At 62.8% G+C, this 52,690-nt stretch carries 53 protein-coding genes and 9 pseudogenes (1 of these 62 only partly in view); 32 read left to right on the top strand and 30 right to left on the bottom strand.

Annotation, left to right across the window (positions count from 1 at the left end; all coding sequences use genetic code 11):
• The 3 genes and pseudogenes from BGRAMDRAFT_RS20795 to BGRAMDRAFT_RS20785 form a co-directional block, all read right to left on the bottom strand.
• A pseudogene (locus tag BGRAMDRAFT_RS20795) lies at positions 1-531 on the bottom strand (IS110 family transposase); the annotation flags it as partial.
• A gap of 213 nt (positions 532-744) precedes the next feature.
• The gene (locus BGRAMDRAFT_RS20790) at positions 745-1,905 is read right to left on the bottom strand and encodes an IS30 family transposase (RefSeq protein ID WP_006050787.1); all 1,161 of its coding nucleotides are present in this window, start codon (positions 1,903-1,905) and stop codon (positions 745-747) included.
• Positions 1,906-1,933: 28 nt separating this feature from the next.
• On the bottom strand, positions 1,934-2,359 hold the full coding sequence (locus BGRAMDRAFT_RS20785; protein WP_269745252.1) for a recombinase family protein: 426 nt from the start codon (positions 2,357-2,359) through the stop codon (positions 1,934-1,936).
• Positions 2,360-2,874: 515 nt separating this feature from the next.
• Between BGRAMDRAFT_RS20785 and BGRAMDRAFT_RS20780 the strand changes: the two genes are divergently transcribed.
• Positions 2,875-3,096 (top strand): hypothetical protein, encoded by a 222-nt coding sequence (locus BGRAMDRAFT_RS20780; RefSeq protein ID WP_006050785.1) that lies wholly within the window; start codon positions 2,875-2,877, stop codon positions 3,094-3,096.
• Positions 3,097-3,529: 433 nt separating this feature from the next.
• Here the strand turns inward: BGRAMDRAFT_RS20780 and BGRAMDRAFT_RS20775 are convergent.
• A pseudogene (locus BGRAMDRAFT_RS20775) lies at positions 3,530-4,111 on the bottom strand (NnrS family protein); the annotation flags it as partial.
• Positions 4,112-4,690: 579 nt separating this feature from the next.
• Between BGRAMDRAFT_RS20775 and BGRAMDRAFT_RS20770 the strand changes: the two are divergent.
• On the top strand, positions 4,691-5,287 hold the full coding sequence (locus BGRAMDRAFT_RS20770) for a chemotaxis protein CheB (protein ID WP_006050783.1): 597 nt from the start codon (positions 4,691-4,693) through the stop codon (positions 5,285-5,287).
• Positions 5,288-5,558: 271 nt separating this feature from the next.
• Here the strand turns inward: BGRAMDRAFT_RS20770 and BGRAMDRAFT_RS35475 are convergent.
• Positions 5,559-5,817: pseudogene (locus BGRAMDRAFT_RS35475) on the bottom strand (FAD/NAD(P)-binding oxidoreductase); the annotation flags it as partial.
• A gap of 192 nt (positions 5,818-6,009) precedes the next feature.
• Between BGRAMDRAFT_RS35475 and BGRAMDRAFT_RS35470 the strand changes: the two are divergent.
• Positions 6,010-6,084 (top strand): annotated as a pseudogene (locus BGRAMDRAFT_RS35470) (hypothetical protein); the annotation flags it as partial.
• 157 nt (positions 6,085-6,241) lie between these two features.
• Here BGRAMDRAFT_RS35470 and BGRAMDRAFT_RS20760 read toward each other — a convergent pair.
• Together BGRAMDRAFT_RS20760 and BGRAMDRAFT_RS20755 are read right to left on the bottom strand one after the other, a co-directional pair.
• The gene (locus tag BGRAMDRAFT_RS20760) at positions 6,242-6,616 is read right to left on the bottom strand and encodes a DUF3564 domain-containing protein (RefSeq protein WP_006050782.1); all 375 of its coding nucleotides are present in this window, start codon (positions 6,614-6,616) and stop codon (positions 6,242-6,244) included.
• Between the two features lie 67 nt (positions 6,617-6,683).
• A complete protein-coding gene (locus tag BGRAMDRAFT_RS20755) occupies positions 6,684-7,019 on the bottom strand; it encodes a c-type cytochrome (protein ID WP_006050781.1) in 336 nt (111 codons plus the stop codon).
• A 174-nt stretch (positions 7,020-7,193) separates the two neighbouring features.
• Between BGRAMDRAFT_RS20755 and BGRAMDRAFT_RS20750 the strand changes: the two genes are divergently transcribed.
• Positions 7,194-7,469 (top strand): DUF1488 family protein, encoded by a 276-nt coding sequence (locus tag BGRAMDRAFT_RS20750; protein ID WP_006050780.1) that lies wholly within the window; start codon positions 7,194-7,196, stop codon positions 7,467-7,469.
• A gap of 53 nt (positions 7,470-7,522) precedes the next feature.
• Positions 7,523-7,771, top strand: a pseudogene (locus BGRAMDRAFT_RS33820) (alcohol dehydrogenase catalytic domain-containing protein); the annotation flags it as partial.
• 80 nt (positions 7,772-7,851) lie between these two features.
• On the opposite strand, the gene fnr reads toward BGRAMDRAFT_RS33820, so the two are convergent.
• The 6 genes from fnr to BGRAMDRAFT_RS20715 form a co-directional block, all read right to left on the bottom strand.
• Entirely contained in the window at positions 7,852-8,640 is a 789-nt protein-coding gene (fnr, locus tag BGRAMDRAFT_RS20740) for a fumarate/nitrate reduction transcriptional regulator Fnr (protein ID WP_006050778.1), read from the bottom strand.
• Positions 8,633-9,064, bottom strand: a complete 432-nt coding sequence (locus BGRAMDRAFT_RS20735) for a response regulator (protein ID WP_006050777.1) — start codon at positions 9,062-9,064, stop codon at positions 8,633-8,635. Before BGRAMDRAFT_RS20735 ends, fnr begins: the two co-directional genes overlap by 8 nt.
• Before the next feature lie 129 nt (positions 9,065-9,193).
• Positions 9,194-9,844 (bottom strand): response regulator, encoded by a 651-nt coding sequence (locus BGRAMDRAFT_RS20730; RefSeq protein WP_006050776.1) that lies wholly within the window; start codon positions 9,842-9,844, stop codon positions 9,194-9,196.
• Positions 9,841-11,187, bottom strand: coding sequence for a PAS domain-containing sensor histidine kinase (locus tag BGRAMDRAFT_RS20725; RefSeq protein WP_006050775.1), 1,347 nt, complete (start codon positions 11,185-11,187; stop codon positions 9,841-9,843). The genes BGRAMDRAFT_RS20730 and BGRAMDRAFT_RS20725 overlap by 4 nt, the downstream gene beginning before the upstream one ends.
• Positions 11,188-11,343: 156 nt before the next feature.
• Complete coding sequence (locus BGRAMDRAFT_RS33815; protein ID WP_006050774.1) at positions 11,344-11,775, bottom strand: universal stress protein; 432 nt, start codon at positions 11,773-11,775, stop codon at positions 11,344-11,346.
• 479 nt (positions 11,776-12,254) lie between these two features.
• Positions 12,255-12,623: a hypothetical protein gene (locus BGRAMDRAFT_RS20715; RefSeq protein ID WP_006050773.1), complete on the bottom strand. Its 369-nt coding sequence runs from the start codon at positions 12,621-12,623 to the stop codon at positions 12,255-12,257.
• A 680-nt stretch (positions 12,624-13,303) separates the two neighbouring features.
• Here BGRAMDRAFT_RS20715 and BGRAMDRAFT_RS36135 point away from each other — a divergent pair.
• The 4 genes and pseudogenes from BGRAMDRAFT_RS36135 to BGRAMDRAFT_RS20700 all read left to right on the top strand — a co-directional run.
• A pseudogene (locus BGRAMDRAFT_RS36135) lies at positions 13,304-13,802 on the top strand (VIT1/CCC1 transporter family protein); the annotation flags it as partial.
• A gap of 184 nt (positions 13,803-13,986) precedes the next feature.
• Entirely contained in the window at positions 13,987-15,408 is a 1,422-nt protein-coding gene (hpnJ, locus tag BGRAMDRAFT_RS20710) for a hopanoid biosynthesis associated radical SAM protein HpnJ (RefSeq protein ID WP_006050771.1), read from the top strand.
• On the top strand, positions 15,405-16,577 hold the full coding sequence (gene hpnI / locus BGRAMDRAFT_RS20705; RefSeq protein WP_006050770.1) for a bacteriohopanetetrol glucosamine biosynthesis glycosyltransferase HpnI: 1,173 nt from the start codon (positions 15,405-15,407) through the stop codon (positions 16,575-16,577). Before hpnJ ends, hpnI (BGRAMDRAFT_RS20705) begins: the two co-directional genes overlap by 4 nt.
• Positions 16,578-16,674: 97 nt before the next feature.
• On the top strand, positions 16,675-17,730 hold the full coding sequence (locus BGRAMDRAFT_RS20700) for a lysylphosphatidylglycerol synthase domain-containing protein (RefSeq protein ID WP_232292313.1): 1,056 nt from the start codon (positions 16,675-16,677) through the stop codon (positions 17,728-17,730).
• Here the strand turns inward: BGRAMDRAFT_RS20700 and BGRAMDRAFT_RS20695 are convergent.
• Together BGRAMDRAFT_RS20695 and BGRAMDRAFT_RS20690 are read right to left on the bottom strand one after the other, a co-directional pair.
• Positions 17,727-19,163 (bottom strand): ATP-binding protein, encoded by a 1,437-nt coding sequence (locus tag BGRAMDRAFT_RS20695; protein ID WP_006050768.1) that lies wholly within the window; start codon positions 19,161-19,163, stop codon positions 17,727-17,729. The genes BGRAMDRAFT_RS20700 and BGRAMDRAFT_RS20695 overlap by 4 nt on opposite strands.
• Positions 19,164-19,823, bottom strand: coding sequence for a response regulator (locus BGRAMDRAFT_RS20690; RefSeq protein ID WP_006050767.1), 660 nt, complete (start codon positions 19,821-19,823; stop codon positions 19,164-19,166).
• 356 nt (positions 19,824-20,179) lie between these two features.
• Between BGRAMDRAFT_RS20690 and BGRAMDRAFT_RS20685 the strand changes: the two genes are divergently transcribed.
• The 3 genes from BGRAMDRAFT_RS20685 to hpnK are packed head-to-tail and all read left to right on the top strand — an operon-like array spanning position 20,180 to position 22,790.
• The gene (locus BGRAMDRAFT_RS20685; protein ID WP_006050766.1) at positions 20,180-20,530 is read left to right on the top strand and encodes a hypothetical protein; all 351 of its coding nucleotides are present in this window, start codon (positions 20,180-20,182) and stop codon (positions 20,528-20,530) included.
• A gap of 12 nt (positions 20,531-20,542) precedes the next feature.
• Positions 20,543-21,964, top strand: a complete 1,422-nt coding sequence (hpnI, locus tag BGRAMDRAFT_RS20680; protein WP_006050765.1) for a bacteriohopanetetrol glucosamine biosynthesis glycosyltransferase HpnI — start codon at positions 20,543-20,545, stop codon at positions 21,962-21,964.
• Complete coding sequence (gene hpnK / locus BGRAMDRAFT_RS20675; RefSeq protein ID WP_006050764.1) at positions 21,954-22,790, top strand: hopanoid biosynthesis-associated protein HpnK; 837 nt, start codon at positions 21,954-21,956, stop codon at positions 22,788-22,790. Before hpnI (BGRAMDRAFT_RS20680) ends, hpnK begins: the two co-directional genes overlap by 11 nt.
• A 542-nt stretch (positions 22,791-23,332) precedes the next feature.
• Here hpnK and BGRAMDRAFT_RS20670 read toward each other — a convergent pair.
• From BGRAMDRAFT_RS20670 to BGRAMDRAFT_RS20660, 3 genes are read right to left on the bottom strand one after another with little or no spacing between them, the layout of a single operon-like run.
• Positions 23,333-24,160, bottom strand: coding sequence for a universal stress protein (locus BGRAMDRAFT_RS20670; protein ID WP_006050763.1), 828 nt, complete (start codon positions 24,158-24,160; stop codon positions 23,333-23,335).
• Entirely contained in the window at positions 24,157-24,663 is a 507-nt protein-coding gene (locus tag BGRAMDRAFT_RS20665; RefSeq protein WP_006050762.1) for a universal stress protein, read from the bottom strand. Before BGRAMDRAFT_RS20665 ends, BGRAMDRAFT_RS20670 begins: the two co-directional genes overlap by 4 nt.
• A 33-nt stretch (positions 24,664-24,696) precedes the next feature.
• Positions 24,697-25,533: a universal stress protein gene (locus BGRAMDRAFT_RS20660; protein WP_006050761.1), complete on the bottom strand. Its 837-nt coding sequence runs from the start codon at positions 25,531-25,533 to the stop codon at positions 24,697-24,699.
• 221 nt (positions 25,534-25,754) lie between these two features.
• On the opposite strand from BGRAMDRAFT_RS20660, the gene BGRAMDRAFT_RS20655 reads away from it, so the two are divergent.
• Positions 25,755-26,270 (top strand): flavodoxin family protein, encoded by a 516-nt coding sequence (locus BGRAMDRAFT_RS20655; RefSeq protein ID WP_006050760.1) that lies wholly within the window; start codon positions 25,755-25,757, stop codon positions 26,268-26,270.
• 23 nt (positions 26,271-26,293) lie between these two features.
• Here BGRAMDRAFT_RS20655 and BGRAMDRAFT_RS20650 read toward each other — a convergent pair whose 3' ends face one another.
• Both BGRAMDRAFT_RS20650 and BGRAMDRAFT_RS20645 read right to left on the bottom strand, forming a co-directional pair.
• A complete protein-coding gene (locus BGRAMDRAFT_RS20650; RefSeq protein ID WP_006050759.1) occupies positions 26,294-27,592 on the bottom strand; it encodes an NRAMP family divalent metal transporter in 1,299 nt (432 codons plus the stop codon).
• Positions 27,593-27,666: 74 nt separating this feature from the next.
• Positions 27,667-29,298 carry an oleate hydratase gene (locus tag BGRAMDRAFT_RS20645; RefSeq protein WP_044021542.1) on the bottom strand — a complete coding sequence of 544 codons (1,632 nt, stop codon included), beginning with the start codon at positions 29,296-29,298 and terminating at the stop codon, positions 27,667-27,669.
• 231 nt (positions 29,299-29,529) lie between these two features.
• Here BGRAMDRAFT_RS20645 and BGRAMDRAFT_RS34605 point away from each other — a divergent pair, with 231 nt between their 5' ends.
• The 4 genes and pseudogenes from BGRAMDRAFT_RS34605 to BGRAMDRAFT_RS20630 all read left to right on the top strand — a co-directional run bounded on the left by BGRAMDRAFT_RS34605 (position 29,530) and on the right by BGRAMDRAFT_RS20630 (position 32,538).
• Positions 29,530-29,883, top strand: a complete 354-nt coding sequence (locus BGRAMDRAFT_RS34605; RefSeq protein WP_083803837.1) for a hypothetical protein — start codon at positions 29,530-29,532, stop codon at positions 29,881-29,883.
• Between the two features lie 50 nt (positions 29,884-29,933).
• A complete protein-coding gene (locus tag BGRAMDRAFT_RS20640; RefSeq protein ID WP_006050757.1) occupies positions 29,934-30,407 on the top strand; it encodes a universal stress protein in 474 nt (157 codons plus the stop codon).
• A 42-nt stretch (positions 30,408-30,449) separates the two neighbouring features.
• Positions 30,450-31,491: pseudogene (locus BGRAMDRAFT_RS20635) on the top strand (zinc-dependent alcohol dehydrogenase family protein).
• 51 nt (positions 31,492-31,542) lie between these two features.
• On the top strand, positions 31,543-32,538 hold the full coding sequence (locus tag BGRAMDRAFT_RS20630) for a bifunctional enoyl-CoA hydratase/phosphate acetyltransferase (protein ID WP_006050755.1): 996 nt from the start codon (positions 31,543-31,545) through the stop codon (positions 32,536-32,538).
• A gap of 53 nt (positions 32,539-32,591) precedes the next feature.
• Here the strand turns inward: BGRAMDRAFT_RS20630 and BGRAMDRAFT_RS20625 are convergent, their stop codons facing one another.
• The 4 genes and pseudogenes from BGRAMDRAFT_RS20625 to BGRAMDRAFT_RS20610 all read right to left on the bottom strand — a co-directional run bounded on the left by BGRAMDRAFT_RS20625 (position 32,592) and on the right by BGRAMDRAFT_RS20610 (position 36,109).
• On the bottom strand, positions 32,592-33,269 hold the full coding sequence (locus tag BGRAMDRAFT_RS20625) for a nitroreductase family protein (RefSeq protein WP_006050754.1): 678 nt from the start codon (positions 33,267-33,269) through the stop codon (positions 32,592-32,594).
• 30 nt (positions 33,270-33,299) lie between these two features.
• Entirely contained in the window at positions 33,300-34,334 is a 1,035-nt protein-coding gene (locus tag BGRAMDRAFT_RS20620; RefSeq protein ID WP_006050753.1) for an Acg family FMN-binding oxidoreductase, read from the bottom strand.
• A gap of 37 nt (positions 34,335-34,371) precedes the next feature.
• Positions 34,372-35,819 (bottom strand): annotated as a pseudogene (locus tag BGRAMDRAFT_RS20615) (MBL fold metallo-hydrolase RNA specificity domain-containing protein).
• Between the two features lie 50 nt (positions 35,820-35,869).
• Positions 35,870-36,109 carry a hypothetical protein gene (locus tag BGRAMDRAFT_RS20610; RefSeq protein WP_006050751.1) on the bottom strand — a complete coding sequence of 80 codons (240 nt, stop codon included), beginning with the start codon at positions 36,107-36,109 and terminating at the stop codon, positions 35,870-35,872.
• Between the two features lie 301 nt (positions 36,110-36,410).
• Here BGRAMDRAFT_RS20610 and BGRAMDRAFT_RS20605 point away from each other — a divergent pair, with 301 nt between their 5' ends.
• Positions 36,411-36,863, top strand: coding sequence for a hypothetical protein (locus BGRAMDRAFT_RS20605; protein WP_006050750.1), 453 nt, complete (start codon positions 36,411-36,413; stop codon positions 36,861-36,863).
• Positions 36,864-36,884: 21 nt separating this feature from the next.
• On the opposite strand, the gene BGRAMDRAFT_RS20600 is transcribed toward BGRAMDRAFT_RS20605, so the two are convergent.
• Positions 36,885-37,982, bottom strand: a complete 1,098-nt coding sequence (locus tag BGRAMDRAFT_RS20600; protein ID WP_006050749.1) for a PAS domain-containing sensor histidine kinase — start codon at positions 37,980-37,982, stop codon at positions 36,885-36,887.
• 299 nt (positions 37,983-38,281) lie between these two features.
• Between BGRAMDRAFT_RS20600 and phbB the strand changes: the two genes are divergently transcribed.
• From phbB to BGRAMDRAFT_RS20580, 4 genes and pseudogenes are all read left to right on the top strand, one after another.
• Positions 38,282-39,028: an acetoacetyl-CoA reductase gene (gene phbB, locus BGRAMDRAFT_RS20595; RefSeq protein WP_006050748.1), complete on the top strand. Its 747-nt coding sequence runs from the start codon at positions 38,282-38,284 to the stop codon at positions 39,026-39,028.
• Positions 39,029-39,311: 283 nt separating this feature from the next.
• A pseudogene (locus tag BGRAMDRAFT_RS20590) lies at positions 39,312-39,690 on the top strand (Hsp20/alpha crystallin family protein); the annotation flags it as partial.
• Between the two features lie 96 nt (positions 39,691-39,786).
• Complete coding sequence (locus BGRAMDRAFT_RS20585; protein ID WP_006050746.1) at positions 39,787-40,437, top strand: BON domain-containing protein; 651 nt, start codon at positions 39,787-39,789, stop codon at positions 40,435-40,437.
• A gap of 90 nt (positions 40,438-40,527) precedes the next feature.
• Complete coding sequence (locus BGRAMDRAFT_RS20580) at positions 40,528-40,776, top strand: hypothetical protein (RefSeq protein WP_006050745.1); 249 nt, start codon at positions 40,528-40,530, stop codon at positions 40,774-40,776.
• Between the two features lie 71 nt (positions 40,777-40,847).
• Here BGRAMDRAFT_RS20580 and adhP read toward each other — a convergent pair whose 3' ends face one another.
• Complete coding sequence (adhP, locus tag BGRAMDRAFT_RS20575; protein ID WP_006050744.1) at positions 40,848-41,873, bottom strand: alcohol dehydrogenase AdhP; 1,026 nt, start codon at positions 41,871-41,873, stop codon at positions 40,848-40,850.
• Positions 41,874-42,197: 324 nt separating this feature from the next.
• Between adhP and BGRAMDRAFT_RS36130 the strand changes: the two genes are divergently transcribed.
• Both BGRAMDRAFT_RS36130 and BGRAMDRAFT_RS20570 read left to right on the top strand, forming a co-directional pair.
• Positions 42,198-42,359, top strand: coding sequence for a CBS domain-containing protein (locus tag BGRAMDRAFT_RS36130; protein ID WP_409372905.1), 162 nt, complete (start codon positions 42,198-42,200; stop codon positions 42,357-42,359).
• Positions 42,293-42,778 carry a CBS domain-containing protein gene (locus tag BGRAMDRAFT_RS20570; RefSeq protein ID WP_006050743.1) on the top strand — a complete coding sequence of 162 codons (486 nt, stop codon included), beginning with the start codon at positions 42,293-42,295 and terminating at the stop codon, positions 42,776-42,778. Before BGRAMDRAFT_RS36130 ends, BGRAMDRAFT_RS20570 begins: the two co-directional genes overlap by 67 nt.
• Before the next feature lie 156 nt (positions 42,779-42,934).
• On the opposite strand, the gene arcC is transcribed toward BGRAMDRAFT_RS20570, so the two are convergent.
• The 4 genes from arcC to arcD are packed head-to-tail and all read right to left on the bottom strand — an operon-like array spanning position 42,935 to position 47,624.
• The gene (gene arcC, locus BGRAMDRAFT_RS20565) at positions 42,935-43,843 is read right to left on the bottom strand and encodes a carbamate kinase (RefSeq protein ID WP_006050742.1); all 909 of its coding nucleotides are present in this window, start codon (positions 43,841-43,843) and stop codon (positions 42,935-42,937) included.
• Between the two features lie 9 nt (positions 43,844-43,852).
• Positions 43,853-44,851 (bottom strand): ornithine carbamoyltransferase, encoded by a 999-nt coding sequence (argF, locus tag BGRAMDRAFT_RS20560; protein WP_006050741.1) that lies wholly within the window; start codon positions 44,849-44,851, stop codon positions 43,853-43,855.
• 48 nt (positions 44,852-44,899) lie between these two features.
• Positions 44,900-46,117, bottom strand: coding sequence for an arginine deiminase (locus BGRAMDRAFT_RS20555; RefSeq protein ID WP_006050740.1), 1,218 nt, complete (start codon positions 46,115-46,117; stop codon positions 44,900-44,902).
• 25 nt (positions 46,118-46,142) lie between these two features.
• Entirely contained in the window at positions 46,143-47,624 is a 1,482-nt protein-coding gene (gene arcD, locus BGRAMDRAFT_RS20550) for an arginine-ornithine antiporter (RefSeq protein ID WP_006050739.1), read from the bottom strand.
• Positions 47,625-47,869: 245 nt separating this feature from the next.
• Here arcD and atpD point away from each other — a divergent pair, with 245 nt between their 5' ends.
• The 8 genes in view from atpD to BGRAMDRAFT_RS20510 are tightly spaced (at most 9 nt apart) and all read left to right on the top strand, a layout consistent with a single transcriptional unit that may run on beyond the window.
• Complete coding sequence (atpD, locus tag BGRAMDRAFT_RS20545; RefSeq protein WP_006050738.1) at positions 47,870-49,342, top strand: F0F1 ATP synthase subunit beta; 1,473 nt, start codon at positions 47,870-47,872, stop codon at positions 49,340-49,342.
• Entirely contained in the window at positions 49,339-49,797 is a 459-nt protein-coding gene (locus BGRAMDRAFT_RS20540) for a F0F1 ATP synthase subunit epsilon (protein WP_006050737.1), read from the top strand. Before atpD ends, BGRAMDRAFT_RS20540 begins: the two co-directional genes overlap by 4 nt.
• A complete protein-coding gene (locus BGRAMDRAFT_RS20535) occupies positions 49,794-50,111 on the top strand; it encodes an AtpZ/AtpI family protein (protein WP_006050736.1) in 318 nt (105 codons plus the stop codon). Before BGRAMDRAFT_RS20540 ends, BGRAMDRAFT_RS20535 begins: the two co-directional genes overlap by 4 nt.
• Positions 50,104-50,415 (top strand): N-ATPase subunit AtpR, encoded by a 312-nt coding sequence (locus BGRAMDRAFT_RS20530; protein WP_006050735.1) that lies wholly within the window; start codon positions 50,104-50,106, stop codon positions 50,413-50,415. The genes BGRAMDRAFT_RS20535 and BGRAMDRAFT_RS20530 overlap by 8 nt, the downstream gene beginning before the upstream one ends.
• Entirely contained in the window at positions 50,412-51,110 is a 699-nt protein-coding gene (locus BGRAMDRAFT_RS20525; protein ID WP_006050734.1) for a F0F1 ATP synthase subunit A, read from the top strand. The genes BGRAMDRAFT_RS20530 and BGRAMDRAFT_RS20525 overlap by 4 nt, the downstream gene beginning before the upstream one ends.
• On the top strand, positions 51,103-51,351 hold the full coding sequence (locus BGRAMDRAFT_RS20520) for a F0F1 ATP synthase subunit C (RefSeq protein WP_006050733.1): 249 nt from the start codon (positions 51,103-51,105) through the stop codon (positions 51,349-51,351). The genes BGRAMDRAFT_RS20525 and BGRAMDRAFT_RS20520 overlap by 8 nt, the downstream gene beginning before the upstream one ends.
• 9 nt (positions 51,352-51,360) lie before the next feature.
• Entirely contained in the window at positions 51,361-52,110 is a 750-nt protein-coding gene (locus BGRAMDRAFT_RS20515; protein WP_006050732.1) for a F0F1 ATP synthase subunit delta, read from the top strand.
• Positions 52,088-52,690 carry the beginning of a F0F1 ATP synthase subunit alpha gene (locus BGRAMDRAFT_RS20510; RefSeq protein ID WP_006050731.1) on the top strand. Its footprint extends 954 nt past the window's final position, so 603 of the gene's 1,557 nt are visible here — the first part of the coding sequence; the start codon lies at positions 52,088-52,090; its stop codon lies beyond the right edge, outside the window. Before BGRAMDRAFT_RS20515 ends, BGRAMDRAFT_RS20510 begins: the two co-directional genes overlap by 23 nt.

Genomic DNA, 52,690 nt, shown 5'->3' with positions numbered 1-52,690 from the left:
ATTGCGTGATTTGCGCGGCGAGGTCGTCATCGAAACCGCACAGCATGGTGAGTTCGGCGAGTTGCTCATCAGCCAATCGAAGCGAGCGCAGCGTATGCGGCATCGAGCGGGCGCCTTCTGCAATGTTGGCGGCATCGCGGGCGTCGGTCTTGGCCTCACCGGCGTGCAGATCGGCGATGCGGCGCATAGCCAGACCCGGCAGATAGGCGACCAGGACACCTTCAGCACGGGCGACTGCCACGGACAGCGCGCCAACGGTGGCGGGCTGATCGACGACGAACAGAAGTTGGCCGTGCGCCTTGAGTTCGGAGATGAGCGCGCGCAGTTTGGCCTCATCGTTGGGCAGCGCTTTGTTGTACAGGCGCTTGCCATTCCGATCGAGAGCGACGGCATGATGGTGGCCTTTGCCGACATCGACGCCGACGAATACATCGACGGAGCTATGTTGTTGGTTTTCTTGCATCGAAGGTTTTGCTGTTGATTTGCAGATTGAACGGTTTGGCCTGCAACAACGGTGGCAAGTCTCGGCATCCACGTTACGGACGGCCTCAAGATATTCTGGCCGAGCCCCTATTAGCGATCACCAGCCACCCACCAGGCCCGGTGACAACACCCCCCGGATCATGACTGCGACTGGGGGCGAGAATCATGCCGGGCCTGGCTGGCCAAAGCCCCGATTATCGGGGCATGAAGATAGTAACGGGGCGTGGGTGATGTGGCGAGAGACGCTTGTCGACGGCGGATTCAACCGGTCGATGCAACGGTTTGATGAAATCGCTCAGCCGGTGTGTCGAAGTTTAGTGTTTTTCGGGGACGTTCGTTGAGCCGCCTGGCAACGACATCAAGTCTAGCCTGTGAATAGACGGAGAGATCGGTGCCCTTAGGGAAGTACTGCCTCAGAAGCCCATTCGTGTTTTCGTTCGAGCCGCGTTGCCAGGGATGCTGTGGATCGCAGAAATAGACCTTGATGTCGGTAGCCACGGTAAAGCGATTGTGATCGGCCATTTCCGAGCCCCTGTCCCAAGTCAGTGATTTATATAGTTCCCGAGGTAACTTGCTGGCGTGTCGTATCAGCGCGTTGACCACAGCCTCAGAGTCCTTGCTGGCTACCTTTACCAGCATCACGAATCGACTTTGACGTTCGACGAGAGTTGCAATCTGGCTCGTAGCGTTGCCAAACAGCAAGTCGCCTTCCCAGTGTCCGGGTATTGCGCGATCCTCCGCTGTAGCGGGGCGTTCGCTGATCGATACAGCGTCGCGAATGTTCGTGCGGTCTTCAGTTTTCAATGTGTGATGCCGGGACCGGCGCATGACTCGAGAGCGTCGCAAGTGTTCAAGCAATTCCCTTTTCAGGGCGCCGCGAGCTTGAATATAAAGGCTCCGATAGATCGTCTCGTGTGACACCAGATGGTCCTTGTTGACGGCATATACATGCTTGAGCCAACCAGAAATCTGCTCAGGAGACCACTGCAGCTTCAGCTTTGCAGCGACGACTCGCGCCAGCGTCTGGTTTCCCACCAATTTGCAAACCTTCGGGCGACGTGCCCGATCCCAGGCGAGCGCCTCCGCCTGACTCGCTCGGTAATCTTGCATGCCTCCGTTGCGCTGCAGCTCGCGGCTGATCGTGGAAGGAGCACGTCCCAGCCTGGCTGCAATAGACCGAATCGACAAGCGGGCTACCAGGCAGCGAGAAATTTCCTCGCGTTCGGCAAGCGTCAATGCCTTCAGTGCGCGATGCCTTTGCGGTGGCTCGATGCCGCCGGCCTCCGCGAGTATCCGCTGTATTGAAGAGTGGCCCCGATCGAACAGTTTGGCAATCTGATGAATTGTTTCGCCTTTGCGCCAGCGGTCCCACATCAGTGCCTTCTGACTCTCAGAATAGTAGATCCTCGGCCTCTGTTTCATTGCAACACCTCCACTGCCTACGCAGACTCTAGTGTGTTGCATCGACCGGTTGAATCCGCCCCGGACTTCCGTCATTTGCGAAAGACTCGGCCACATAAATGACTTCGACACCCGCGCGCCTGCACGCGTATTCATAGAACGCCGCCTCGTCGACATCCTGGAAGCGTCCCCATCGGCTTACGTCGAAGACCAGCACCTTGCTGAACTTGCGTTTGGGGTTTTCAACGTCGAGCAGAAGCTGCACGAGCGCGGGTCGTTGACGGAATGTCAGCCCGCTGATACCGGCGTCCTCATAATCGGTAACGACGTGGATGTTGTGTGCGCGTGCGTACTCGGCGATAGCCTGCCGCTGGAGTACCGGCGAATATTCCTGATGGTCGGTCGACATGCGGATGTACTGCGCGGCACATAGGCGCACGACGGGTCCTGCTCGATGGCGAGGTCCGGAAGGCATGCCGCATGTCCAGTGGTGCCACACGTCAGTGATAGCGTTTTTGCCGGGTAAGTCAAGTCAAGACGCGCCAGCTCCCATGACGCGCCATATGCAGATCGCGGCCCGGCTGCTGGATTTGTCGTGAAGAGCGGACGTTGGCAGCAGGTCCGATGCACGGTGACCGCGGTTTTCCACCCGCTAATGCAATTCGCGTCCCCGAGGTGCGGTGCAGGCTATGTGGAGGCATGTTTGCTGGGATTTCATCGCGTGACCAATATGCTGAGCGCTCTCTCCGGATCGAGTGCCAGCCGCGACCGTCTCTCGCCACTTGGAAAGCACGCGTTATATCAGAGACGAGCGCATGGTGCCGCGGCCGCGGCAAAAACACACGTGACCCACATCGACAATAAGCGACTATAAGAACGGGAGGTGAGCGGAGAGCGTGAAAGCCGCATGCGGAAGGTCAGCGGCGCTTTTCCGTTTGCCTTATGGCACGAATCGTCTAAAGTATTCGTGAGCCTAACAGGATATAAATCATGGATAGACACCGTCGTGTTGGCCCTGAGCATCCGCTTTTCCAGGAGATGGCGGCCCTGACTTCAACAGTACGCATTATGCGTCGGGCCAGAGGCAGGAAAAACCCCGAAGACGTTGCCTTCGGCTCGCCCGAGTGCGACGCGCTGAGCGCGGAATTTATGCGCGACGTATGTAAAGCGATGGGGGGCGATCCCGATGAGTTAAACCGCTTGGACCTCTGAGGCGGCCGACAAAAGTCGACTTCCGGCAGTGGAAGGTGTCAGAAGTACTAAACGAACAACGCCAAGCCGCGAATCGAGTAGCCAAAAATGTGCGGTTAGTCGTTTTTTGGACCCCTAGTCCTGTCGCACCGCGCTCGCAGTTCTTCCGATGGTTATTCAAGTTGGAGTAGCCCAATCAACCTGTCAACGTCGGCAAAGCACGCAAGAGGTGCGACGTCGCGAGAGAACCAACGCATATCGCCCGGCGATAGGGCACGCTCCTCCCGCAGCGCGAACCGATCGGAGCGCCGTAGGTCGCCGACGGTCAGAGACCCGCGCGTTCGTTTTCACGTCGCGTCAGGCTCTGTGAACGCAGCAGGCCTAGACACCTGAAAGTCCGCCCGCAGCGCAGCCTTTTCAATCTGGTCGCATGCAGATGGTGGTGCGGCGCATGTCAACCCGATTTCCTATCCACGCGGGGCGCAGTCAGATAAGGCGCGTATTTCAACAGGTAAAGGACCAGCGCTGCTATCCAACAAACGGCCGCCGCATCGACCCACGCGCCCGTTGCACTAACGGCTAACAAGGGCCCAAAGACGCGCAGAAGGGCGGCCGCGATCATCAGCCAATAGCTCGCGATTTCTGCGCGGCCCGCGACCAACATTCGTCCTGTATGACCGAGCGCAGTGCGTGTGATCATTGCGATGATCGCGCAGCCCATTGCCCCAGCCGTTAGCGCATGAATCGCAAGAGAGTGCGGCACGATTCCGGTTGCCGCCAACGCGAGCATCACAAGGCCGACGGGAATCCACGCGTAGGCTGCATGAAGAATCCAGAGAATTGGCCGTGAAAGGACTAGCCACGAATGCCAGCCTGCGATTCTCGCCGCGTGGATCGCGGCTGCAATGCCTGCGCTGGCGACAATCAACGCGGAGGGCGCGGCGAGAGCATCGGCAATCAACGCCACGATGACGGTCGGCGCGGCGAGCATTTCCACGGACTTCCAGCGTTTTGCCGAGACTCCATGCAGAACATCAGCACGCCGGCGTCCTGCAGTGGCCAGCTGTGGTCGAAAATCGGGTTAAGCAAGGGATTCATGGTGTGTCGCCGCTCGAATGGTTGAGCACGATTGTGGGCGGCCCGGCCGCGGATGAATATCCGCCGAGTGGAGGACACGCGCGAGGCATTGGAACTATGCCGTTGCGCTTGGCCGTAGTTCGAAAGAACTACCGGGGTTCACAATCGCAATCGGATTGAGATGGATCAACCAGCCAAGCTGCGATCCGGCGTTCGGGTCGGCTGGAGAATTCGGGATTAACGCTATTGCGCGGCGCTGGCGCGATCCGGTAATGGCCCGTTTCCATCTGGCAGGAATTTGTCGTAGCGTGGCAGTGCAGCGTCTAACGGTGCCGCCGCGTCGTATGATCAACATGACGCAGATCAAACCTGCCGAACGGCCCGATGACATAGTGCTAACAGCGGTCGCGCCTGTTCGTTGCGCCTCTCACGTTCCTCTTTCATGAGTACTGCATGGCACCGCTAAATCCCTCAGCTTCGCAACGCCCCAGCGCAATACGCTCAATGCATGGAACGAACGCGCTGCACGGAGGCACTGATGGATTGCACTCTTACCGCCCGGATCGTTGCCATTGGCGCGAGCGGCAGCCAGGGGCTCGAAGACCTCAGGAACCTGCTCGCAATCTGGCCGGTGACAATGAACGCCGTAATAGCGGCGGTGCTTCACCGACCGTGCGACCAGCAAAGCTTCCTGCGCGAGGTGCTGCAGAAAAAGAGCCGGGTTCCCATTGCTGTAGCAGGTGATGGTGATCCTCTGTATCGCGGCGTCTGCTACATAGGTAAGCCTGACCGGCCGATTACACTTGGCGCTGGGAGACGTGCGGTGCTGCTCGACGGCGCGGGCAACCGCTTCCGGAATCGGACGATTGGTCTTCTGTTCAAGTCTGTGGCCCATGAAGCAGGTGCCGCTGCGGTCGGAGTAATCCTGTCCGGCGCTCTGGATGACGGCAGCCGCGGTCTTGCGGCAATACATGACGTTGGCGGTACCACGATGGTGCTAGACCCCGACGACAAGCCGCGAGGCATGCAACGCAACGCGATTGACTACGAAGGACCCATCAGCTTCGTTGGGAATCTTCCCGAGCTGGCCCGGGCGCTGTCCAGTTTAGCTACGGCTGACACTGTCGCGCGTTGAGTCATGCAGGTCATTTCGGAATATCGGGCGCGCCCTGCTTGTGACGGCGCACGGGCTCAGATGCTCTCGGGATGCTTCCGAACTTATGCGATGCGGTTGCGCTTCAGCGACGGTCCGACTTCCAGCGGGAGCCATTGAGTAGATTGGAAAGCTCCATGATTAAAGTTGTTTCAGTGGTTGACCTGATTCACCGGCCGCTTATGGACGCCGATTCTTTGCGCCTATTAGCGTCGCGGGCGGAGGCCATCGAAGGCGCGTGCATCTGGTGCTTGAACAACTCCCTCACGTCAAGCTCGCCCCATGCATCGACCTTCGGCCTGAAACACAGTTGCGCGTTGTACAGGCGATGCTGCGGCGCGCAGCGCCGGGGTTAGCTGCGTATTCGGCGCCACGCACTGATGCAGCATGATCACATTGGCTTTCACGCGATGCGCGTTGCCCTGGCTCGTGCAATGAAGCGCCGCGGCACGCTCCGCCTTATCCGCGCCGATGCTCGCTTGGACGCGTAAATCGTCGGCGGCCTCAAAGATGGCGCGGCGAGGCCCACCGACCAACTGTTGTCGAGCGGGCTGCCTCTTTGCCGGATATATAAACGCGCCGCTAAAGCGTATAGCGCGACGCGTCGTGCTGTCGTGGCTGTTCCCCTTGACCCCGATCAAGAGCACTGAGGTCTTCCGACCGATGATGTCGTTACCGCTTTAATCATCGCCCTGGAGGACATCATGATCCACTCGGACGGCGGGATCCTATTTTCAGCAATCGCCGTTTTTGCAGCGCTTGCAGGCATCGCGGCGTCGATTCGCGGCGTGCTGTTCGACGAGCCGTCCTTTTTCCGCTGTGGTGGGAGGCGTTGCGTGCTTCGTGCTGTTGCTCGACCCTACGCGCAGCGGCGACACATGACTGCTCGGGGACCTACCGACAGCCGAGCCTCGAAACATCGCCGAGCCCAGCGATTCAAGCGTCGTCGCCGCCAGCGAACAGACCATGCTCTGGCGCTGTATGCTCATGATCGATACATTGCACATGCCAGTGTCCAGTCATCAGCGTGCGTGCGCCCTTCGCGCACCATTGGGCGCTGCCTGTCTCGCCTTCAAAAGGACCGTCGCAACCGTTCAGGTCCAACCCTTCGAGAACGCATAGAGGCGTGGTGTCATTGGAGCCACACACGAGCGTATTGCCGCAATCCAGGTGCAGGAGACCCCACTCCGGCAGGTCCAGCCCGAGGTGACCCTCGCGCGACCATTGCCGCGAGTCCTTGTCGAGCCACAGGATGGCAAAAGCCATCGGATGTTCACAATTGAATGTGTCGAGATGAATTGTGAGGCGCATGACAATCTCCGAACGTAACTATGGTCAGCTGATTCGGGAACCCGGAGGTCGCGGCTTTCAAGAGCGATCATTGACTGAGTACCCAGTGCACCAGCGTGTGTGCGTCCTCCGCCGATATTGGCCCGCCGCGATCGGCCGGCAACGGCATCGCCATGTCTCCCCAATGGGCTTTGCCGCCCAACCGCAACTTGTGCTCAAGCATGAACTGGGCGTTGGGCACATCGCGGTAGCGAGCGGCGATCTGCTCGAACGATGGTGCGAGGAACGCTGCGTCGCGCGTATGACAGAACATGCAGCGATGCTGATCCACCAGTGCGGCCGGCTCGGGCTCGGCCTGCGCGGCGGGGGCAAACAGCACGAACGCAGCACATGCCAGAAGGCAGTTGCGGCTTAAGGCGTTCATTGGCGCGCTCCTGTGCGAGGGAATGAGTTCAGTGTACGGTCGGGTGTTGCGTTGCGGTTGACCTCGATCAACCGGAGAACAGCGCGCGAATTATGCTGGCTGCGGGTAGGTCCTATGCTGGTAACAGGCGCCGCGGCGCACTGACCGCATACGCCATACGATCAGGTGGCTGTCATGAAGATCCATTTTCCCGATGAATGCCCTGAGTACTGCGCGCGCGATTTCGTCGTCGCGTTTCCTGCACAGGTGGATGACACCCGGGTGCAGTGCGCAATTCCCGCAGAAGCGTTGGAGGATCACTTCGGCGCCGCTTCACTGCGCGAAGAAGATCTGCTCGCCGCGTTCGAATCGAATCGGCGTCGCATCGAGCACGCGGCAAGGAATCTGCTGAACGAGATCGGCGCAAAGCCTGTGCTCTTGCACAGTGGTTACTTTCGCTTTTGCGACTGAAGCCCCCGGGGGTGTTGCGGGACGGAACGGGTCCGTGAAGAAGGAGAACCCTTATGCGTGCAATGGTTTTCGACGGTAACTCACCGCTTTTGCGTGCAGAGGACGTGCCGGACCCGACGCCCGGGATCGGGCAAATACTGATCGATGTCCACGCGTGCGGCGTGTGCCGCACCGATCTTCATGTGGTCGATCGCGAGCTCGATCGTCCCAGGCGGCCCGTTATTCCCGGTCATGAAATCGTCGGCACAGTGACGGAAGTGGGCGCCGGCGTGACGGGTTTCGCTGTCGGAGATCGCGCGGGGGACTTCTGCGTTGAAGGATGCCAATTGCGCGCTCGCCGATCTGCGTGACGGGCGCCTGACGGGCGCAGCAGTGCTCGCCGTCAAACCCGGATAAGGCCGTCGTGATCGAGGATGCGGATGTCTTTGCCGTGCGCGTCGAGTAGTCCATCGCGCTGAAAGCGGGACAGCATCCGGCTTACCGTTTCGAGCTTGATCCCCAGATAGCTGCCAATTTCCTCTCGCGTCATGCGCAGGTGGAATTGAGCCGGCGAATAGCCGCGATTTCTGAGGCGATCCGACAGATTCAGCAGGAACGTCGCCACGCGCTGTTCCGCCGACATCGTGCCGAGCAGCATCATCTGCGACGATTCGCGCACGATCTCGCTACCCATCATGCGGTGCACGTGCTGTTGAACGGCCTTCACTTCGCGACACATCGTCTCGAGCAGATTGAACGGGATGATGCAGACCTTGCTGTCTTCGAGCGCGACGGCATCGCAGCTATGTTGGCCTGAGCACACGCCGTCGAGCCCGAGCGAATCGCCGGCGAGATGAAAGCCCGTCACTTGCTCCCGGCCGTCGCGGTGCATGACGACGGTCTTGAACGACCCCGCGCGTACCGCATAAATGCTCTGGAACGTATCGTTCGCACGGAACATCGTCTCACCCTGCCTGATGGTCCGCGACGGGCGGATGAGTGCTTCGATCCTCTGCAATTCCTCGGGCGTCAGACCTGGCGGCATGCACATCGGACGCATGGAGCACGACGAGCAGCGTGTGAGGTCCTTGCGCGGCGCACGATCAGTGGCGACTTCTTGTGTCGGCCTCGCTACAATTTGCGGCGGGATGAACGTGCGCGAGCTGACCGGATAAGCGGCAACGTCAGACATGGTGTGCTCCTGATGGATGAAGGGCGCGTGCGTGATGTTCGCTGGCAATCCGCTGGATTGTGCTTCGCGCAAGGTCGAATTCGCGAGTCTTGTCGAAAAAGTAGTGCGCGCCGCCTGTCAGGCATGCGCGCCGGAACCAGGCGCCGGAACGGTTGGTCAGCACCATCGCGATCACGTGCGGCATGCGTTGCGCGAGCAAGGCCAGCAACTCCATGCCGGTGCCGCCGTTCAGGTGCAACTCCGTCACTACCAGATCGGCTACGCTGGCCTCGATGCCTGCGAAGGCCGCATCGGGCTCCTCGGCTTCGCCGACGATTTCCACGCCGTCGAGCGCGCCCAACAGCGCGGCCATGCGGCGCCGGACCGGGAATGCATCGTCGACGAGAAAAACGCGCAAGGCGGGGTGATTGAGGCTTGAGTTCATGCCTCGAAGTATCGGCTGCGCCATCTCAAAATAAAATCGGCGCGGAACGAACTTCGAGTAGGCGAGGGAGAAGCTGTGTAGGGCGTTTCCTACATCAGACGCCGTAGCCCGCCAGTGAGGCAGAGGCGGTCAGATATCGTCCTCTTCGTCGCTGACCAGTTTGTGACGCACGGCATAGCGCACCAGCGCGGCTTCGTGCGGCATCTGCATTTTTTCGAGGATGCGCGTCTTGTAGGTGCTGATGGTCTTCGCGCTGACGCACAACTCCGCCGCGATCTCCGTAATGGTCTGGCCGGCGGCAATGCGCTTGAGGACGTCGAATTCACGATCGGACAGGCGCTGATGCGGCAGCAGGTCGGCGGGTTCGTTCAGACTCTGCGCGAACCGCTCGGCCATCGCAAGGCTCACGTAGACGCCGCCCGCGGCCACCTTCGTCACGGCCGCCACAAGCTCCGCGCTCGCGCTTTCCTTGGTCAGATAGCCGGACGCGCCGGCCTTGAACGCGCGCACGGCGTATTGCTGCTCGGCGTGCATGGTCAGCACGAGGATACGCAGCGACGGCTTTTCGTCCTTGATCTGCTTGATCAGTTCGACACCGTTCCGGCCCGGCATCGACAGATCGAGCACCAGCACGTCTGCGGCGCACGCGCGAATCAGTGCGACGGTGCTCGCGCTGTCGCTCGCTTCGCCCAACACGTCGAAGCCGCTTGCGCCCCTGAGAATATGCCGCAGACCGTCGCGCACAAGCGCATGATCGTCGGCGAGCAAGACACGGGTCATGGTTGCGACTCCTGCATCTGCACCGCCTCCGCTGGAATAGTGACGCGCAACGCAAAGCCGTTGCCTTGTCCGGTTTGAATGTCGACGGCGCCGCCGAGCATATGGGCGCGTTCGCGAATGCCCAGCAGACCGAACGACTTGCCGGCCGGTTCGCGGTTACGATACATGCCGTGGCCATTGTCGGCGATGCGCAGCACGACACCCTTGTCGCCGGCGCGCAGGCTGAGTGTGACGAGCGTGGCGTCGGCATGGCGCGCAACGTTGGTCAGCGCTTCCTGCACGATACGGAATAGCGCGGTTGCTCCTGCGGGGCTGAAACGTGCGTCGCCGGTTTCGATGTCGCGCTCGACGTCGATGCCATAGCGGTTCGTGAAGTCGTTCGCGAGCCATTCGACCGCGGGGATAAGTCCGAGGTCGTCGAGCATCACCGGCCGCAGATCGGCGGCAATGCGGCGAACCGACGCCACGGTCGCGTCGATAAGACGGCGCATGCCCTGCAAATGGTCGCGCACCAGCTCGCTTGCGGATCCGTTAAGCGCTTCTTCAACCGACGAGATGTCCATTTTCAGGGCGGTCAGCTGCTGGCCGAGGTCGTCGTGCAGTTCGCGTGCGATGCGCGTCTTCTCGTCTTCACGGATCCTCTGCAGATTGGCCGACAGTTCGCGTAGCTCCTCGCGCGCCTGCTGCTGGGCTTGCTCCGCTCTGACCCGTTCGGTCACGTCGCGCAGCATGACGGTGTAGAGCCGCGTTTCGCCATCCCTGATCTGCGAGATGGACGCCTCGATCGGGAACTCCTCGCCGTTTGCGCGCAAGCCTGAGAGTACGCGCTGCCGGCCCATCTGCCGGTCCGAGACGCCGGTCACGCCGAACTGTTCGACATGCCGTGCGTGAGCCGCGCGGAATCGTTCAGGAATGAAGCGGGTGAGCGGGGCGCCGATCGCGTCCATCGCGGACCAGCCGAAAATCTGTTCGGCCATCGGATTGAAGAGCACGACGCGCTGCTGTTCGTCAATGGTAATGATCGCCTCCATCGAAGAGCGGATGATCGCCATCATGCGCGCTTCGTTCGCGTCGGACTGAGTGATGGCGGCGCTTGCCTCGGTGTGCGCGGCAGACGTTTCGCGACCTGCGCGCGCGAGCATGAATGCGCTCGTGCTCAAAAACAGGGCAGCGGCAACGCAGACGAACAATACGGGATCAAGCCACTGGCGCGCCAGGAGCATGGCGGCCAGCGCCCCTACGAAAACCGCTGCCGCCGCAAATTCAGGCCGCGAGGTGATGCCGTTTGACCGCTCTTTCGATACAAAGTCTGGCGGCGTGGGCGTCTTACCGCTGGGGGGCATGTGTGTCTCCTTGAAATGACTGCGGACAAGGATCAGTGTGCGGTACGATGCCATGCGTTCGCGGGTGGCCAGTGTTTCAAATGTGGGCAAATTCGGTCTGCATCGCCGCTGGCCGGCGGCGTGCCGCGCAACATGTGCGCCGTGCGCGTGTTTGTATTATTGTGCGCGAAACGCCGGCTTCATGCCAGTGTCGCCCTCACGTCTTGGCAGAAGTCCATGTCTGCTGTCGGGCGCGCGCGGGGGCACGAAGCAAGCCGTCGTCAAGACGCGTTCGCAAACCGTTGCGGCGCCCGGCGGTTCGGTGACAGTTCCGCTGATGGCCTGCGCAACGCTCGCGGGCACCGCGCAACGCGCTACAGTCAGCAACACTGGCCAGATGGCAATTTGCGGACAATGTTCGGTGACGCTCCCGTGCATAAGCCGCTGCTCGCCCCGCCCGCCGTCAGTGCCCGTCATCACGAGATCGGGGGCGAGCTCCTGCACTGCAAACTGGATGCGATGCGAGTCGTTGACAGCCAGCTGCGTTTCTGCGACGCACGGCAGTCCTTCCACGCCCGTCGCCATCTGTGCCGTTGCGTCGACGAGCACGTCGCCTGCTTCCCTCGACAAACGCGAAGATATGTCGGGTCGTAACCGGGTACGTCGTAGGTCTGCAACGGCAGGTCTGCGACGAAAGGCCGCAGTGTTGCGCCCGAGCCGCGCGCCAGCGCACGCGACGAACATCCGCTGCCGTTGACGGCGACCGGAATCGTTCTGAGATCCCTGGCAGACGTGAAGAAAGGGTCGTACATTCAATCGGGCGGTCTTCGACCGCGTTCTGCTTAAGATTACCTGCAGGTTGACTCGCTACTATCGAGAATCAACAGCTTACTAGATTCGGAGTACCAGGAATGTGCCGCGTCACGTTAGTTCGTTGGTGGTACTGAAGGCGATTCTGACGGCTGTCGGGGGCAACCTACGGCTTTATAGCCCTTTACCATTGCGAGTGACGAGTGGGGGCAGACCCAGCCTCATCTGCGACTGTCGGTACGCAGAGATGAATTGCGAATCACCGTTCCTCACTCGTGTCAGCCAGTAGTCGAGGTCTTCCTGACACCCATCACTATCGATAACAGCAAAGCACTGTGAGTCCCTGGCATCTGTAACGCCGCCCAATGAAACGCGAAGATCGTTTGCTGGTCCGCGAGTGCAAGCCGCATGCCGCGCCTGTCGCCTTTGGTCAGCCAGTCTCTTATGGCGGAAGACAGCGTTGCTTCGGTCTCTTCAGGCGTGTAAGCGAATACGTGTTGGCCACCCTGCCGTGCACTGCGCAAATCGCTGGTGGCGACGGCAACGACGAATGCGGTCGCCCGCGCGTTGCTACATGTGCTCAGCGGCGCACCGACCGTCACTCCTACCCAGGCAAAAAGAGCGATCAGTGCAGCAGCGTACTTCATGTCGGCGATGTCCAGGAAGCGTGAAATTGACGGTGGTGGTCGACCTGATACTCACAGGTGCCTGCACGGACCCGTCGCAGTTACATCGGGGAAGGCACGCAGACCGACAAGCCTCGATCGCAGATACAGTCCGCAACTTTACCGGGGCCTTGGGAAAGTGGCAATGCGCGCTAACGTCAGCCGCTTTAATGCCGTCATCTCGCGTGGCGTACGCTCGTCCATGTAACAAGATGTGCCGGCGCAAATTACCTTGAGTCTATGTTCGCAGCTTCGAGCGTGGCGATGAACGAGAAAGAACTTTTTCTCGTACGTACGTTGCACTGGGGCAGTCACCGTCGCCTTAAGAGAGGCGAAGCACGAACTAGGGTACGGCCTCACATATCAGTACTGTGTGCTGCAGATAGCGGACCGCTGTCTACCCGCGTCTGAAATTGCAAAACGCGAGCGGAGGAGCGAGCGCAATGCGCGGTGACACCTGCCGTATGCCAGGTGTTACCGTACATCTCCCTCTGCACGACGAGCACCGGATTCATATGGTCGAACAGCATGTAGCTGACACTCAAACCGTCAGGACCGAGGCAACAATGGCCGCACCAGCCCGCAATCGAACTGGAGTGTTTCGACAACCGCTCCAGAGGACGTAGGGTTACCGGTGCGAAGTGCCGGACGGAGGTGTACGTTTGAATGTCGACCGAACCCCCGGGCTATGGCATCAAGGGCAAAAACTGGAGCGCCGTCGGACCAGCCTCGCCGACGAACTGCATGGCGTGGCCATTTGCAAGACGCTCGCGCGAATCGAAGCGGACTCCGAAAGAAAAGGGACCTTTGGCGAATTAGCTGCCTCGCAATGAAAGCACGCGAAGATCTGGCAGACAAGCTCAAGGGTGGGTGGCAAACGATGGCGGGCCAGAAGCAACCGTAGGCGTGGAGACTGCCGAAGCAGAGTCGTGGCGCCGGGCGTATCGTCCGGCGACGATCTGCGCGCCGCAGTACTCGGTACTAACGACGGTCTGGTGCGGAATTTTTGCCTAATCATGGGCGTTGCCGGGGGCGGGACCCAAAACTAAGCCATCCTATCGACTGCGCTTGCCGGGAGCGTCACGGGGGCCTGCTCGATGACACTCGCCGAATGGGCTGTCGGTAACCAATGCACGCGAGCTCGCGAGGACACAGATTGCTGTGTCTTCCGGGACGCTGACCGTATCCAGGCAGCTCGCGCGCGCCGTTTCGCTTAAGGTTTCCTTCAGGTTTGCTCCGTACTATCTGCGCGAGTCTGCCGTCGCGCTCGCTATCCCCGAGTTCCAGTTCCGACAGGCTCCCGACAGAAAACCGAAAGCGTCCTTTCAGGCTTGCTGGAGCGTCCATGAAAACTCTGTTCTTGCAGGCGCCGTCGTATGACGGCTTCGATGGCGGCGCCGGCTCGCGTTATCAGGCGAAGCGCGAAGTCCGCTCGTTCTGGTATCCGACCTGGCTTGCGCAACCCGCCGCGCTCGTGCCCGACAGCCGCGTGCTCGATGCACCCGCCGACGGCCTGTCCGTCGACGCAACGCTCGACATCGCGCAGCACTACGATCTGGTCGTCATTCATACGAGCACGCCGTCGTTTCCCACTGACGCGCTCTTCGCCGAAGACCTCAAGAAGCGCAAGCCGTCGCTTGTGATCGGCATGGTCGGCGCGAAGGTGGCCGTGGACCCGCACAATTCGCTGACAGCGAGCGAGGCGATCGACTTCGTCTGCCGCGAGGAATTCGACTTCACCTGCCAGGAAGTGGCCGCGGGCAAACCGTTCGCGCAGATTCTGGGCCTCAGCTATCGCGCCGCCGACGGCTCGATCGAGCACAACGCAGCGCGCCCGATCCTCGAGAACATGGACGAGTTGCCGTTCGTCGCGCCCGTCTACAAGCGCGATCTGAAGATCGACAACTACTTCATCGGCTATCTGAAGCATCCTTACGTGTCGATTTATACAGGACGCGGCTGCCGCTCAAAATGCACGTTCTGTCTGTGGCCGCAGACCGTGGGCGGACACCGTTATCGCACGCGTTCGGTCGAGAACGTGCTGGCTGAAGTGAAGTGGATTCGCGACAACATGCCCGAAGTTAAGGAGATCATGTTCGACGACGACACCTTCACCGACTTCAAGCCGCGAGTCGAGGAAATCGCCCGCGGTCTCGGCAAGCTCGGCGTGACGTGGTCGTGCAACGCGAAAGCGAACGTGCCGTATTCCACGCTGAAAATCATGAAGGAAAACGGCCTGCGTTTGCTGCTGGTCGGCTACGAGTCCGGCGACGATCAGATCCTGCTGAACATCAGGAAGGGATTGCGCACCGACATCGCGCGGCGTTTCAGCGACGACTGCCGCAAGCTCGGCATCAAGATTCACGGCACCTTCATTCTCGGCTTGCCCGGAGAAACGCAGCAGACCATTCAGAAGACCATCGACTACGCGAAAGAGATCAATCCGCACACGATTCAGGTGTCGCTCGCGGCGCCGTATCCGGGCACGCGGCTCTACGACCAGGCGGTCGAAAACGGCTGGCTCGAAGAGAACAAGGTGATCAACCTCGTGAGCAAGGAAGGCGTGCAACTTGCGGCCATCGGCTATCCGCATCTGTCGCGCGAGGAGATTTATCACCAGCTGGAAAACTTCTACAAGCGCTTCTATTTTCGTCCGTCGAAAATCTGGGAAATCGTGCGCGAGATGCTGACCAGTTGGGACATGATGAAACGGCGCTTGCGCGAAGGCGTCGAGTTCTTCCGCTTTCTGCGCGCACACGAGGCGTGAACGGCGCGCATTGGGCCGCCACGGTTTTCGTTCATGCGTGCGCTTATCTCTGCGCTGCATGCGCACTGTTCGGCATCGGCTACACGACGATTGCGAGCGTGCTGATCGGGCGGTTTTTCGCGCGGCCTGTAACGGAGCCCGCCAGCTTTCCGCCGGTGACAGTGGTGAAGCCGCTGCACGGCAGCGAGTGGGCGCTGCTTAGCAATCTGTCGAGTTTCTGCGAGCAGAACTATCCGGGCCCGGTGCAGTTTCTGTTCGGCGTGCATGACCCGGCGGACCCCGCATTGCAAGCCGTCGAAAACCTCAAGCGCCTGCATCCGCAAGCGGACATCACCGTGATCGTGGACGCACGTCTCTATGGCCCCAATCGCAAGATCAGCAACATCATCAATATGATGCCGCACGCGCGGCACGACCTGCTCGTGTTCGCCGATAGCGACGTTGGCGTCGGGCCCGACTATTTGCGCCATATCGTCGGTGAACTGGAGAAGCCCGGCGTGGGACTCGTGACCTGCGTGTATCGGGCGCAGCCCGATCCCGGTTTCTGGCCTCGCCTGTCCGCGACCGCGACGCACTATCAGTTTCTGCCCGGCGTCGTCACCGGTCTTGCGCTCGGTCTGGCGCGGCCGTGCTTTGGACAGACCATTGCAATGCGGCGCGGCACGCTGGAGAAGATCGGCGGCTTTCTGCCCTTCGTGCGTCATCTTGCCGAAGACCACGCGATAGGCGAGGCAGTGCGCGCCATCGGCGAGACAGTGGCGATTCCGCCGCTTGCCATTTCGCACGCTTGCGCGGAGGCGAGCGCGGCGCAGTTGTTTGCGCATGAGTTGCGCTGGAGCCGGACGATTCGCAGCGTCGATCCGACAGGTCATGTTGGCTCTGCGTTGATGCATCCGCTGCCGTTGGCCTTGCTCGCGGTCGGCTTGTCGAGCGACGCGCCGTGGGCCTGGCTAATCGCGGCGCTGGCGCTGTCCGTGCGTTTCGCACTGAAGGTGAGCGCGGATCGCGCATTGCGGCAGGCGCATGGCGGCGCCTGGATGCTGCCGATATGGGATATCGTGTCGTTCGCGATCTTTGTCGCCAGTTTCTGGAGTTCGCGGGTGGTCTGGCGCGGGTTCAGCTTCGAGGTCGATGGCGACGGCCTGCTGTCGGCCGCGCAGGACGAATGACGACGAGAGGAGTTTAGGCGAGGATGATGCGCACGTGTTCCGAATGGCGCGATGAACGGCAAGCCCGTCGCGCAACGAACGCGCGAAAGGGAGCAGCATGATGAAGCATCTCGGGCGCGTGGCCGCACTCGCCGGACTGGCGGCGTCGCTGTGGCTCGTATGGCGGGACAACCCGGTCGCGGTGCTCGGCGCGCTGCGCGCCGCGGGCGCGGGGCTTGTGCTCGCGGCACTCGCACATGTCCTGCCGATGCTCGCCAATGCGTGCGACTGGCGCTCGCTGATTCGCGGCGCGAACCGGCCGCGCGTGCTCGACATGCTGCATCTCGTGTGGGTGCGCGAATCGGTCAATAGCATGCTGCCGGTCGCGCGCATCGGCGGAGAGGTCGTGTCGTTCCGCATGCTCAGGCGCTGGGGCGTGCGGCCTTCCACGGCGGTGGCGAGCATCATCGCCGATATGCAGTTGACGGTGATCAGCCAGTTGCTGTTCACGATGGTCGGCATTGGTTTTCTGTTTGTGCACGCGCATTCGGGCACGCTGCGGCTCGCTGGGCAACTTGCCTGGGGCGTGGTCGTGCTGACGCCGCTTCTCGTTTTGTTCGCGCTTGTGCAGCACGCTAGTCCGTTCGAACGCATGACCCGCGCGCTCAATCACCTCACGAGCGGCAAGCTCGCCGCACTCGTTGGACAGTCCGCGCAAATCGATCTGGCGATCAAGCTGATCTGGCGGCGTCGCGCCGTCGTGCTGCGCTATCTGTTCTTCTGGCAGCCGCTGCAGTGCCTGCTGACGTCGCTGGAAATCTGGCTCGCGCTGTATTTTCTCGGCGCGCAAGTCACGCTGGTTGAAGCCGTCGTGATCGAGTCGTTGATCCAGGCGATCAGCAGCGCGGCTTTCTTCGTGCCGGGCGGCCTCGGCGTGCAGGAGGGCGGTTTTATATTGATCGGCAGTGCACTGGGGCTCGATCCGTCGACCTGTCTCGCGCTTGCGGGCGCGCGCCGCATTCGCGATCTGCTGATGTTCGTGCCAGGGCTGATTGCATGGCAGTTCGCGGAAGGCGCGAACCGCGCGCCGGTGCGCCCTCAGGCGCAGCAGAACCCGCAACGCCCGACATCGCGCAGCACTACGAGCGTCGCCTGCGATACGAACCACCGCTAGGCCGCGGCCTTCAGTCGCTCATCAGGCGCGGCGCCAGAGGCGGGAAACGATACTTCCACGGCGAGTCCGCGGCTCTCGAGGCCGGGCCCGAAGCGCACGGTTGCGCCAAAGTGTTCCGCGATGCGCGCGACAATCGAAAGGCCAAGACCGCTGCCGGTCGCCTGGTTGCCGGTGGCGCGAAAAAACCGGCTGGTCAGACGCGCGACATCTGCCGAGGCCACACCGGGGCCGTCGTCGCGCACGGTCACGACAACGCGATTATCGAGCGGCTCGGTCGCGCTCCTGACCGAAATTTCGATGTTGCCGTCCTCGCTTCCGTACTTGATCGCGTTGTCCAGCAAATTGTCGAACAGGATACCGATCAGCACGGGCTCCGCATCGATCTTGGCCTGCATGTCGCAGTCGAGCATCGCGCGCATGTTTTTTTGCTGCAGGTTGCCGGCGTTGGCCAGCACGGCATGCTTCGCGAGCGACCCAGGCGCGAGCGGTGCCTTCGACAGCTTTTCATGCATGTCCAGACGTGCGAGCAGCAGCAATTGCTCGGCGAGCCGCGCACTGCGATCCACGCCTTGCACGACGCGCTCCATCGCGAGTCGCTGCCGCGCCGGGTCGGGCTCGGCGAGCGCAACCTGTGCCTGAACCTTGATGGCGGCCAGCGGCGTCTTCAGTTCGTGAGCGGCGTCGGCGGTAAACGCGCGTTCACGTTCGAGCGAATGGTGCAGACGCGAGAGCAGTAGATTGAGCGCGTCGACGAGCGGCCGCACCTCGGTCGGCGCGTCGCCGATTTCGACAGGCTCGAGGCGGTTGATATGTCGCGAGCGGATTGCATCCGACAGCACGCGCAGCGGCGCAAGGCTCCAGCCGATGCTGAACCACACGAGCAACGCGAGGACCGGCAGCGCAATCAGGGCAGGGCGCGCGATACGGCTCGCCACTCCGCTGACCAGATCGCTGCGCGTATTGGCCTGCTCGAATACGCGTACCGTGTGGCCCAGCGCCGTGCCGCGCAGCGTGAACGAGTGATACGTCTGACCGCCTAGCACGACGTCTTGCGTGCCCGTGACCGCCGGCAGCGGCAGGTCCCATGCACCGAGCGCGCGCAGGGCAGGGCTGCCGGCAATCACGTCGCCGTCGCGCGTGCGCACCTGAAACAGCGCGTCGCGCGGCAGCGAGTCGTCGTCGTCGTTCTCGCTCGCACTGGTCGCGCCGCCTCTTTCTTCCTCGCGCACGTCGATGTGCGCGTTGGCAAGCGTGGCGAGGTTGGCCTGATCGAGAAGCGCGAGAATCTGCGCGACTTCCGCGAGGCGCGCTTCTTCCCATTCGCCGACTTCCTGCGTGGCCTGACGATAACTCGACGCAAGCGCAATCGCCCAGACCGCCGCGATGCTGCCGAGCACGAGCAGCATGAGCCGCCTGCGAATGGATGCGCTCATTTACTCTTTCTCCACCACGTAGCCGATATTGCGCACGGTTCGTATGAGCCTTGCGCCAAGCTTTCTCCGAAGGTTCGAGATGTGCACCTCGATTGCATTGCTTTCGATTTCCTGCTGCCATCCATACAGGCTTTCTTCGAGCCGCGAACGCGACTGCGGAATGCCCTGGTTGGTCAGCAATTGCAGCAGGATTGCCCATTCGCGCGACGTGAGCGGCACCCGCGTGCCGGCAACCTGGGCCGTTTGCGCCGCGGGGTTCACCGTGAGATCGCCATAGCGGATTACCTCGACGCTGCGGCCTTGCGCGCGGCGAAGCAGGGCGCGGCAACGGGCCGTCAGTTCCGTGAGGTCGAAGGGCTTGCCGAGGTAATCGTCCGCGCCGGCCTCAAGACCGCCCACGCGGTCTACGACCGTGCCGCGTGCCGTCAGCACAAGCACGGGCACGTCGTTGCCGGCGTCGCGGATTCGCTTGAGCAGATCCATGCCGGACACGCGCGGCAGGCCGAGATCGAGTACGACGAGCGCGTAGCTCGTGGTGTCCAGCGCGAGGCCTGCTTTATGGCCGTCGCGCGCCCAGTCGACCGTGAAACCCGCCTGACGCAGACCCGCTTCGACCCCGCAACCGATCAGGTCGTCGTCTTCAACCAGTAGTACACGCATGGGACGCAAATTCCGTTGAGTGTTGTGATCGTGATTGCAATGCACCGCGGAAAGCGGCGATGAAGTCCGCAGTTTAACCGCGCTGTTCATGGCGGGATCTACTGCGGTCTGCTTAAGGTTTCCTTCAGCTTGAATCGCTACTATCGCCCATCAACAGCTTACTGTCTTGTGAGTGACAGGAGCGTGCGGCGTCGTGTCGAGTTGCGAGTTTGGCTCGACGCGGTTCCAGTACATCGCTGGAAGGCGTGGCGACCGCGGTGGCGGTTTTATCGGCTGCGATGAGCGGCTCCGGATGCAGGCGCCGGTTCGCCACAAGAAGCCGTGCATGCTTTTTCATCGCGCTACGAGACAAAGCCATGAAGCCAGTCACCGCCGATATGTTGCGCGCGCACCTAATGGTCGCTTCGCTCACGGCTGTCGCCGCCGACCTGCTCGCGTGCGTGACGGTCTTTGTGGATCCCGGCGCCGAGCATCTGTTTGTCTCATCGGCTTTCCGGCTTTCTTCTATCGCGGTGATGGCCGGCGGCGTCATGGTCGCGCGCCAGTTCGCGCAAGCCGCGTTCCGGGCCGCCGTCGCAGACCACCATGCGAGCGTTGCATCTGCCTGCACGAGGCCGGTCGATCTCGCATCGGACTGCCCGCGGCTGTGGCTTGTCGTGCTGCATCTGCGTCTCACGGGGAAGCCATTTGTCCTGAGCCAACGTTGACGGAGCGCGGCAATGGCATCCCATGCATTACCGGTATCCGAATGGCTTCTGCTTGCCGGCTGCGTCGGCGCGTCGCTGTATGCTGTGGTGGGTGCGCTCGCGCTGCCGTTCTTTGCGCTGCGCGGCAGTGCCGCCTATCGCTTTGGCCTTCTCGATCACGCCGCTCGTGCTATCGACTCGGCGAGCCTCGTGCACGGTGCAACGCTTGATGCGCTCGACTCGCGTTCGATCCATCCGTTCGCGCCGGTCGGCGTGAGCGTGCTCAAGCCCTTGTGCGGTGCCGAGCCGCGCCTGTATGAAAACCTGCGAAGCTTCTGCGAGCAGCGCCTCGCGCATTTCCAGCTGGTGTTCGGCGTGGGTTCTGCCGACGATGCCGCGATTGGCGTGGTGCGCCGTTTGCAAGCCGCGTATCCGATGCTCGACATCGAACTCGTGATCGACGCGCGCGTGCATGGCAGCAATCTGAAAGTGAGTAATCTGATCAATATGGCCGAGCGCGCGCGGCATGACGTGATCGTGATTGCCGATAGCGATATTGCCGTCGAAGCCGATTACCTCTGCGCCGTCGCCACGCCGCTGGCCGATCCATCTGTCGGTGTTGTCACCTGTCTGTATGTCGCGCACGGCGTGAGCGGTTTCTGGTCGCGGGTAGGCGCGCTCTTCGTCAACGAATGGTTCGGCCCGTCGGTGCGCGTCGCGCGTATGGTCCGATCGCGCCGCTTCGGTTTCGGCGCCACGCTTGCTTTGCGGCGCGAGACACTCGACCGCATCGGTGGCTTCGGGCGCCTGAAGAACTGTCTCGCGGACGATTACTGGCTCGCCGAACACGTGCGCGCCCTCGGTTTGCGAACCGTGCTGTCGCGAATGATGGTTGCCACCGACGTCACCGAAACAACGTTCACCGGGCTCTGGCAACGCGAGACGCGCTGGTTGCGCACAATACGCTCGGTGAATCCGCTCGGCTTTGCGTTTCTCTTCATGACGTTTGCTACGCCGTGGCTCGTTGTCGGCGTCGGGCCCACGGCTTGCCTTGTTGCAAGTCAGCAAGGTGCCCTGCATGGCTGGCCGGCGTATTTGACCGCGGTCAATATGGCCGCGGGCCTGGCCGCGCGCGTCGTGCTGCACGCGCGCGCAGTGCGCCAGCAACAGGCATTGCGTCGCGGGTTGAGGGACGGGGCAGGGGACGCGTTGTCGGCCGCTTTGTCGTCCGCTTCATCGGACACATTGTCGGACGCATTCGGCCTGGCTTTCTGGCGCGATCTGCCGCTCGTACCATTGCGCGATAGCTTGCTGCTCGTGCAGTGGATCGCCAGCGCCTTCGGCTCACATGTCATGTGGCGAGGCGTCAGAGTGCCGGTTGGAACTTCGCGTTCCGCGTCGCGCGGCGCGCAGTTGCCGTTGATGGATACCATCGAGGCGTCCGATGGCCGCTAAGCCGCGCGCACTCATCGTGACAGCCGACGACTTCGGCCTGCATCCGCGAGTGAACGCAGCCGTCGAGCAGGCTCATGTCAGCGGTGTGCTGACGGCCGCGAGCCTGATGGTCGGTGCACCCGCCTCGAGCGACGCAATCGCGCGCGCCCGCGCGATGCCGAATTTGCGCGTGGGCCTGCATCTCGTACTCGCCGACGGCGACCCCGTCATGCCGCGCGCCGGTATCGCTTCATTGCTCGACGAACATGGGCGCTTCGGCAGCAACATGGTGCGCGACGGCATACGCTTTTTCTTTCTGCCGCACGTGCGCAAACAGCTTGCCCGGGAAATTCGCGCGCAGTTCGGGGTGTTCGCCGACAGCGGGCTCACGCTCGATCATGTCAACACGCACAAGCACTTTCATCTGCATCCGACAGTACTCGATCTGATCCTCGAAATCGGGCGCGAATTCGGCATGAAGGCGATGCGCTTACCGTTTGAAGTGAATGCGCCACTGTGGATGCAACCCTGGATCGCGAGGGTGAGGGGGCGACTCGACGCCGCCGGGATTGTTCATAACGATTATCTTGTCGGCCTGGCCGACAGCGGGCAAATGGATGAGCGTGCGTGGCTTGCGGCGCTTGCTGTCTTGCCGGATGGCGTGGGCGAAATCTATTGCCATCCTGCTGTTGCAGGGGAGAGCGCATTGACTCTCGGTATGCGCGCGTATCGGCACGCGGACGAATTGAAAGCGCTGCTCTCGACGGACGTCGCTCTCGCGATTCGACGCCTTGGCGCGAAGACCGGCGGGTTTGCCGACGTGTTGAGCGGCCTCCAGGCAAACTGAAATCCGCTTCCCACTTACCATCGAGCAAATGCTTAGGGGCGGAGTCGAGGTGCTGATGCTCGTCAGTGGCAATGATCGCTTCCATCGACGAACGGATGATCGCCATCATGTGCGCTTCGTTCAGACCGGACTGCGCGAGCGCGGCATTGGCTTCACTGTAGGCGGAACAGGGTTCCCGACGCGCGCGCAAGTATGAGTGCGCTCGCCTCGCGACAAGCAACGCGGCGGCGATACAGATGAACGCACGGGATCGAACCAGCTCAACCGCTCGTGCGATACCGCCGTGCGCGACGTGGGCGCCTGACCGCTGACGGACATTTGCGCCTCGTCGAATGATTGCAGACAAGAATTGGTTGCGCTGCAAGACGCCACCGCCGTGGCCCCGCCGCAGGCAGCTGCTTTGCCTTGGGGGTCTGGCCCGCCCTTCAGTGAACGCTGGGCCCCCGCGCGCAAGCCCTGATAGTTGCGCTCATTGTCCGCGAAACGCCGGATTCATGCCCGGGCCAGCGTCGCTGGAACCCGCGCTCGCGGATGCCTGCAGCTCAATGTGACATGAGTACCGGCGTGGTCATCGACTGAAGCAGGGTGCGCGTGACGCCGCCGAGGATGCGTTCCTGCGCGCGCGCGTGACCATAGGCGCCCATCACCAGAAGGTCGATGTGGCGGTCGGCCAGTGTGTTGAGCAGCGTCGTGCCGGTGTGGGCGTTGGATATGCCGGGTATGGCGGCGAAGCCGGCCTCGATGCCGTGCCGCTGGAGCCAGGCGGCTACGTCGATGCCGGCCGGCTCGCGATGGTGCGCATCTCGCTCCATCGTCACGACCGTCACGAAGCTGGCGCGACGGATCAGCGGCAAGGCATCCATCGCGGCGCGCGCGCTTTCGCGGCCGCCGTCCCACGCGATCATCACGCTGTCCATACGGGAGTGCACGGCGCCCGCATACGGCAGGACGATTGCAGGCCGTCCGGAGCCGATGATCACATCGTCCAGAAAATGGCGCGCGACGAACGCATTGCGATCGTCGGGATCGTCCTGGCCGAGGATCAGCAGGTCGGCATGACGCGCGTGCATGATGGCCGTGGGCGTCGGGGCGCCGTCCGGCGCGCGCCACTCGGCGCTGACCCCGGCGCGAGCGGCGGCCGCAACGAAGCGCGCATGTGCGTTTGTCTTGTTGGCACTACGTTGCGCCTCGCGGCTGCGCGACCAGATGTCCTCGCCGTCCATCAACAGAGGGTCCGCCGGCGCCTCGCAAACCGCGTATACACAGATGAGGTGGGCGTCGTGGCGTGCGGCGGTTTCCAGCGCATAGTCCAGTCTTGCCGCGCTGCGCGCGCTGTCGTCCAGGTGCACGAGCAGGGTTTTGCAGTTCATGACGGCTCCTTGATCGGTTCGCCCGGGCCTTGGACGACGCTAGTGGAGGAGGATGCACACTGAGAGGAAATCAGCAGTACGGGGCAGGTGGCAATGCGCAAAAAGCGCTCGGCGACGCTACCGAGCATCAGCCGCTGTACCCCGCGCCGGCCATGCGTGCCCATCACGACGACGTCCGCGCCGAACTCCTGTGCGGCGGCCAGGATGCGATGCGCAATATCGTCACCGGCCAGTTCGGTTTCGACAAGGCGTGCTGGTCCCTTGACGCCGGATGCGGCCATCAGCGCAGTCGCGTCGGCGAGCACGCGCTTGCCCTCCTCGACGAGCGCGTTGCGCACATACGAGGGATCGTAGCCGGGCACGTCGTAGATCAGCAGCGGCACGTCCACGACGAAAAGCGGCTGCAGTCTCGCGTCGGACTCGCGCGCCAGATTAAGGGCAGCGGCGAGCGCCCGCGCCGAAGTTTCGCTGCCGTCGACGGCAACGAGGATTTTTTTATACATGGCGACACTCCTGAAAAGACAAGAAGCCGGCGCTCAATGCGACATCAGCACCGGCACGGTCATCGACCTGAGAATCGTGCGCGTCGCGCCGCCCATCACCAGTTCGCGCCAGCGCGCATGACCGTATCCGCCCATTACCAGCAGGTCGGCTCCTGCGTCGGCTACCTGCGAGAGCAGCACCTCGCCGACCGAGCCATCGGCTCCTGTTTCGATGTCGACCACATCGACATGCACACCATGGCGCGCGATCACGGTGGCGATGTCCGCGCCGGGAATGCGAAGGCTTCCGCCGTCTCGCATGCCGTTGACGGTGAGTATCGTGGTGCTTTCTGCCGCGCGCATGAACGGCAACGCGTCATGCACGGCGCGCGAGGCTTCGCGGCTGCCGTCCCACGCCACCAGAATTCGGCTGCCCGTCGTCTGGTCATTGCGGGCATACGGCACGAGCAGCACCGGACGACCGCTCGACAGAATCAGGTTCTCGGGGAACAGGTCGCCGACATAGGATTCGGCGTCGCCTGGATTGTCCTGACCGGCGACGATGAGATCCGCGCAGCGGCCAAGTCGCGGCACGGCAAAGCTCGCGGACTCGTCGACGGCGATCCATTCGCCTTCGACTTCCGCACGCCGCAGTTCCGCATGGAATAGCCGCTGGAGCGCCGCGCTCCGTTCCGCGCGTCGCTCTTCATGCTCGCGGTAGTACTCGGCCGTACCGGCCATCACGTACAACGACCGCGGGTCGGGCGAGAAGACCGCGAATACACCGGTCAGATGCGCGCCGAACCGTTTAGCGAGAGACAGTGCGGTTTCTAGCCGCGGATGGGCGGTTGGGCTCGTGTCGAGATGTACAACGATAGTCTTGTAGCTCATGGCGGGCGCTCCGGGAGAATGAGTAACGACGCTGGGACAGGTGAGCTTGAGTCTAGGAATGATCGCGCCCGCCTCGTTGATGCAGATCAACGGCGCCACAGGTGCCGTGCGTCGCGCGTGGGTTGACTTAGGTCATGAGCAGGTCTGCGCCGGCCTCTATCCTCGGGACATGCATGGCGCACGAGTGCGCGCCATTGCGCTTTCCATCAAAGGAGCGAGTCATGTCCGAGCCACGCGTTCTCGTCGTTTTTTTCTCGCGTACCGGCACCACCCGCAGGCTTGCTGGCGCGCTCGCAGGCATGATGTCCGCCGACATCGAGGAGATTTGCGACTTCACCGAGCGTCGCGGAGCGTTGGGGTATCTGCGCTGTGTTATCGACTCATGGCGAAAGCGGCCGGCCGAAATCGTTCCGGCGGGACTCGATCCGTCGCAGTACGACCTCGTGCTCGTGGGTACGCCGGTCTGGGCGGGCGCGGTGTCGGCGCCGGTGCGCGCGTACCTGCTGCAAAACCGCTCGAGGTTTCGCCATGTCGGATTCTTTTGCATCTTCGGGGGCCTTGGCGCAGGCACGGCTTTCGACGAAATGCGCGCGCTCGCAGGCAAGGCGCCCGTCGCGCAATGCAAGGTGCGTGCTTCCCAGGTGCAGCGGGGCGTGCGGACCACGGCGCTGGAATCATTCGCGGGCGTACTGGAACGTCACCTCGCCCACTACGCGGCGCTGGAATGGAGTTGCTGATTGTTTGCGCCGTGCCGGCTTGTCTAGCGCGGCAGCAACATCATCAGCGCCGCCGCGCCTATCACCGCTGCCGCGACCCAGCCCAGCGCGATAAGCGGCCGGCTCGCGATGAAATCGCCCATCACCGCGCGCCTCGTGACCAGCAGCAGAATCACAACCATCAGCGGTACGGCCACTACGCCGTTGATGACAGCACTAACGAGCAGCGCTTTCATCGGACTGATCGATGAAAACTGGATTCCGAGCGAGACCAGCACGCTCACGGCGATGATGCCGTAAAAGCCTCGCGCGTCGCGCAGCTTGCGCTCGAGCCCCTCTGGCCACCCGAGCGCCTCAGTCAACGCATAGGCGCCCGAACCGGCAAGCACAGGCACGCCGATAAATCCCACGCCGAGTATGCCGAGCGAGAAGAGCAGATAGGCGAAGTCGCCCGCAAGCGGCCGCAATGCGCTCGCGGCCTGGGCGGCCGTGGCGATGTCTGTGACGCCAGCGGCATGCAGCGTGACAGCGGTGGCGAGCATGATGAACCAGGCCGTGACGTTCGAATAGAGCATGCCGCTCCAGGTGTCCCAACCGATACGCCGCAGTTCCGCAGGCGCCTCGCGCGCGTCGTCCACGAGCGGCGCGCTGTTCGGATGGGCGCGCATGTCCTCGACTTCTTCCGACGCCTGCCAGAAGAACAGGTACGGGCTGATCGTCGTACCGAAGACGGCGACCACCATCGCCGCGGCATCCGCATTCACATCGAAGCGCGGCCAGAGGGTGCGCAGCGCCACCTCGCGCCACGGCACATGAACGACGAACAGCACCGCTGCGTAGGCAAGCAGCGAAACCGTCAGCCATTTCAAGAAAATCACGTAACGATGATAGGGCACGAAGATCTGCAACAGCAGTGTCGCCAATACAAAGCACACGGTCATCACGTGACGGTCGATGCCACTGACGAGCTGCGCGACTTCGCCCATCGCGGCGACATCGGCGGCGATGTTGAGTGTGTTGGCCACGAGCAATAGCAGCACCACGCCATAAAGCACGACGGGCGGAAAAGCCTCCTTGATGTTGGCGGCGAGGCCCTTGCCGGTCACACGGCCCAGGTTCGCGCACATCGACTGGACTGCCGCCATCAGCGGAAACGCAAGCGGCATGGTCCATAGCATGTTCAGCCCGAATTGCGCGCCGGCCTGCGAATAGGTGGCGATGCCGCTGGGGTCGTCGTCGGCGACACCGGTGATGAGGCCGGGCCCGACGCGCGCGAGCGGATGCCCCTTGAGCCGCGCCAATATCGTGCGCTGACCTTTCAGCGGTGTTGCGTCGAGCTCCACGGCGTTCCCCTCGAGCAGGCGTTTGCTTCGTTGCGCGTCATGTCGGAGCCACGCGCTGTACAAACATCGGTCCGTTAGTGGCTGCCTAAGGCGGAAGCCGCGCCGTACACCACGCGCGGGTCGTGCTGACCTTTATACACAGCCGGAGCGGTCCGATCCAGACCAAGCAGGGTGTAGACAGCGGTCTGAGCGGAGCGAACCGAATATTCGACGGTGAACACGACGTCGTTCGGCAATTCGCAAAACTGTCCGACGAATGCAAGATTCGCCCAGCCCTCGGGCACGACCTGCGGCCGGTCGCCGTGCTTGCGGGGCAGGAACTGGCTCGTGATGAACGGCATCAGGCACGGAATGCAGATCGCGTCGTCGACGATGCGCCGAGCCTGCGCCTCGATGTGCAAATGGCCGAGAAGCTCTGTCACGATCTCGCGGCCCGTGCATTCGGCCATCGGTTTGGCGACGAAATTGCCCGGCCGGTCGACGAAAAGCCCGTAACCCCAGAACACTTGCACGTCCTTCGGCTGACCCATGAAATGCGGCTGATGCGGCAGCACGATCGACATGAGCCAGCTCGATTGCGGGAACGTAATCAGGCCGCCTTCGCCCGGCACATTGCCGGTCAGATCGCGGATCAGGCGAAATAACGCAGGATCGTGCAGTGTCGCGGTAAACGAAAGCCAGCGCGATTCGTCGACGTGATCGGCGAATACCGAAGGATGACCGAACTCGCCGCGTCCGGCCGCGATGGTTTTCCAGAGCGCCCAAGCGCCGCTGCTGTCGTGCTGATCGAACGCCGCAGCGCGATGCGTGGCGCCGAGGCTCGATCCTGCGGTCATCGAGCCGAGCGTGACGATGACCTTGTCGTTTTCGCCGACCGGAATTTCCGCGCGGCCGTTACCGTGTTCACAGACGATGCCGGCGACGCGGTTCAGTTCGCCACTTTCGTCACACCGCAGATCCAGCACTCGCGTGCCGGTGCGAAATTCCACGCCGTGTTCGTCCAGCCATTCGCGCAGCGGCCGCACCATGGAGTCGTACTGGTTGTAGACCGTGCGCATGATGCCGTGCAACTGGTTGAAGCCCGGCGTCATATGCGCGAAGCGCAGCAGATAGCGGCGGAACTCGGCAGCGCTGTGCCAGGGCTGAAAGGCGAACGTCGTGCACCACATGATCCAGAAGTTCGTCTCGAAGAAATCGCGCTCGAAATGGTCCGAGATGCGACTGTCACCGAGCAGTGCTTCCGGTTCGAGCGCAAGACGGCCAAGCGTCAGCAGGTGTGTCTCGGCGAGCCCGTACACAGGTGCGTCCTCACGTTTGCCGTCGCGCACGAGCCGCGCTTTGGACGACGTGCGAAGCGTCTCGTTCCAGTCGAAGATTTCCTTCGTCACGCTGCTGCGGCCGTCGAGCGTAGGAATCGAGTCGAACAGATCATAGGTGCACAGGTACCTGCTTTCCAGCATGCGGCCGCCGCGCACGACGTAACCATCCTGTGGCGTACCCGCGCCGTCGAGACTGCCGCCGGCCTTGCCGAGGGCTTCCAGAATCGTGATGCGGCAGCCGGGCACATCGGCGTCGCGGATCAGAAAGGCAGCGGCCGCAAGCGACGCAATGCCGCCGCCGACAAGATAGAAATGGCGGAGGCCAGTCGCTTCGTCGCGAGCCTGATGTGTGAGCGCACCCACACCGGCATGGTCGGATTGGTTCATTTGATGGTCCCGCAAGGTAATGGCCGTGAACGTATACACCATACCCGCGAAGTGCGGAGGCGCGTTGCGCTGGATCAACGGGGCGCACGGTGGCGCGGCCTTCTGAACTCGTTGACGCAGGTCAATCGTCAGATAGGGATACGCGCTCATGATCCTCTCATCGACTCGCTGGTCCACGTGGCTTTGGCTGCCGCAACGGTCGACGGAAAGTGCAGTTTGCGCGGAGGCGGTATGGGAATCGATATGCAGATCGTCTACCTCGGATTTGCGGGGTCCGCGCAGATCGAGTCTGAGGCGGCCGCGCAACTGGTGCGCCTGGGGCGGTTTGGCGGATGCATCTCCGGATGCCATCTGGCACTGGAAGCCATACGCGAGCGTGCCCCGCACGACGTAGCGGGCGCGCGCGGCGACATGCCTGAGAACCTTCGAGACGAACGCCTGTTCGACGCGCGCCTCGACCTCGTGCTGCGTACCGGAGAACTCGTTCCGATCGAACATCGGCAAAGCATCGATCCGGATGAAGCGGTGCGAGCGGCCTTCGATGCGGCAGAGCGGTTTCTCGAGCGCCATGTCGCCCGCGCCTGATTTGCAACGTCACTTTTAACATCACGATCAAGCTTTTTCAGGAGACAGATATGTACGCGAATATTGTGGTTGCGCTCGACGGCAGCGATGCAGCGAAGCGCGCGCTGAGCGAAGCGATTCAGTTGGCGAAGCTCTCGCGCGGCAAGCTGACCGCCGTCTACGTGCTGGATCAGTCGGCGGCGTTCACCTATGCAGGTGCCTGCGATCCGCATCTTCTGACCGACGCTGCGCGGCAGGTCGGAACCACGCTGCTGCATGGCGCGCTGGCCCAGATGCGCGAGCTGAACGTCGTGGGCGACACGGAGATCGTGGAGACCCAGGGCATCGCCGAAGACATCGCCGGCGCGTTGCTGCGCTGCGCACAGCGGCGCAGCGCGGACCTTGTCGTGATGGGCACGCACGGACGGCGCGGAGTGCGGCGCATGGTGATCGGCAGCGTTGCCGAGCGGTTCGTCCGCTGTGCGACGTGCCCGGTTCTGCTGGTTCGCGAGCCCGCCGACGCGAAGCCCGAGGCGCCGCTTTGACGCAATCTGGCCGCTAATCTCCTCGACTATTGGAGTCATCTCGTGAAAGCACTGGTTTATCACGGCGCCGGGCAAAAAATCGCTCGACGCGCGGCCGATGCCGCAACTCGCGGCTCCCACCGACGCCATCGTGAAGGTGACGCGCACGACCATCTGCGGCACTGACCTGCACATCCTGAAAGGCGATGTTCCCTCCTGCGAGCCCGGGCGGATTCTTGGCCATGAAGGAGTGGGAATCGTGTACCAGGTTGGCGCTGCGGTCAGCACGCTGAAGGAGGGTGACCATGTGCTGATCTCGTGCATTTCGTCGTGTGGCAAGTGCGACTACTGCCGGCGCGGAATGTACTCGCATTGCACGACTGGCGGATGTATTCTCGGCAACCGGATCGACGGCACACAAGCGGAGTACGTGCGCATTCCTCACGCGGAAACAAGCCTGTACCGCATTCCACCAGGCGCGGATAAGGACGCGCTAGTCATGCTTTCCGATATCCTGCCGACCGGCTTTGAATGCGGTGTTCTCAACGGCAAGGTTGAACCGGGAAGCACTGTGGCGATTGTCGGCGCAGGGCCCATCGGGCTCGCGTCGCTGCTTACCGCGCAGTTCTATTCGCCGGCGCAGGTGGTGATGATCGACCGCGACCCCTACCGTCTGGAGATGGCGTCGCGCTTCGGGGCCACGGCGTGCATCGACAGCGGCGTCGACGATCCGGTGGCAAAGGTCATGAAGCTCACCGCCGGAACGGGCGCCGATTGCGTGATTGAGGCCGTGGGTGTGCCCGAGACTTTCGAGCTATGCCAGGCGCTGGTGGCGCCTGGCGGCATCATCGCCAACGTGGGCGTGCATGGCGTGAAGGCGGACCTGCATCTTGAATCGCTGTGGGACCGCAACATCTCCATCACGACGCGTCTCGTCGATACGGTCAGTACACCGATGCTGTTAAAGACGGTGCGCGCCGGCCGGCTCGACCCCGAGAGCCTGATCACACATCGCTTCAGGCTCGACGATGTACTGAAAGCCTACGAGACTTTCGGCGATGCGGCCCGATCGCATGCATTGAAGGTCATCATCGAAACGGCTTGAGGACTCGTGCAAACGAGGCAGGGTGTCCAACATGCAAAAGGCTTTTCCAGGATGAACGCATATCCGGCAGCCGCCATTCCGGTGGCGGGTTCGTTTCCCGGGCTCATGCAGGGTCTGCACGGCGAACCGTCGCCGCTGCTGCGGCTGGCGCTCGAGCGCGCTCCTGTGCGCATGGCGGTGGTGCATCCGTGCGACAGTCCGAGCCTTGCCGCGCTGAGCGCGGCCTGGAGGGCCGGCCTGATAGAGCCGGTGATCGTGGGGCCGCGTGAGCGTATCGAGGCGTTGGCGACGACGGCACGCATCGATCTCGCCCGCATTGAAATCGACGATGTACCGCACAGTCATGCGGCCGCGGCGCGTGCCGTGGAACTCGCGGCTCGTGGCCACGTGCAGGCGCTGATGAAAGGCAGCCTGCATACCGACGAGCTGATGTCCGCCGTCGTCCGGCCGGAATCCGGCTTGCGCACAGGCAAGCGGATATCGCATTGTTTCCTGATGCATCTGCCGTCGTATGAGCATCCGTTCATGATCACGGACGCTGCGGTCAACGTGGCTCCCGACCTGGAACAGAAGCGCGGCATCGTTCAGAACGCCATCGACCTTGCGCACGCGCTCGGCCTTGCGCTTCCACGAGTCGCGATCCTCGGCGCCGTTGAAACCGTCAATCCCCAGATGCGCTCCACGCTCGATGCGGCAGCCCTGTCGAAAATGGCCGACCGCGGACAGTTGAGCGGCGCGCTCGTCGACGGGCCGCTCGGCTTCGACAACGCCATTTCAGTCAGAGCGGCACGGTTAAAGGGAATCGCGTCGCCCCTGGCCGGGCGCGCCGATATTCTGGTGGTCCCCGATTTCGAGGTCGGCAACATGCTCGTCAAACAACTGGAATTCCTGAGCGGAGCAGCCAGTGCCGGCATCGTCCTCGGCGCGAAGGTGCCCATCGTGTTGACGAGCCGCGCCGACAGCGTATCGGCGCGCATTGCCTCGTGCGCGCTGGCGGTGCTGCTTGCTCAGCAGGATGGCAGCGCAAACTGTGCGCGTTCCGCCTGAGCGAGGGCAAGCATTGTGTGAAACGTTTCTGGCGCGCGGGACAGCGTCGAGGCCTAGCCCGCGTTTTGCAGATCGGTTGTATCGAAGTGGCCCACGCTTTGCGCAAGGACGGGTACGCTGTCGCGCGACAGGCGCATTTCGGCACCCAGGGTGCTGCGGTTCAGCCAGCTTCTCGCCGCCACCGCCAATCCAGCAGCGGCACAAAACAGATAGACGTTCTGCACGATGGCGCCTGCGCTTGCATAGGCAAACGGCTCGCGTTGGGACGGCGCGATGTCCTGCATGCGGGCAAGGTCGGCGACATACACCAGCTCGACGGGCGCCTCGCCGACGAAATCCTGATAGCCGGTCAACGCACGCAGATCGGCTGCGATCACGAGGTCGAGGCAATGCTGCAGCGGATCGTAGCGATACATGCCGCGCGCGAGCGCCACATAGACGTGGATTTCGTGGAGTGCGAGAACGGAAGGCGCGGTGCGTCTGTCGTTTCCTTCAGGATCTTTTCGGTTCACGCCGTTGGCGGCCCACAGCATCTGCCCGAGCGTTGCGTCGTCGAGCCCGGTTTCGGCGAAGCGTCGCGTCGTGCGCCGTTTCGAGAAGGCGTCCATGATGGGCATGCCGCCGCTCAGCGCGGGCTGTGGCAGCGCGATGCGCGGTGCCGCCTCGCCATGCACGGGGCGTGCCTCCGTCGCGTTGGGTGTTGTGGTGCCGAGTCTGAAATAATGCTTCATGGCAAGCCTCGTCGGACAGGCGTTTAACCTTCAGGACACGACGTCGGCGAGCGGCCGGCGCGGTGAATGGACCGCAGGGCGTTTAGCGCGGCCGACGCGCAACACGAGCTGCGGTACAGCGTCCATTCCCAGCAGGGCGCGCAACTGCTCGCGCAGGGCGCTCACCTCGACCGGCTGATTCAGATAGGACGCCGTGATGCCGGCATTGGCTGCGACCAGCAACAGTCGCTCGAGCGCCTGGCCGGCTGAGAGCCACGCAGGCATGTCGTCCGTCGACGTCGCGAGGCAGACGAGAAGCGGCGACCCTTCAGCGAGTGCATGATGTGCCGCGGCAAGGCCGCCACCCAGGTCGAACGTGCGGACGACCGACGCAAGCAGCGGCGTTGCGAGATCGAGGAGGGCGGTCATGCCTGCCGACAGCGCGGGCATGCCGTCTTCCCGGCGTCGCGGGTGAATCCACGTGGCCAGCTCGCGACGGAAACGTGGGTCGTCGAACTGGATGCGGTCGGCTGCGGCGACGAGTTCGGCAACTTTCTCCCGCCCCGGCGCGCTCGAGATGCAGACGGCATCCGCACCCTCGGCGTCGGCGGCGTCGACGACCTGTTGAAGGACGCCGGAGGGGAGCGGCTCGTCCCTGAAGAGTTCGCGAGCGGTCACGCGCTGACGGATCGCCGGGAACAGCGGGGCGAGCGCGGCGTCGCAATAACCTTCGGGGACGACCTGCACGTGTGCCAGCACGTCCGGATCGAGGCGCGAAGGAAACAGCGTGATGGCGTATGCGAGCCCGAAGTGACTGAGCGCGACGCGCAGGTTGAAAAGCGCTGCGCCGCAACTGATGATCAACTCCCGATCGAACGGATCGACCACCGGCAACGCCCGTAACCGGTCGGCGCAGAGCGTCACGCTGTCGCCATCGACGATGAAATGCCACGGCTGCGTGTTGTGACTGGACGGCGCCAGCACTGCGTAGCGTAGCGCGAATCGCAGCTTTTCGTGGGTGCCCGCGGTGCTGTCCAGTTCACGTTCGTCGACCGACCAGGCGGCCGTCTGCGGCAATGCGCTCATGTCGTGGTCTCCTTTACGAACTCATGTTCTCACTGTGTCAGGGGACGCTGTAGGCGGGTTGATCTGGATCAGCCGGCATGCAGTGGCCGACGCCGGCGCGCGAGTTTACGGCCAGCTCGTCGGCGGTTCCGGGCAATTCGACCGTTTTGAGGTAGATCGGCACTTCGCAGCGCCAGTGATAAGTCTCTTCGATGTGACGTCGCATCGCGTCGGCGGCCGCCGGCTCGCCGTGGGTGACGAAGGTGCGCTGCGGCGGCTCGGGTATCGAACGCAGCCAGGAAAGCAACTCGGCATAATCGGCGTGGGCCGATAACGACGAGAGGTTCGCCACCGATGCGCGTACCCGCACATACTCGCCGTGAATCTTTATCTCATGCGCGCCGGCAGCGAGCGTCGCGCCGCGCGTGCCGGCCGCCTGATAGCCGACCAGCGCAATCGTGTTGCGGTAATCGGGAGCGAACGCCTTGAGGTGATGTACCACCCGTCCACCAGTCGCCATACCGCTGCCCGCAATGACTACCATCGGGCCATGCCGCCCCAGAATCGCCTTTGATTCGTCGACGGTTCGCACCATCTGCGCAGCGTGGCTTATTGCGTGAGCCTCGGTCGAGCTCACGCGGTGTTCGCCCACGTGACGCCCGTAAAGCTGGGTGACGCTCGTCGCCATGGGGCTATCGAGAAACACCGGCACGTTTGCCATTCTGCCGGCCGCTTTCAGTTGCGCAATGTAGTGAAGAATCGATTGCGCCCGTCCAACTGCGAAACAGGGAATCACGACAATGCCGCCGCGCCGGAACGTGCTCGTAAAGACTTCCGCAAGCTCGGCGGCAGGATCGGTTTTCTCGTGAAGCCGGTCGCCGTAGGTTGACTCGACCACCAGATAGTCCGCGTGCGCAAGCGGCATGGGCGCGCGCATGATCGGGTCCTCCGGCCGGCCGATGTCGCCCGAAAACGCAATGACCTTGCCCTCGACGCAGAGCACGACGCTGGCCGCGTCGAGGATGTGGCCAGCGGGCAACAACCGGAAGCATGCGTGCTCATTCAGTCGTTTCGGGACGTCGAAGTCACGCGGTTCGAGCAGTTCGAGCGCGTGTTCGGCGTCTTCAACGGTGTAAAGGGGCAGCGCGGGACGATGTTTCGACCGACCGTGCCGGTTCGCGTAGGCAGCTTCTTCTTCCTGCAGTCGTGCGCTGTCGCGCAACATGATCTCGCAAAGATCGCGAGTGCCGCGAGTGCAGTAGACCGGTCCGCGATAGCCCATGCGAGTCAGTACCGGCAGGTAGCCGCAGTGATCCAGATGAGCATGGGTGAGGATCACCGCGTCGAGAGTGCCGATGTCGACAGGCAACGGGTTCCAGTTGCGCAGGCGCAGATTTTTAGTGCCTTGAAACAGACCGCAGTCAATCAGATCCGCAGCCCCGCGCCTTCCAGCAGGTACCTGGAACCAGTGACGGTTTCTGCCGCACCGAGAAAGGTCAGTTTCATTTTTCATGCCTCGCAGTCGAGCGAAAGCCGCGCGTAGCCAACAATCGTATTCAGCCCACCGGCGCTCCCGCGCATGTATCGCTCAGTGCTTGCGCAAAACGTCGAAACGCCTGCAACGAGCCGGCAACGCTTTGATATTTCTGTCGGCCAATCTGACCGTCGAGCGTGACGAGCATGCCGGCGTTGCGGGCAAGCGTGAGAATCCGGCCGATGTCCTCGCCGCTGTCTGCGGCGTCGTGCAACGGATTGTCGGTCGGCGTGTTGCCGGCATGCGGGGCGGTGTTTGACATGGTGGTCTCCTGGTGAAGATTGCTGTTGTGGTGAGTTCAGTAAAGGCGATGGGACGGGCCAGATAAATCAGATCTCGCTGACACCGCAGTCAGTTTTCGAGCGCTGGTGTCAGCGGTTCCCTACACCGGTGCGAGTAACGGATGTCAGGGAATGTTCCGGGTCGCGGGTACGGCGCTCCGACGACAGACGATGATCCAGGTCAAATCCGCAGGGGCGTCCTCGCCATACTTTTAAGGTGAGCGAGTGGCTCGCGCGGTACGTCGTACCGGAGACCGGAAACCGGTGAGGGGCGGGGTAGATATGAAGAAGGTATGGATGCCGGTTACTGCGCCGCTGATCATCATGTTGGTGGGCTGCAGTATGCAAGGGTCCTCTGCGGCATACCGCGACATCGAAATCGCACTCGGAAACGCGCGCGAGTCGGCGCGCGTCGATTGCCCGACCCAGGCCGACTGCGAGCGCTTGTGGCGGCGCACCGAAAAATATGTCACGCAACGCTCTGCGACGCCGATCCGCCGTTCCGATGACTCGAAGATCGAAACGGCGGAGCCGCACATGTTCGGCGCCGTCTATGTGTGGGCGACGCGAACGACCGGCGGCAGCGGCGTCTCGACCATCCAGATCAGAGGCATGTGCCGCGGCATGTATCGCGCGGACGGCGCACCGGGCTTGCTGTATAGAACCTGCGCTGAACAGATTCGCGCTGTCGAAACCGGCTTTCGCGCGTTCATCGGCGCTTCGTCACGACCTTGACGTGAACTTGCACAGCGTCAGTCAATCGGGCGACGTCGCCGCCAGCCGAATCCCACCGAGCGGTATGTGCGCGACGATCCTGAAGCCCATGCCAGGCGCGCTGTCGATCGTGAGCGTGCCACGCAGTTGACGCACGCGCTCGCGCATCCCCAGCAGACCAAGGGAGCCGGGTGCGCAAGCTTCTTCCACGAGGGTTCCGCGGCCATTGTCCTCGATGCCTAGCCTCCAGCCATGCGCGTCGTTCGACATGTCGATGGTCACTTCGCTTGCCTGCGCATGTCGCGCCACGTTGGTTAGCGCTTCCTGCACGATGCGATAGATGGTGGCCGACGCAAACGGCGTCACGGCCGAATCGTCGACGGCGAGGCGCAGGGCGACTTTCACATGAAAGCGCTGGGTGAAATCGTCGGTCAGCCATTCGAGAGCGGCGCCAAGGCCGAGGTCATCGAGCATCGGTGGCCGGAGATCGGCTGCGATACGTCTGAGCGAGGCCAACATGTTGTCGATCTGCCGTTGCGGTGCATTCGTTGCGCCGGGCACTATCTGTTGCTCCAGCGCGGCGACGCCCATTTTGAGCGCGGTAAGCTGCTGGCCGAGGTCGTCGTGCAGTTCACGCGCAATGCGCCTTTGCTCGTCCTCGCGTGCAGCCTGCATTTGCGTGGAAAGCTCGTTTGCGTGCTCCAGTTCGGCGAGGCGCATACGTTCGGTCATGTCGCGTGTGATTTTCGCGAAACCGACCAGCGCGCCAGAAGAATCGTATACGGCCGTGATTGTGACGTCCGCCCAGAATCGGGAGCCGTCGCGGCGCACCCGCCACCCGCGGTCTTCAGCACGGCCCGGGGCGGTAGCGAGCGCGAGTTCACGTCCCGGTTTGTCGGCGGCAACGTCTTCGGGGGTATAGAAGATCGAGAAGTGCCGTCCGATTATCTCTTCGGGTGTATAGCCTTTGATCTTTTGTACGCCGCTATTCCAGCTCGCCACGCGCCCTGCGTCGTCGAGCATGAAAATCGCATAGTCCGGGACGGCGTCGATCAACAACTGATAGCGGTCCTCGACCGGTACGTCCGAATCATTGGCCGCATTGAAGCCGAACTTTCCACTGTTCCAGTCAAGAATCACTGGTCCTTCCTCCAATAAACGCGGCGAATGGCGAACGTCACCGAACCGTAGGTGATGTGCTGCAAAAGGCGGAACAGTCAGGTTACGCCGCTTGCTCCGTTTGCTCCCGTCTACAGCCAGCCCCTATCCCGCGCGTCAGCGGCGTCTTGATTGATGCATATCAACCGGCTGCCGGCGACCGCGCCTACATTGGAACCAGCGTTGCCGCGCACGCGTTCGCTACAGTTTGTCGCCGAATCCGCGCCCGGCGCTTCATTACGTCAGGAGGTTGACCATGGCATCACAACGAGGGAAACATCATGCCGGCTAAGCGTGTTGCTTTTGTTACTGGCGGTATGGGCGGGCTGGGCGCCGCCATCAGCCGGCGTCTCGAGGATGCAGGCATGGTCGTCGCCATGTCGCATTCGCAACGAAACGACCACGTCGCCACCTGGCTTACGCGCGAACGCGAGGCGGGCCGTCGCTTCGTGGCTTACGAGGCCGACGTGTCCAGCTTCGACTCGTGCGCGCGCTGCGCCGAGCGGGTGCTCGCAGATTTCGGCACGGTGGACGTTCTCGTGAATAACGCAGGTATCACCCGCGATTCGAGCTTTGCGAAGATGACGAAGGAAGATTGGGACAAGGTGCTGCGCACCGATCTCGACTCCATGTTCAACATGACCAAGCCGCTGCTCGGCGGAATGGTCAAGCAGAAGTTCGGGCGAATCGTAAACGTCAGTTCGGTCAACGGCGCGCGGGGCGCGTTCGGCCAAACCAATTACGCGGCAGCGAAGGCGGGCATTCACGGCTTCACGATGTCGCTCGCACTGGAGACAGCGCGCCACGGCGTTACCGTCAACACGGTGTCGCCCGGCTACCTCGCCACCGCAATGACCGCGGCCGTGCCCGTCGATGTGATGGAAGCCAGAATTTTGCCGCAGATCCCCATAGGCCGTCTTGGGCAACCGGACGAAGTCGCGGCGCTGGTGGCATTTATCTGTTCGGACGACGCGGGGTTCGTCACGGGTGCCGATTTCGCGATCAACGGCGGCATGCATATGCGATGAATCATTCGTCAGGTTGCCAGCACTTTCGGGGATACGGCGGCCGCTTCCGACGCACGCGCCGCGATGAACTTGCCTTGCGGCTCGCTTGACACAAGTCAATCAGTGTCCCATGGCAGAGCCTAAAGTCCTTTATGCAGCGTGCCCAATACTGCAGCCGGAGCTAAGCGAATGCGGTGTACCGGACACATTGCAACGCGCCGTCGCTGCCCGCACCTTGGGTGTACGCGATACGCGCAGTCCGGCCTTTTGTCGTTATGTCATTCACCAGGCCAGGGGCACGACGATGAGCAACTTGACACGATTTGATCCATTTCCGCTCGAACCCATGTCGGAACTTTTTCAGGGGCTGTTCCGTCCCCTGCGAGCCGCTTGCCGATATGAAGGTCGACGTAACCGGGAGCGACAGCGGATACACCGTGAAGGCGGAATTGCCGGGAGTCGACAAGAAAGATATCGGCGTGAAGATCGATGGCAACCTCGTTTCTATCAGCGCAAAGGTCGAACGGGTGATTCGCCGCGAGCGATACGCGGGCGCAGTCAGCCGTGCTTTTTCGCTTGCAAGCGAAGTCGACGAAGGGTCCGCTGCGGCGGAATACAAGGATGGTGTGCTCTCGCTCACGCTGCCGAAGAGGGCGCCGTCCGAGCGCAACCGTGTGCAGGTCAATCGAAGTAAATCAACCGGCCCCGATGTCGCAGTGCTCGCGGCAGCATTGCGCGCGCGGCGACAAGCGCGGCGTTAGATCAACAAGGAGCTTGCAATGAAGTCGGACTTCGAATTGAAACGCCAGGTCGAGGAGGAATTGGCCTGGGATCCGGCAGTCGAGATCACGGACATCGGCGTCGAAGTACACGAGCGCGTCGTGACGCTGTCGGGTCATCCAGCCAGTTATGCGGCAAAACTCGCGGCCGAAAAAGCCGCGCAGCGTGTAGCCGGCGTAAAAGCCGTGGTCGTCGAGATGAATATTCGCTTGCCGCACTCGGACGTGCGGACGGACGAGGACATTGCCAACGCGGTTCGCTCGATGATGCGCTGGACGGTCGGCCTGAGCGAAGAGGCGGTCAAGGTACAGGTCGAGAAAGGCTGGGTGACGCTACGCGGCGAGGTAGACCGGGCGTTTCAGAGTCATGTCGCCACTCGCACCATTTCGCACATGCGCGGCGTGATGGGCGTTTCAAACCTCATCCGCATCGGCGGCAAGGCCGCCGCGCAGGATATCGGCGAGCAGATCGGCAAGGCGTTGCAGCGTCACGCCGAGCGCGAGGCGAAGCACATCGAAGTCAGGGTGCACGAGGGGACGGTGACGCTGACGGGCAGGGTCGGTTCGGCAGGCGAGCGCTCCGCCGTGCGCGGTGCTGCGTGGGCAGCGCCGGGCGTGCATGCAGTCGTCGACAACCTGACGGTGGCATAGGCATCATCCGTCTGCTTAAGCACAGGGCCGGTGCGGCTCAACGCGCTGGCCCGCCTGACTCACAAAATTCCGGGCAACGAGGAGCGATTCATGACGATTTCGGGCAAGGTGGGCGACGGCGACTGGTCAGTTGCCGCAACCACACATCGCACGCCGGGCGGATACGACTGCTCGATTCAGCTTAGTCACCACACGCCGCAAGGCCTGTTCAAACACGAGTTCATGCACAGCAGCATCTTTCCGACGGAGCGCGAAGCGATACTCGCGGGCCTGAGCGAGGGAATGGACTGGGTCCGGCTCAAGATCTCGAATACGCTTTCCGTCCCCGCTGGCGGTTGACTGGCCGGGCCGCAGTGAGGTTCACCGCGGCCGCCCGTCAGGTTCAGTTTCGCACTCGGCCAGGGCGCCGTTCAGTCAAACTTCAGCACGATTCGCCCATCTACCTGGCCGCTCCTCAGCGCTGTAAAAACATGATTGATGTTCTCCAGCCGGTCGAGGTGAATCCGCGCGCGGACGCGACCTTGCGCGGCGAAGTCGAGCGATTCCTGCAAGTCCCTACGGGTGCCGACAATCGAGCCACGCACGGTGATGCCGTTGAGTACCGTGGAAAAGATCGGCAGGGGAAAATCGCCCGGTGGCAATCCGTTCAGCGCCACAGTGCCGCCACGGCGCACCATGCCGAGCGCCTGTGCAAAAGCGCTGCGTGAGACGGCGGTCACGAGCACGCCGTGCGTCCCGCCAATTTCCTTCTGGATTGCCGCGGCAGGGTCGCATTCGAGCGCGTTGAACGCGAGCTCCGCGCCGAGCTCCCGCGCGAGAGCCAGCTTGTCGTCTGTGATGTCGACGGCCGCCACGCGCAGACCCATCGCCATCGCGTATTGAACCGCAACATGGCCGAGTCCTCCGATTCCGGAGATGGTGATCCATTGGCCGGGCCGCGTGTCGGTCATGCGAATGCCTTTGTACACCGTGACTCCGGCACAGAGGATCGGTGCGATGTCTTCAAACGCGACGGACGCGGGCAGATGCCCGACATAGTTCGGATCGGCCAGTACATACTCGGCGTAAGCGCCGTTGACGGAGTAGCCCGTGTTCTGTTGCTCGTGGCACAGCGTTTCCCATCCGCCGAGGCAATGCTCGCAGTGTCCGCACGCGGTGTAGAGCCATGGCACGCCGACGCGATCGCCTTCTTTCACATGCGTGACACCATCGCCGACGGCGGCGACATACCCGACGCCTTCGTGGCCAGGAATGAACGGCAATGCCGGTTTGACCGGCCAGTCGCCGTCGGCGGCGTGAAGGTCCGTATGGCAGACACCCGAAGCCTTTACATTGACGAGAATCTGTCCGCATCCAGGCTTCGGTATGGCGATTTCTTCGATGCGCAGCGGTGCGCCGAATTCATGTACGACAGCGGCTTTCATCAATTGGGCCATGAACTTTCTCCTCACGATGGTGATGTGGCCACCAGTATCGGCTTCATGCACTCGACGAAATTGACCTGAGTCATTCAACCATGAAGAGGCGCCGCTGCACGCGAGCCTCTCCCGGATGATCAACGTCAAACGGAGGGGCGCCGTGCAGGCCTAATCTGAAATGGCACGAGAGTTCTTCGCGTCCGCCGACTCAGATACGCGTCGGCTCGGCCCTCAATTCAACGACTCAATTTTCAGGAGGCTCACCATGCGCGCATCCGATGTCATGACCACCAGCGTCATTTCGCTAGATTATTTTCCGACAACGGCATCAGCGGCGCGCCGGTGCTGGATACGGACGGCCGCATCGCCGGCCTGATCAGCGAAGGCGACCTGCTTGGCCGCAGCGAGATCGGAACGGACGAGCGCAAGCGCGCGTCGTGGCTCGTTTCTGGTCCGCGAGTCACGAGGCGCGCGATTACGTCAAGACCCATGCGGCGAAGGTGAGCGACGTGATGACAGCCGATGTGGAGACCGTGCGGCCCGACACGCCGCTCGGCGAAGTTGCCGGCATTCTCGAGGTGCGGCACATCAAACGCGTGCCCGTAACAGAAGGCGGACGGGTGATCGGCATTGTTAGTCGTGCCAATCTCGTGCAGGCGCTCGCGAGCTTGCCGGATGAACCCGTGTCGGACGCCACGCTCTCGGACGCCGAAATCCGCACCGTCCTGATGGGCGAGCTGTCGGGGCGCAAATGGAGCTTTGCCGGTCGCAACATGGTGGTGACAGACGGCGTCGTGCATCTATCGGGCGTCTTCCAGTCGGCGGAAGCGGTGGATGCCGTTCGCGTGGCGGCGCAAAACGTGCCCGGTGTCAAACGTGTGGAAGATCATACCGAGCCGTATCAGATGATGCCCGGCGTCTAGCCGGCGGCATGCGGGCTCGGAGGCATCGTGGAGAAGGGGGTTGTGCCCCTGGCCGGGCATGCGGGGCCGCCGCTGCCCGCGCCATAGCCGCCGACGTCGCGCGAAAGAAAGGCGGCCGTGCAGGTTCCCGGCTGGTCCGCCCCCCCCGGACGGAACTCACCGCGTGACCTGAGTGCCCGCTGTTCCGGCTGCCATGGCCTCGATGTGTTCGAGCGAGCCGATCACCGCGCGTTTTCCCATCCGGGTGACAAAATCGCACGCGGCATCGACCTTGGGGCCCATCGAACCCGCGGGAAATTCGAAAGTCCGTAGCTCGGCGACCGTGATGTTGCGCAGCGCGCGCTCGCGCGGTGTATGCCAATCTGCGTAGACGGTCTCCACGTCTGTTGCGATCAACAGCACATCGGCATCCAGCTGGGCGGCCAGTAACGCGCTGCACAGGTCCTTGTCGATTACCGCTTCGACTCCGCTTCTGGTCCGTCCGTCTTCGGCAAGGGTTACCGGGATGCCGCCGCCGCCGGCTGCAATGACGATGACATCGTGTTCGAGAAGCCACTGCACCGGCTTCAATGCTTCGATATGTTTGGGTTTAGGCGAAGCCACCACGCGTCTGAAGCCGTCGCCGTCCGCGGCGATGCGCCAGCCGTTGCGCTGTGCCAGCACTTGCGCTTGCGCCTGCGTATAGACGGGCCCGATCGGCTTGGTCGGATGAGCAAACGCGGCGTCGTGAGCATCCACTTCGACGCGCGTCAGCAGCGTGGCGACCTGCCGTGAAGCAGGTAATGCATTCGCCAGTTCCTGCTCGAGCAGATAGCCGATCATGCCTTCCGACTCGGCATCGAGCACGTCGAGCGGCGCTACGTCCTGCGCACCGCCTGCGGCTGCCTGCATCGCAAGCAGTCCGACCTGGGGACCGTTGCCGTGGGCGACGACCAGCTGGTTGTGATCCGCGAGCTTTGCGATCTGCGTTGCTGCACGGCGAATATTGGCGATTTGATGCGCCATGGTCATAGGTTCGCCGCGGCGAAGCAGCGCGTTGCCGCCCAGCGCTATCAGAATGCGCATATGTGTCCCTTATGCGAGGGTTGCTACGAGCACGGCCTTGATGGTGTGCATGCGGTTTTCGGCTTGCGAAAATACAATCGATGCGTTCGACTCGAACACTTCGTCGCTGACCTCCAGTTCGGACAGGCCAAAGCGCTCGTGAATCGTGCGTCCTGTTTCCGTCTCCAGGTTGTGATACGCCGGCAGGCAATGCATGAAGCGTGTGCGCGCCTTGCCCGTTGCCTTCATCAGCCTGGCGTTGACCTGGTAGGGCAGCAGCAGATCGATGCGCGGACCCCACGCTTCGACCGGCTCGCCCATCGACACCCAAACGTCGGTATAGATGAAATCGACGCCGCTCACCGCCTCATACGGGTCGTCCGTGATCGTCACGTTGGCGCCGGTCCGCTCGGCCAGGTGCCGCATCTGCTGCACCAGTTCGTCGTGTGGCCATAGGTCGCGTGGCGCTGCGATGCGCACGTCCATGCCCATCTGCACGCCGCCGATCAGCAGAGAATTGCCCATGTTGAAGCGCGCATCGCCGAGGTAGCAGAACGACAGCTCGTGAAGCGGCTTTTCTCCGAACTCCTGCATGGTAAGCAGATCGGCGAGCACCTGAGTCGGGTGGAATTCGTCGGTGAGCCCGTTCCACACCGGTACATGAGAATAGGTCGCGAGATCTTCCACCACGCCTTGATGAAAGCCGCGGTATTCGATGCCGTCGTAAAGGCGCCCAAGCACGCGTGCGGTGTCCTTGAGCGATTCCTTGCGGCCGAGCTGCGAACTGGACGAATCGATGTAGGTGACGTGCCCGCCCTGGTCGTGAACCGCAACCTCGAATGCGCAACGCGTGCGCGTCGAGGTCTTTTCGAAAATCAATGCCACGTTCTTGCCGTTCAGCCGTGGCACCTCGTTGCCCGCGTATTTCGCGCGCTTGAGTTCCGCGGAGAGGTCGAGCAGGAAACGGATGTCGCGTGGGGTGAAGTCCTGCATGTTCAGCAGGCTGCGATTGCGTAGATTGAATGCCATGCGCGAGTTCTCCAGAAAGTTTCGCGAAATGCGGCGCCGCGCTTTGCGTCAGATGGGGGCGCGTTCGATGGGGCAGGTCATGCAGTGGCCGCCGCCGCGCCCGCGGCCAAGTTCGGCACTTGGAATCGTGATGACTTCCACGCCCGCTTTGCGCAGCAGCGTGTTGGTGTACACATTACGGTTGTAGGCAGCGACCACGCCCGGTGCGAGCGCGATCACATTGTTGCCGTCGTCCCATTGCTCACGCTCGGACTCCCACGAGTCTCCGCCGGTGGCGACGGTGCGCAATGTCGCGAGCCCGAGCGCTTTCGACACCACTTCCAGAAACGGGGCGTTCTCGGCCCTCACGTCGAGCTGCTCAGGCAGTCGGCCAGGGCGCAGGCTCGTGCAGCGAATGCCATCGACGACTTCCGGAAATATCGTCACGAGGTCGCGATCGCAGAATGTAAATACCGTGTCGAGATGCATTGCGCCTCGCGAGTGCGGCAGTTGTGCGGCGATGACCTGCTTGACCGATTCGCGGGCGAACAGTGCGCGCGCAAGCTGTGCGACGCCTTGCGGCGAAGTCCGCTCACCCATGCCGATCAGCACGACGTCGCGCGACAGCGGCATGACGTCGCCGCCCTCCAGCGTCGCACCGCCGTGGTCGGCGTCGGGACCGCCCCACCAGATGCGCGTGCCGCCGCTGAAGAGCGGGTGAAAGCGATAGATCGCCGCGCTCAGCAACGTCTCCTGGCGCCGGGCAGGCCAATACATGGAGCCGAGCACGAGGCCGTCGTTGATCCAGCAACTGCTGTCGCGCGTGAAAAGCGTGTTGGGCAACGGAGGAAGAATGAAGCCGGACGGCGGCGTGCATTGCGCGAGGAGGCCATCAGGATCAAATGGCAATTCCGCGCGCACAATTCCGCCGATCAGCCGCTCGGCAAGTTCCTCGGCCGGCATCTGATCGAGCCAGACCTTTAGTTGAGAAGCAAGCTCGGCATCGACGGTGCCGACAGCAAGCTTGCGCTCCAGTACCCAGTCGCGCGCCTCTCGTCCGTGCAGGATGTCGGCTAGCAGATCGTGCATGTCGAACACTTCGACGCCGTGCTCCTGCATCGTGCTTACAAACGCGTAGTGATCTGTCTTTGCCTGTGAGACCCAGAGCACATCGTCGAACAGCAAGTCGCGGCAATTCGCAGGCGTCAAACGCGACTGCGCAAGGCCCGGGCGGCAGACCATTACCTTGCGCAACGCGCCGATTTCCGAATAAACGCCGAATGTCATTGTGGTTCTCCTTAACGTCTGCGGGTCAGAAGCCGAGCGCGCCGGTGGCCAGCAGCCATCCCGCGACAGCAGCAAGCACCAGAAGAGCCGCGAGGATTACGAATTCAAACGGCTTGAAAACGCGCGCGCCGCGCTCGCGCTTGGCCCACCCGTAGAGCAGCACGCCAGGCGCGTAGAGAAGGGCGGAGAGCAGGAGATATTTCGGCCCGGCCGCATACAGCAGCCAGCAGCAATAGGCGGTCGCGGCGGACCCGATCAGCATGTCGCGAGTTCGTGCGCTTTCGCCGGGCGCGTAACCGTCGCCGCGCATGGCAATGCGGGTCGCATACACCGCGGAGAACAGATAGGGAATGAGGATCATCGAGGTCGCGAGCGAGATCAGCGCCTGATAGGTCGCGTTCGAGACGAGCGTGATGATGAGGAACAGTTGCACCAGTCCGTTGGTGACCCAAAGTGCGTTGGCAGGCACGCCGTGACTGTTCGAGCGCGCCAGAAACTTCGGCATGACGCCGCCGTTCGCCGGCGTGAAAAGCGTTTCGGCAGCGAGCAGCGTCCACGCGAGCAATGCGCCGCCCACCGACACGAGCAGACCGAGACTGATCACAACCGCGCCCCAAGAGCCGACCGCCTTCTCCAGCACGCCCGCCATCGACGGGTTCTTCATCGAGGCCAGCTCGCCTTGCGAAACGATGCCGAGCGAGAGCAGCGAGACCGCCATCAGCAAAAGCAGAACGACGGCGAAACCGAGCAGCGTGGCCCGTCCGATGTCTTCGCGTCGCTGTGCGCGGGCCGAGAACACGTTGGCGCCTTCGATACCGATGAACACCCACACGGTGATGAGCATGGTGCTCCTGACCTGGGTGAACACGCTGCCAAGCTTTGCGTTGCCCCAGAAGTCCTGCGCGATGACGTGGCTTCGGAATGCGAGCGCCGCGAGCACGATGAACAGCAGCAGCGGAATGACCTTGGCGATCGTGGTGATCGCGTTCAGCACCGCTGCGCTGCGCACGCCGCGCAGGATCACGGCGTGCATGCTCCACAGCGCGATCGACGCGGCCAGCACGGCGGAGGGTGTGTTGCCGTCCCCGAAGACAGGAAAGAAGTAGCCGAGCGTGCCGAATACGATGACCAGATAGCCGACATTGCCGATCCACGCGCTGACCCAGTATCCCCACGCCGAATTGAAGCCGACGAAATCACCGGCGCTGGCTTGTGCATACGCATAGATGCCGTTGTCGAGCAGGGACTTGCGCGTGGCCAGCGTCTGATAGACAAACGCGAGCATCAGCATGCCTGCGCCCGTGATGAGCCAGCCGATCAGCACGGCGGCGGCGCCAGCGCCCGATGCCATGTTCTGCGGCAGGGAGAACACGCCGCTGCCGATCATCGAGCCGATGACGAGCGCAGTGAGCAAGCCGAGCCGCAGCGGTTTCGCCGCTGTGCCGCCAGTCCGGTCGGCCGGTTTCGAAGACGACGATGCCGGAAATGAATCTGCCAGGTTTTTCATGACGGACCTCGCCGCTTTTTGGAATAAGCGGATTAGGACATCACGAAGGGGCTTGCGGATTGATCTGGATCATTCGCGGTACAGTCGGCGCGCCGCCGCCACAATCACCTCTGCTCAGATCAGCACGCTCTTTACAGCGTGGAAATTTTTTGAGACCGATCCATGAAACAGTTGATGAAGATCAGCTCGTCCGCATGCTCGGGCGATATCTTCGGACTGTTCACGACCGACCGGGGGTACCGCGTATGCCGACTCATGTAGCGTCACTGTCAGAGAACGTCCCGACGACGCGCGAGGGATACGTCGTCGCCGTGCGTGGCGCGATCGTCGACGTGATGTTCGGCGACGCTGCGCTGCCTGCGCTCGGAGAGGCGCTCATCGTCGTGCCCGACGATCTTGCGCCGGTACTCGCTGAAGTAGAGGCGCATCTTGACGAGACGACGGTCCGCGCGCTGGCGTTGCAGACGACTGCGGGTTTGCGGCGCGGCACGAGAGTCCAGGCACCAGGCGGCGCTATCGAGGCGCCCGTCGGGGATGCAGTGCTCGGCAGGCTGATCGACGTGACGGGAAGGGCGTGCGACGGCGGGGAGGCGCTTCCGTCGCAAATCGAACGGCGGCCGATTCATCGCGCAGCGCCCCCGCTTGCATCGCAGAAAGGCACAACCGAACTCTTCTCGACCGGCATCAAGGTGATCGATCTGCTCGCACCGCTTGCGCAAGGCGGGAAGGCGGCGATGTTCGGCGGCGCCGGCGTCGGCAAAACGGTGCTGGTCATGGAGCTGATTCACGCGATGGTCGAGCGTTACGAGGGAATTTCGGTCTTCGCGGGCGTCGGCGAACGCTCGCGCGAAGGGCACGAGATGCTGCTCGACATGCGCACTTCAGGCGTGCTGGCGCGCACCGTGCTCGTGTACGGGCAGATGAACGAGCCGCCGGGCGCGCGCTGGCGCGTTCCCTTCACCGCATTGACGATCGCCGAATACTTCCGCGACGAACGTCGTCAAAACGTCTTGCTGCTGATGGATAACGTCTTTCGCTACGTGCAGGCAGGCGCGGAAGTCTCAGGTCTCCTTGGGCGGATGCCCTCGAGAGTGGGCTACCAGCCTACGCTCGCAAGCGAAGTCGCGCAGTTGCAGGAGCGAATCGTGTCCGTGGGTGGTGTGTCTGTCAGCGCGATAGAAGCGGTGTACGTGCCCGCCGACGACTTCACCGATCCCGCCGTGACCGCGATTGCCGCGCACCTCGACAGCAACGTGGTGCTGTCGAGGGCAATGGCGGCCGAAGGCATGTATCCGGCGGTCGATCCCATCGCGTCGTCGTCGATTCTTCTCGATCCGCTCGTGGTGGGCGAGGAACACGCGGCAGTCGCCACCGAGGTGCGGCGCGTCATCGAGCATTACCGCGAATTGCAGGATGTGATCTCGCTGCTCGGCATCGAGGAGCTGGGCGCGGAAGATCGCGTACTGGTCGGCCGCGCCCGACGCCTGCAGCGTTTTCTCACCCAGCCCTTTGCTGTCACCGAGGCTTTCACGGGCGTGCCCGGCCGTTCGGTTGCGCTCGCCGACACGATTGCCGGGTGCAAGGCGATTGTTGCAGGCGAATGCGACACCTGGCAGGAAAGCTCGCTCTACATGATCGGTACGCTGGACGAAGCCCGCAGCAAGGAAAAGGCGGCGGCGCAAGCGGCCGTCTCTGTCGCAACGGAGCGATCGGCATGAGAAAGAATACATTGGAGCTCACCATCGCCACGCCGTCGCGTGTCTGGTTCGACGGCGTCGAGATTGTTTCGCTGCGCGCGGAAGATGCGAGCGGTGCATTCGGCATCCGCGCGGGACACGCGGACTTCGTCACTCAACTGACGCCGTCGGTGGTCCGCTGGAGCGGCGCGGACAACGTAGCCCGCTACTGCGCGGTGAGCGGCGGCGTCCTGTTCGTCTCGGGCGGCACGCAGGTTTCGATTGCCTGTCGCGAAGCGATTCCGGGCGACGATCTGGAAGGCCTCGCCGCCATCGTTCGATGCCGCCACGCCGACGAAGAGGAAGCGCTGCGGCGCGCGCGAGTCGACGAATTGCGACTTCATGCGCGCGCGGTGCGTCAGATCCTTCGCTACCTGCGGCCGCGCGCCGACGCAGGCGGCAGCCTGTCAACCGTCGCGGGTACATCGCCGCAATGAATGAGCCTCGCCGCGTGGAGCGGCCTTCGTCCGAAGACAGGCTTGCCGCCGCAGCCCAGGAGGCCGCGCGGCGCGCGGTGCGCGCACGCGAGGTGCCGGAACCGTCGCTTGGCAGCCGGCTCGGCCAGATCGGCATTCTTGGATGGGCCATCGTCTTGCCGACATTGCTGGGGCTGGCACTGGGACGCTGGCTGGACCGGATCTTCGCCACCCGGGTGTTTTTCTCCGCGCCGCTGCTGATGGCGGGGGCTGCGCTCGGCTTCTGGTCCGCCTGGAAATGGATGCATCGCCAACAGGGAGAACGCCGTGATTAGTACGCCAGGCACGTTGATAGTAGCGCAGCCTTCATTCGCCATGCAGTTCGCGGTCGGGCTCGCGGCGGGCCTCGTGGCCGGCGCGTGGCATTTCCTGTCGTTGAAATGGAACTGGCCGTTGTTCTGCGCAGGGAAGATCGCCGCGGCACTCGGGCTGCAGTCCGCGCGCCTCGCGCTGACCTGCGCGCTTCTGCTGCTTCTCGCGCGCATTGGCGCGCCGGCATTGCTTGCCGGAATGGCGGGCGTGCTCATCGCGCGCCGCATCGCCGTGCAGCATTACGGAGATTGTGGAGGCCCGGCATGATCGAATCGCCGCTCACCGTCTCGCCGCTTTTGCAGCTTGGCCCTGTTGCGATTACCGAACCGGTGCTCGCGACCTGGGTGATCATGGCCGTCGTCGCGATCGGTTCCGCCGCGGTAAGCCGAAGACTCTCGCTGGCGCCCGGCAAGATGCAGACTGCGCTCGAACTTCTCGTCGACACGATCGACCAGCAGATCCGCGACACCATGCAAGCGCAGCCGCGTCCGTATCGCGCGCTGATCGGTACGCTCTTCGTTTTCGTGCTGATCGCCAACTGGTGCGCGCTCGTTCCAGGCGTGACGCCTCCTACCGCGCGTCTCGAAACCGATGCCGCGCTCGCGCTGGTGGTGCTAGGCGCCACCGTCTTCCACGGCCTTCGCAGCCGTGGCGTCGCCGGCTATCTGAGATCGTTCGCCGAACCGAGCTGGGTCATGATTCCGCTGAACGTGGTGGAGCAGATTACGCGGACGTTTTCGCTCGTCGTACGCCTGTTCGGCAACGTAATGAGCGGCGTGTTCGTGATCGGCATCCTGTTGTCGCTCGCGGGTCTGCTGGTGCCGATTCCGCTGATGGCGCTCGATCTGCTCACAGGCGCGGTTCAGGCCTACATCTTCGCTGTGCTCTCAATGGTCTTCATCGGCGCCGCGATCGGCGAACCGCAACACGCTCCCGTCAAAAAGGCAAAGGCTCATGAATAACCCTGTCGAAATCGTCAGCATCGTCGCGGCGGCGCTCGCCGTCTCATTCGGCGCGATCGGGCCGGCCATCGCCGAAGGCCGCGCGGTCGCAGCGGCGATGGATGCGATCGCACGTCAGCCGGATTCGGCCGGCACCGTGTCGCGTACCTTGTTCGTGGGTCTCGCGATGATCGAGACGATGGCGATCTATTGCCTCGTGATTGCGCTGTTGCTGCTGTTTGCCAACCCATTTGCCAAATAGGCGGCCGCCATGCGAATCGACTGGTGGACGCTCGCCTTGCAAACCATCAATGCACTGGTGCTGATATGGCTGCTTGCGCGCTTCCTGTTCCGCCCGGTCGCGAACATCATCGCCGAACGTCAGAACACGGCCCGGGCTTTGATCGCCGATGCCGATGCGGCAAAAGCTGCCGCGATTCATGAGCGCGACAACGCAGCTCGCGCAACCCGGCAGATCGTCGCGTCGCGCGACGACGCACTCAAGGCCGTCGCCGTGGAGGTCGCGGCGCAAAAACAGGCTCTTCTGGCCGCGGCGCAAGCAGATGCCGAGGCATTGCGCGCGACGGTGAAAGAGCAAGCGGCGGTGGCACGGGCGACCGAAGACAAGCTGGCTGCTGAACGGGCGAGCCGGCTAGCCGTCGATATCGCGAGGAAGCTGCTCGAAAGACTCCCCGACAGCATGCGCGTCACAGGCTTTATAGAAGGTCTCGCCGCCGGAATCGGACGACTTCCCCAGCCCACGCGCGCGGAGCTGGGAGAGAACGGCGTCGCGCCGGTTCTCGTCGCACCGCGCGCATTGAGTCCGCAAGAACAGGAGCAGTGCCGCGCGACGCTGGCCGGTCGCCTTCGGCGCGAGCTGCCGCTTCGCTTCGAAGTCGACCCGCAATTGATCGCCGGTCTCGAACTGCGGTCGCCGCATGCCGTCGTACGCAATAGCATCGGCGCCGAGCTCGCCAGGATCACGGAGGCGCTGCTCGATGACAGCCATCCTTCCCGCTGACTCATACGACGACACGTGGCTCGAGGCGCAGCGCGCGGCGCTCGCTCGCGCGGCGCCAAGGCCTTACGCCGATACGGTCGGTCGCGTCGAGCGCATCGGCGACGGCATTGCGTTCGTGTCGGGACTCCCCGATGCCGCCCTCAATGAGCTTCTGCATTTCGACAGCGGCGCGAGCGGCTTCGTGCATACGCTCGAAGCCGACCTCATGAGCGTGGTGCTACTGGACGACGCTGCGACGGTGGAAGCCGGTGCATCTGTCACTCGCTCGGGCGCAGTGCTCGAGGTGCCGGTGGGCGAGGGCTTGCTCGGACGCGTCATCGATCCGCTAGGCCGGCCGCTCGACCGGGAGGAACCAGTGAGCGCGGCTGGCCGCATGCCGGTGGAGCGGGCCGCGCCCGCTATCGTCGATCGTGATCTGGTCAGCGAGCCTGTCGAGACCGGCGTGCTGATCGTCGACGCGCTTTTCGCCATCGGCCGCGGGCAGAGAGAGCTGATTATCGGCGATCGGGCGACTGGCAAGACCGCATTGGCGCTCGACGCGATCGTCAACCAGAAGCATTCGGACATGATTTGCGTCTAT

The organism is Paraburkholderia graminis C4D1M, assembly GCF_000172415.1.
Lineage (GTDB): Bacteria > Pseudomonadota > Gammaproteobacteria > Burkholderiales > Burkholderiaceae > Paraburkholderia > Paraburkholderia graminis.
Note: the sequence above shows the minus strand (reverse complement) of the source record. Positions and strands in the feature narration are given on the sequence as shown.

What these genes read in the sequence shown, in the direction of transcription:
- hpnJ (WP_006050771.1), top strand. Translation starts at nt 13,987, where the DNA reads ATGAAAACTCTGTTCTTGCAGGCGCCGTCGTATGACGGCTTCGATGGC.
- BGRAMDRAFT_RS34605 (WP_083803837.1), top strand. Translation starts at nt 29,530, where the DNA reads ATGGGAATCGATATGCAGATCGTCTACCTCGGATTTGCGGGGTCCGCG.
- BGRAMDRAFT_RS20630 (WP_006050755.1), top strand. Translation starts at nt 31,543, where the DNA reads ATGAACGCATATCCGGCAGCCGCCATTCCGGTGGCGGGTTCGTTTCCC.
- hpnI (WP_006050765.1), top strand. Translation starts at nt 20,543, where the DNA reads ATGGCATCCCATGCATTACCGGTATCCGAATGGCTTCTGCTTGCCGGC.
- BGRAMDRAFT_RS20785 (WP_269745252.1), bottom strand. Translation starts at nt 2,359, where the DNA reads ATGCCTTCCGGACCTCGCCATCGAGCAGGACCCGTCGTGCGCCTATGT.
- BGRAMDRAFT_RS20730 (WP_006050776.1), bottom strand. Translation starts at nt 9,844, where the DNA reads ATGACCCGTGTCTTGCTCGCCGACGATCATGCGCTTGTGCGCGACGGT.
- BGRAMDRAFT_RS20790 (WP_006050787.1), bottom strand. Translation starts at nt 1,905, where the DNA reads ATGAAACAGAGGCCGAGGATCTACTATTCTGAGAGTCAGAAGGCACTG.
- BGRAMDRAFT_RS20780 (WP_006050785.1), top strand. Translation starts at nt 2,875, where the DNA reads ATGGATAGACACCGTCGTGTTGGCCCTGAGCATCCGCTTTTCCAGGAG.
- BGRAMDRAFT_RS20620 (WP_006050753.1), bottom strand. Translation starts at nt 34,334, where the DNA reads ATGAGCGCATTGCCGCAGACGGCCGCCTGGTCGGTCGACGAACGTGAA.
- BGRAMDRAFT_RS20760 (WP_006050782.1), bottom strand. Translation starts at nt 6,616, where the DNA reads ATGCGCCTCACAATTCATCTCGACACATTCAATTGTGAACATCCGATG.
- BGRAMDRAFT_RS20655 (WP_006050760.1), top strand. Translation starts at nt 25,755, where the DNA reads ATGTCCGAGCCACGCGTTCTCGTCGTTTTTTTCTCGCGTACCGGCACC.
- BGRAMDRAFT_RS20535 (WP_006050736.1), top strand. Translation starts at nt 49,794, where the DNA reads ATGAATGAGCCTCGCCGCGTGGAGCGGCCTTCGTCCGAAGACAGGCTT.
- phbB (WP_006050748.1), top strand. Translation starts at nt 38,282, where the DNA reads ATGCCGGCTAAGCGTGTTGCTTTTGTTACTGGCGGTATGGGCGGGCTG.
- BGRAMDRAFT_RS20520 (WP_006050733.1), top strand. Translation starts at nt 51,103, where the DNA reads ATGAATAACCCTGTCGAAATCGTCAGCATCGTCGCGGCGGCGCTCGCC.
- BGRAMDRAFT_RS20755 (WP_006050781.1), bottom strand. Translation starts at nt 7,019, where the DNA reads ATGAACGCCTTAAGCCGCAACTGCCTTCTGGCATGTGCTGCGTTCGTG.
- BGRAMDRAFT_RS20665 (WP_006050762.1), bottom strand. Translation starts at nt 24,663, where the DNA reads ATGTATAAAAAAATCCTCGTTGCCGTCGACGGCAGCGAAACTTCGGCG.
- BGRAMDRAFT_RS20715 (WP_006050773.1), bottom strand. Translation starts at nt 12,623, where the DNA reads ATGAAGTACGCTGCTGCACTGATCGCTCTTTTTGCCTGGGTAGGAGTG.
- BGRAMDRAFT_RS20645 (WP_044021542.1), bottom strand. Translation starts at nt 29,298, where the DNA reads ATGAACCAATCCGACCATGCCGGTGTGGGTGCGCTCACACATCAGGCT.
- hpnK (WP_006050764.1), top strand. Translation starts at nt 21,954, where the DNA reads ATGGCCGCTAAGCCGCGCGCACTCATCGTGACAGCCGACGACTTCGGC.
- fnr (WP_006050778.1), bottom strand. Translation starts at nt 8,640, where the DNA reads ATGTCTGACGTTGCCGCTTATCCGGTCAGCTCGCGCACGTTCATCCCG.
- BGRAMDRAFT_RS20770 (WP_006050783.1), top strand. Translation starts at nt 4,691, where the DNA reads ATGGATTGCACTCTTACCGCCCGGATCGTTGCCATTGGCGCGAGCGGC.
- argF (WP_006050741.1), bottom strand. Translation starts at nt 44,851, where the DNA reads ATGGCATTCAATCTACGCAATCGCAGCCTGCTGAACATGCAGGACTTC.
- arcD (WP_006050739.1), bottom strand. Translation starts at nt 47,624, where the DNA reads ATGAAAAACCTGGCAGATTCATTTCCGGCATCGTCGTCTTCGAAACCG.
- BGRAMDRAFT_RS20735 (WP_006050777.1), bottom strand. Translation starts at nt 9,064, where the DNA reads ATGAACTCAAGCCTCAATCACCCCGCCTTGCGCGTTTTTCTCGTCGAC.
- BGRAMDRAFT_RS20610 (WP_006050751.1), bottom strand. Translation starts at nt 36,109, where the DNA reads ATGTCAAACACCGCCCCGCATGCCGGCAACACGCCGACCGACAATCCG.
- BGRAMDRAFT_RS20750 (WP_006050780.1), top strand. Translation starts at nt 7,194, where the DNA reads ATGAAGATCCATTTTCCCGATGAATGCCCTGAGTACTGCGCGCGCGAT.
- BGRAMDRAFT_RS20525 (WP_006050734.1), top strand. Translation starts at nt 50,412, where the DNA reads ATGATCGAATCGCCGCTCACCGTCTCGCCGCTTTTGCAGCTTGGCCCT.
- BGRAMDRAFT_RS20625 (WP_006050754.1), bottom strand. Translation starts at nt 33,269, where the DNA reads ATGAAGCATTATTTCAGACTCGGCACCACAACACCCAACGCGACGGAG.
- BGRAMDRAFT_RS20670 (WP_006050763.1), bottom strand. Translation starts at nt 24,160, where the DNA reads ATGAACTGCAAAACCCTGCTCGTGCACCTGGACGACAGCGCGCGCAGC.
- BGRAMDRAFT_RS20690 (WP_006050767.1), bottom strand. Translation starts at nt 19,823, where the DNA reads ATGCGTGTACTACTGGTTGAAGACGACGACCTGATCGGTTGCGGGGTC.
- BGRAMDRAFT_RS20515 (WP_006050732.1), top strand. Translation starts at nt 51,361, where the DNA reads ATGCGAATCGACTGGTGGACGCTCGCCTTGCAAACCATCAATGCACTG.
- BGRAMDRAFT_RS20695 (WP_006050768.1), bottom strand. Translation starts at nt 19,163, where the DNA reads ATGAGCGCATCCATTCGCAGGCGGCTCATGCTGCTCGTGCTCGGCAGC.
- BGRAMDRAFT_RS20605 (WP_006050750.1), top strand. Translation starts at nt 36,411, where the DNA reads ATGAAGAAGGTATGGATGCCGGTTACTGCGCCGCTGATCATCATGTTG.
- BGRAMDRAFT_RS20640 (WP_006050757.1), top strand. Translation starts at nt 29,934, where the DNA reads ATGTACGCGAATATTGTGGTTGCGCTCGACGGCAGCGATGCAGCGAAG.
- adhP (WP_006050744.1), bottom strand. Translation starts at nt 41,873, where the DNA reads ATGGCCCAATTGATGAAAGCCGCTGTCGTACATGAATTCGGCGCACCG.
- arcC (WP_006050742.1), bottom strand. Translation starts at nt 43,843, where the DNA reads ATGCGCATTCTGATAGCGCTGGGCGGCAACGCGCTGCTTCGCCGCGGC.
- BGRAMDRAFT_RS20660 (WP_006050761.1), bottom strand. Translation starts at nt 25,533, where the DNA reads ATGAGCTACAAGACTATCGTTGTACATCTCGACACGAGCCCAACCGCC.
- BGRAMDRAFT_RS20580 (WP_006050745.1), top strand. Translation starts at nt 40,528, where the DNA reads ATGACGATTTCGGGCAAGGTGGGCGACGGCGACTGGTCAGTTGCCGCA.
- BGRAMDRAFT_RS20555 (WP_006050740.1), bottom strand. Translation starts at nt 46,117, where the DNA reads ATGACATTCGGCGTTTATTCGGAAATCGGCGCGTTGCGCAAGGTAATG.
- BGRAMDRAFT_RS20540 (WP_006050737.1), top strand. Translation starts at nt 49,339, where the DNA reads ATGAGAAAGAATACATTGGAGCTCACCATCGCCACGCCGTCGCGTGTC.
- BGRAMDRAFT_RS20685 (WP_006050766.1), top strand. Translation starts at nt 20,180, where the DNA reads ATGAAGCCAGTCACCGCCGATATGTTGCGCGCGCACCTAATGGTCGCT.
- BGRAMDRAFT_RS20585 (WP_006050746.1), top strand. Translation starts at nt 39,787, where the DNA reads ATGAAGTCGGACTTCGAATTGAAACGCCAGGTCGAGGAGGAATTGGCC.
- BGRAMDRAFT_RS20700 (WP_232292313.1), top strand. Translation starts at nt 16,675, where the DNA reads ATGATGAAGCATCTCGGGCGCGTGGCCGCACTCGCCGGACTGGCGGCG.
- atpD (WP_006050738.1), top strand. Translation starts at nt 47,870, where the DNA reads ATGCCGACTCATGTAGCGTCACTGTCAGAGAACGTCCCGACGACGCGC.
- BGRAMDRAFT_RS20725 (WP_006050775.1), bottom strand. Translation starts at nt 11,187, where the DNA reads ATGCCCCCCAGCGGTAAGACGCCCACGCCGCCAGACTTTGTATCGAAA.